Source organism: Bacillus sp. FSL R9-9492, from assembly GCF_038007365.1.
GTDB classification, from domain to species: Bacteria; Bacillota; Bacilli; order Bacillales; family Bacillaceae_G; genus Bacillus_A; species Bacillus_A mycoides.
In genome coordinates this window covers 1,692,347-1,750,017 of the sequence record NZ_JBBOXC010000001.1, presented here as the reverse complement: position 1 = coordinate 1,750,017, position 57,671 = coordinate 1,692,347, and the positions used below count along the sequence as shown (strand labels likewise).

General features: G+C 35.6%; 59 protein-coding genes and 2 pseudogenes (2 of these 61 running past the window's edge). 6 read left to right on the top strand and 55 right to left on the bottom strand.

The features are described 5' to 3' along the window. The 4 genes from MKY70_RS08940 to MKY70_RS08925 all read right to left on the bottom strand — a co-directional run. Window positions 1-128, bottom strand: the beginning of a protein-coding gene (locus MKY70_RS08940; protein ID WP_088031607.1) for a class C sortase. Its footprint begins 700 nt before the window's first position; 128 of the gene's 828 nt are visible here — the first part of the coding sequence; it begins with the start codon at window positions 126-128; the stop codon falls past the left edge of the window. Window positions 129-149: 21 nt separating this feature from the next. Then, a complete protein-coding gene (locus MKY70_RS08935) occupies window positions 150-950 on the bottom strand; it encodes a class C sortase (protein ID WP_088031608.1) in 801 nt (266 codons plus the stop codon). 91 nt (window positions 951-1,041) lie between these two features. Further along, on the bottom strand, window positions 1,042-2,700 hold the full coding sequence (locus MKY70_RS08930) for a SpaA isopeptide-forming pilin-related protein (RefSeq protein ID WP_060751587.1): 1,659 nt from the start codon (window positions 2,698-2,700) through the stop codon (window positions 1,042-1,044). 47 nt (window positions 2,701-2,747) lie between these two features. Further along, on the bottom strand, window positions 2,748-6,062 hold the full coding sequence (locus MKY70_RS08925; RefSeq protein WP_341026369.1) for an isopeptide-forming domain-containing fimbrial protein: 3,315 nt from the start codon (window positions 6,060-6,062) through the stop codon (window positions 2,748-2,750). Between the two features lie 439 nt (window positions 6,063-6,501). Here MKY70_RS08925 and MKY70_RS08920 point away from each other — a divergent pair, with 439 nt between their 5' ends. From MKY70_RS08920 to MKY70_RS08900, 5 genes are all read left to right on the top strand, one after another. Next, a complete protein-coding gene (locus MKY70_RS08920) occupies window positions 6,502-6,837 on the top strand; it encodes an antibiotic biosynthesis monooxygenase family protein (protein ID WP_341023999.1) in 336 nt (111 codons plus the stop codon). 2 nt (window positions 6,838-6,839) lie between these two features. Continuing rightward, entirely contained in the window at window positions 6,840-7,421 is a 582-nt protein-coding gene (locus MKY70_RS08915) for a dienelactone hydrolase family protein (protein WP_341074490.1), read from the top strand. Window positions 7,422-7,444: 23 nt separating this feature from the next. Continuing rightward, entirely contained in the window at window positions 7,445-7,804 is a 360-nt protein-coding gene (locus tag MKY70_RS08910) for a hypothetical protein (protein ID WP_088031612.1), read from the top strand. Between the two features lie 468 nt (window positions 7,805-8,272). Then, window positions 8,273-8,683, top strand: a complete 411-nt coding sequence (locus MKY70_RS08905; protein WP_341023997.1) for a hypothetical protein — start codon at window positions 8,273-8,275, stop codon at window positions 8,681-8,683. A gap of 41 nt (window positions 8,684-8,724) precedes the next feature. Next, window positions 8,725-9,312, top strand: coding sequence for a VanZ family protein (locus tag MKY70_RS08900; protein ID WP_341023996.1), 588 nt, complete (start codon window positions 8,725-8,727; stop codon window positions 9,310-9,312). Between the two features lie 82 nt (window positions 9,313-9,394). Here MKY70_RS08900 and MKY70_RS08895 read toward each other — a convergent pair whose 3' ends face one another. From MKY70_RS08895 to MKY70_RS08815, 17 genes are all read right to left on the bottom strand, one after another. Further along, on the bottom strand, window positions 9,395-9,565 hold the full coding sequence (locus MKY70_RS08895; RefSeq protein ID WP_002011981.1) for a DUF3951 domain-containing protein: 171 nt from the start codon (window positions 9,563-9,565) through the stop codon (window positions 9,395-9,397). Window positions 9,566-9,627: 62 nt separating this feature from the next. Next, complete coding sequence (locus tag MKY70_RS08890; RefSeq protein ID WP_002086437.1) at window positions 9,628-9,939, bottom strand: AzlD domain-containing protein; 312 nt, start codon at window positions 9,937-9,939, stop codon at window positions 9,628-9,630. After that, the gene (locus tag MKY70_RS08885) at window positions 9,930-10,658 is read right to left on the bottom strand and encodes an AzlC family ABC transporter permease (RefSeq protein WP_002086438.1); all 729 of its coding nucleotides are present in this window, start codon (window positions 10,656-10,658) and stop codon (window positions 9,930-9,932) included. The genes MKY70_RS08890 and MKY70_RS08885 overlap by 10 nt, the downstream gene beginning before the upstream one ends. Continuing rightward, window positions 10,648-11,484, bottom strand: coding sequence for a TrmB family transcriptional regulator (locus MKY70_RS08880; RefSeq protein WP_341023995.1), 837 nt, complete (start codon window positions 11,482-11,484; stop codon window positions 10,648-10,650). Before MKY70_RS08880 ends, MKY70_RS08885 begins: the two co-directional genes overlap by 11 nt. Before the next feature lie 177 nt (window positions 11,485-11,661). Continuing rightward, window positions 11,662-12,960, bottom strand: a complete 1,299-nt coding sequence (locus tag MKY70_RS08875) for an NtaA/DmoA family FMN-dependent monooxygenase (RefSeq protein ID WP_341023994.1) — start codon at window positions 12,958-12,960, stop codon at window positions 11,662-11,664. A 230-nt stretch (window positions 12,961-13,190) separates the two neighbouring features. Next, window positions 13,191-13,994 carry a flagellar basal-body rod protein FlgG gene (locus MKY70_RS08870; protein ID WP_341023993.1) on the bottom strand — a complete coding sequence of 268 codons (804 nt, stop codon included), beginning with the start codon at window positions 13,992-13,994 and terminating at the stop codon, window positions 13,191-13,193. A 43-nt stretch (window positions 13,995-14,037) separates the two neighbouring features. Then, window positions 14,038-15,348 (bottom strand): flagellar biosynthesis protein FlhF, encoded by a 1,311-nt coding sequence (gene flhF / locus MKY70_RS08865; protein ID WP_341023992.1) that lies wholly within the window; start codon window positions 15,346-15,348, stop codon window positions 14,038-14,040. A gap of 14 nt (window positions 15,349-15,362) precedes the next feature. After that, a complete protein-coding gene (flhA, locus tag MKY70_RS08860; protein WP_341023990.1) occupies window positions 15,363-17,429 on the bottom strand; it encodes a flagellar biosynthesis protein FlhA in 2,067 nt (688 codons plus the stop codon). Window positions 17,430-17,452: 23 nt separating this feature from the next. Then, window positions 17,453-18,499: a flagellar type III secretion system protein FlhB gene (gene flhB, locus MKY70_RS08855; RefSeq protein ID WP_341023989.1), complete on the bottom strand. Its 1,047-nt coding sequence runs from the start codon at window positions 18,497-18,499 to the stop codon at window positions 17,453-17,455. A 10-nt stretch (window positions 18,500-18,509) separates the two neighbouring features. Beyond that, window positions 18,510-19,271 carry a flagellar biosynthetic protein FliR gene (locus MKY70_RS08850; RefSeq protein WP_001055695.1) on the bottom strand — a complete coding sequence of 254 codons (762 nt, stop codon included), beginning with the start codon at window positions 19,269-19,271 and terminating at the stop codon, window positions 18,510-18,512. Window positions 19,272-19,286: 15 nt separating this feature from the next. After that, complete coding sequence (locus MKY70_RS08845) at window positions 19,287-19,562, bottom strand: flagellar biosynthetic protein FliQ (protein ID WP_002011993.1); 276 nt, start codon at window positions 19,560-19,562, stop codon at window positions 19,287-19,289. A 33-nt stretch (window positions 19,563-19,595) separates the two neighbouring features. Continuing rightward, complete coding sequence (locus tag MKY70_RS08840; RefSeq protein ID WP_341023987.1) at window positions 19,596-20,354, bottom strand: flagellar type III secretion system pore protein FliP; 759 nt, start codon at window positions 20,352-20,354, stop codon at window positions 19,596-19,598. Next, the gene (locus MKY70_RS08835) at window positions 20,351-20,671 is read right to left on the bottom strand and encodes a hypothetical protein (protein WP_000121176.1); all 321 of its coding nucleotides are present in this window, start codon (window positions 20,669-20,671) and stop codon (window positions 20,351-20,353) included. Before MKY70_RS08835 ends, MKY70_RS08840 begins: the two co-directional genes overlap by 4 nt. Before the next feature lie 12 nt (window positions 20,672-20,683). Further along, window positions 20,684-21,043 carry a flagellar motor switch protein FliN gene (gene fliN / locus MKY70_RS08830; protein ID WP_002011996.1) on the bottom strand — a complete coding sequence of 120 codons (360 nt, stop codon included), beginning with the start codon at window positions 21,041-21,043 and terminating at the stop codon, window positions 20,684-20,686. Window positions 21,044-21,053: 10 nt separating this feature from the next. Next, window positions 21,054-22,040: a flagellar motor switch protein FliM gene (fliM, locus tag MKY70_RS08825; protein ID WP_341023985.1), complete on the bottom strand. Its 987-nt coding sequence runs from the start codon at window positions 22,038-22,040 to the stop codon at window positions 21,054-21,056. 14 nt (window positions 22,041-22,054) lie between these two features. Beyond that, complete coding sequence (locus tag MKY70_RS08820; RefSeq protein WP_000775712.1) at window positions 22,055-22,279, bottom strand: flagellar motor switch protein FliN; 225 nt, start codon at window positions 22,277-22,279, stop codon at window positions 22,055-22,057. 62 nt (window positions 22,280-22,341) lie between these two features. After that, on the bottom strand, window positions 22,342-23,127 hold the full coding sequence (locus tag MKY70_RS08815) for a lytic transglycosylase domain-containing protein (protein WP_341023982.1): 786 nt from the start codon (window positions 23,125-23,127) through the stop codon (window positions 22,342-22,344). 256 nt (window positions 23,128-23,383) lie between these two features. On the opposite strand from MKY70_RS08815, the gene MKY70_RS08810 reads away from it, so the two are divergent. Continuing rightward, complete coding sequence (locus MKY70_RS08810; RefSeq protein ID WP_088031625.1) at window positions 23,384-24,547, top strand: flagellin N-terminal helical domain-containing protein; 1,164 nt, start codon at window positions 23,384-23,386, stop codon at window positions 24,545-24,547. A gap of 411 nt (window positions 24,548-24,958) precedes the next feature. On the opposite strand, the gene MKY70_RS08805 is transcribed toward MKY70_RS08810, so the two are convergent. From MKY70_RS08805 to flgB, 34 genes and pseudogenes are all read right to left on the bottom strand, one after another. After that, entirely contained in the window at window positions 24,959-26,011 is a 1,053-nt protein-coding gene (locus tag MKY70_RS08805) for a P-loop NTPase (RefSeq protein WP_341023981.1), read from the bottom strand. A 16-nt stretch (window positions 26,012-26,027) separates the two neighbouring features. Beyond that, entirely contained in the window at window positions 26,028-26,519 is a 492-nt protein-coding gene (gene moaC, locus MKY70_RS08800) for a cyclic pyranopterin monophosphate synthase MoaC (protein WP_341023979.1), read from the bottom strand. Between the two features lie 48 nt (window positions 26,520-26,567). Then, window positions 26,568-26,804, bottom strand: coding sequence for a molybdopterin converting factor subunit 1 (gene moaD / locus MKY70_RS08795; protein ID WP_341023977.1), 237 nt, complete (start codon window positions 26,802-26,804; stop codon window positions 26,568-26,570). 4 nt (window positions 26,805-26,808) lie between these two features. After that, entirely contained in the window at window positions 26,809-27,273 is a 465-nt protein-coding gene (locus MKY70_RS08790) for a molybdenum cofactor biosynthesis protein MoaE (RefSeq protein ID WP_341023974.1), read from the bottom strand. After that, window positions 27,254-28,567 (bottom strand): molybdopterin molybdotransferase MoeA, encoded by a 1,314-nt coding sequence (locus MKY70_RS08785; RefSeq protein WP_341026368.1) that lies wholly within the window; start codon window positions 28,565-28,567, stop codon window positions 27,254-27,256. The genes MKY70_RS08790 and MKY70_RS08785 overlap by 20 nt, the downstream gene beginning before the upstream one ends. A gap of 19 nt (window positions 28,568-28,586) precedes the next feature. Next, window positions 28,587-29,603, bottom strand: coding sequence for a molybdopterin-synthase adenylyltransferase MoeB (locus MKY70_RS08780; RefSeq protein ID WP_341023972.1), 1,017 nt, complete (start codon window positions 29,601-29,603; stop codon window positions 28,587-28,589). Between the two features lie 24 nt (window positions 29,604-29,627). Beyond that, a complete protein-coding gene (locus MKY70_RS08775) occupies window positions 29,628-30,422 on the bottom strand; it encodes a formate/nitrite transporter family protein (protein WP_219301917.1) in 795 nt (264 codons plus the stop codon). Window positions 30,423-30,629: 207 nt separating this feature from the next. Further along, window positions 30,630-31,646, bottom strand: coding sequence for a GTP 3',8-cyclase MoaA (gene moaA, locus MKY70_RS08770; RefSeq protein WP_341023967.1), 1,017 nt, complete (start codon window positions 31,644-31,646; stop codon window positions 30,630-30,632). Window positions 31,647-31,666: 20 nt separating this feature from the next. Beyond that, window positions 31,667-32,464 (bottom strand): formate dehydrogenase accessory sulfurtransferase FdhD, encoded by a 798-nt coding sequence (gene fdhD / locus MKY70_RS08765; protein ID WP_341023966.1) that lies wholly within the window; start codon window positions 32,462-32,464, stop codon window positions 31,667-31,669. Window positions 32,465-32,480: 16 nt separating this feature from the next. Continuing rightward, on the bottom strand, window positions 32,481-32,825 hold the full coding sequence (locus tag MKY70_RS08760) for a DUF2294 domain-containing protein (RefSeq protein WP_002012015.1): 345 nt from the start codon (window positions 32,823-32,825) through the stop codon (window positions 32,481-32,483). A gap of 151 nt (window positions 32,826-32,976) precedes the next feature. Beyond that, window positions 32,977-33,459 (bottom strand): DUF1641 domain-containing protein, encoded by a 483-nt coding sequence (locus MKY70_RS08755; RefSeq protein ID WP_002012016.1) that lies wholly within the window; start codon window positions 33,457-33,459, stop codon window positions 32,977-32,979. 15 nt (window positions 33,460-33,474) lie between these two features. Further along, complete coding sequence (gene fdhF, locus MKY70_RS08750) at window positions 33,475-36,414, bottom strand: formate dehydrogenase subunit alpha (RefSeq protein ID WP_341023965.1); 2,940 nt, start codon at window positions 36,412-36,414, stop codon at window positions 33,475-33,477. After that, complete coding sequence (locus tag MKY70_RS08745) at window positions 36,383-36,574, bottom strand: hypothetical protein (RefSeq protein ID WP_002158491.1); 192 nt, start codon at window positions 36,572-36,574, stop codon at window positions 36,383-36,385. The genes fdhF and MKY70_RS08745 overlap by 32 nt, the downstream gene beginning before the upstream one ends. Window positions 36,575-36,678: 104 nt before the next feature. After that, complete coding sequence (locus MKY70_RS08740) at window positions 36,679-37,455, bottom strand: TerC family protein (RefSeq protein WP_002086470.1); 777 nt, start codon at window positions 37,453-37,455, stop codon at window positions 36,679-36,681. A gap of 156 nt (window positions 37,456-37,611) precedes the next feature. Beyond that, entirely contained in the window at window positions 37,612-40,347 is a 2,736-nt protein-coding gene (locus tag MKY70_RS08735) for a sensor domain-containing protein (RefSeq protein ID WP_341023963.1), read from the bottom strand. 543 nt (window positions 40,348-40,890) lie between these two features. Then, window positions 40,891-42,126 (bottom strand): annotated as a pseudogene (locus tag MKY70_RS08730) (N-acetylmuramoyl-L-alanine amidase). 589 nt (window positions 42,127-42,715) lie between these two features. Then, window positions 42,716-43,828, bottom strand: a complete 1,113-nt coding sequence (locus MKY70_RS08725) for an RNA-guided endonuclease TnpB family protein (protein ID WP_341023961.1) — start codon at window positions 43,826-43,828, stop codon at window positions 42,716-42,718. Window positions 43,829-43,839: 11 nt separating this feature from the next. Continuing rightward, complete coding sequence (gene tnpA / locus MKY70_RS08720) at window positions 43,840-44,238, bottom strand: IS200/IS605 family transposase (protein ID WP_341023960.1); 399 nt, start codon at window positions 44,236-44,238, stop codon at window positions 43,840-43,842. A 153-nt stretch (window positions 44,239-44,391) separates the two neighbouring features. Then, window positions 44,392-44,623: pseudogene (locus MKY70_RS30800) on the bottom strand (Ger(x)C family spore germination protein); the annotation flags it as partial. A gap of 94 nt (window positions 44,624-44,717) precedes the next feature. Next, window positions 44,718-45,665, bottom strand: a complete 948-nt coding sequence (locus tag MKY70_RS08710; protein WP_341026366.1) for a DNA-binding domain-containing protein — start codon at window positions 45,663-45,665, stop codon at window positions 44,718-44,720. A 701-nt stretch (window positions 45,666-46,366) separates the two neighbouring features. Continuing rightward, a complete protein-coding gene (locus tag MKY70_RS08705; RefSeq protein WP_002030950.1) occupies window positions 46,367-47,275 on the bottom strand; it encodes a chemotaxis protein in 909 nt (302 codons plus the stop codon). Window positions 47,276-47,416: 141 nt separating this feature from the next. Continuing rightward, on the bottom strand, window positions 47,417-47,902 hold the full coding sequence (locus tag MKY70_RS08700) for a hypothetical protein (protein WP_002012030.1): 486 nt from the start codon (window positions 47,900-47,902) through the stop codon (window positions 47,417-47,419). 388 nt (window positions 47,903-48,290) lie between these two features. Continuing rightward, complete coding sequence (locus tag MKY70_RS08695) at window positions 48,291-48,626, bottom strand: DUF3964 family protein (protein ID WP_002030948.1); 336 nt, start codon at window positions 48,624-48,626, stop codon at window positions 48,291-48,293. A gap of 49 nt (window positions 48,627-48,675) precedes the next feature. Further along, window positions 48,676-49,899 carry a flagellar hook protein FlgE gene (locus MKY70_RS08690; protein WP_002126594.1) on the bottom strand — a complete coding sequence of 408 codons (1,224 nt, stop codon included), beginning with the start codon at window positions 49,897-49,899 and terminating at the stop codon, window positions 48,676-48,678. A gap of 16 nt (window positions 49,900-49,915) precedes the next feature. Beyond that, window positions 49,916-50,494, bottom strand: a complete 579-nt coding sequence (locus tag MKY70_RS08685) for a flagellar hook assembly protein FlgD (protein WP_341023958.1) — start codon at window positions 50,492-50,494, stop codon at window positions 49,916-49,918. 3 nt (window positions 50,495-50,497) lie between these two features. Continuing rightward, window positions 50,498-51,622, bottom strand: coding sequence for a flagellar hook-length control protein FliK (locus tag MKY70_RS08680; RefSeq protein ID WP_341023956.1), 1,125 nt, complete (start codon window positions 51,620-51,622; stop codon window positions 50,498-50,500). A gap of 1 nt (window position 51,623) precedes the next feature. Then, on the bottom strand, window positions 51,624-52,034 hold the full coding sequence (locus MKY70_RS08675; protein ID WP_002012036.1) for a hypothetical protein: 411 nt from the start codon (window positions 52,032-52,034) through the stop codon (window positions 51,624-51,626). Between the two features lie 115 nt (window positions 52,035-52,149). After that, a complete protein-coding gene (gene fliI, locus MKY70_RS08670; protein WP_002126588.1) occupies window positions 52,150-53,454 on the bottom strand; it encodes a flagellar protein export ATPase FliI in 1,305 nt (434 codons plus the stop codon). Continuing rightward, on the bottom strand, window positions 53,451-54,137 hold the full coding sequence (locus MKY70_RS08665) for a FliH/SctL family protein (RefSeq protein WP_033706611.1): 687 nt from the start codon (window positions 54,135-54,137) through the stop codon (window positions 53,451-53,453). The genes fliI and MKY70_RS08665 overlap by 4 nt, the downstream gene beginning before the upstream one ends. Further along, complete coding sequence (fliG, locus tag MKY70_RS08660) at window positions 54,124-55,128, bottom strand: flagellar motor switch protein FliG (RefSeq protein ID WP_002030936.1); 1,005 nt, start codon at window positions 55,126-55,128, stop codon at window positions 54,124-54,126. Before fliG ends, MKY70_RS08665 begins: the two co-directional genes overlap by 14 nt. 13 nt (window positions 55,129-55,141) lie before the next feature. Then, window positions 55,142-56,722 carry a flagellar basal-body MS-ring/collar protein FliF gene (gene fliF / locus MKY70_RS08655; RefSeq protein WP_341023954.1) on the bottom strand — a complete coding sequence of 527 codons (1,581 nt, stop codon included), beginning with the start codon at window positions 56,720-56,722 and terminating at the stop codon, window positions 55,142-55,144. A 22-nt stretch (window positions 56,723-56,744) separates the two neighbouring features. Continuing rightward, a complete protein-coding gene (fliE, locus tag MKY70_RS08650) occupies window positions 56,745-57,044 on the bottom strand; it encodes a flagellar hook-basal body complex protein FliE (protein WP_002064631.1) in 300 nt (99 codons plus the stop codon). Between the two features lie 17 nt (window positions 57,045-57,061). Beyond that, window positions 57,062-57,475: a flagellar basal body rod protein FlgC gene (flgC, locus tag MKY70_RS08645; protein WP_002030933.1), complete on the bottom strand. Its 414-nt coding sequence runs from the start codon at window positions 57,473-57,475 to the stop codon at window positions 57,062-57,064. Between the two features lie 20 nt (window positions 57,476-57,495). Further along, on the bottom strand, window positions 57,496-57,671 hold the 3' end of the coding sequence (gene flgB, locus MKY70_RS08640; RefSeq protein ID WP_060748978.1) for a flagellar basal body rod protein FlgB. The gene runs 310 nt beyond the window's last position; the window shows 176 of its 486 coding nt (coding positions 311-486); its start codon lies beyond the right edge, outside the window — the gene reads right to left on this strand; its stop codon occupies window positions 57,496-57,498.

The following is a 57,671-nucleotide window of genomic DNA, read 5'->3' as shown; positions in this document are numbered from 1 at the left end:
ACCATTTTCTCATAACTTATTACTCTTGTTTTATATACATAATTGTTTATATAATTAGCAACCGTTGGGTATATAAATAATGAAAGCCCTACGAGGAACAATAATAAACTTATAAATCCCCTTCTCATACACTCACCACTCAATACATACTATTTTCGTTTTTTTAAATAAATCATTAGAAGGACGATACAAATAATAACAGTAGGAAAAACGATCATCCAATCTTCTAAAATGAAAGGTTTTGTAATCATTTCTTTTGCTCCAGCATCATATGGAACCCGGTGTCCTCTCACTAGTAACCTGTGCGTGTTCACTCCATAAGGGGTACATGTAATTAATGTTGCATAATCTTCTCCTTGTACAACTAATAAATCTCCTGTTTCATTTGGTAATACAACTTTTATTTGATCTACCTTATAGGCAAGTACTTTATCTAATGAATGAATATAAAATATATCGTCCTTTTCAACTTTATCTAAATGAGTAAACATGAGTGCTGAAGGTAAACCACGATGCCCCGTTAAAACTGTATGCGTATTTTCTCCCCCTACTGGTAATGAAGATTCGTTCAGTTGTCCAACTCCGCGGGTTAGTACGTCTTCAGTCGTCCCTTGATAAATCGGAAGATTCACATCAATTTTTGGAATTTCTACATATCCCATAACATCACCGATATTTAACATATCTATATGCGAACTTTTGTTCTCATCACTATTTTCATGAAATGGGTCCGAAAATGTTTGCATCGTACTTTGAACTTTTTCATTATATTCCCGTGCTTCTTTCTCCTTACGTTCAATTTCTTCTTTTTGTAAATTACTTACTGCTTCATCGTACGTACTTACTTCCGAATAGTGCGTTCTCGTTGCAAACCAATTACTTGCAATCGGATATAAAAATATACTTAAACCTAGCAAAAATATACTTCCAAAAATAATATTTTTTTTCATAACAGCCTCTTTCGCTACGGATAAAATGTGGAAAAGAGGAAAGCAATATGCCTTTCCTCTTTTCCAAACTCAATTATTATAAAAATATTAATTAAGAATTCTTCACAGGTTTCTTTCTAAAGAAAATAAACGCTGCTGTCACCATTAATAACAAACCAACTACTGTGAATAAAACTGTTCCTATACCACCTGTTTGTGGGATAATCCAGCCGCTTTTATTGTTCTCTACTTGTAGCTCTATTTTTTGATGTTTTTCATCAATCTTAATCTCAATCGGATCTCTTAATTTTTGATATTGCTCTACTGCACCGTCTTCATCTTTATACTTTGGTGCTACCGTTTCAACAATTTGATATTCACCATACGGGATTTCATTCCATGTAATAATACCATTTGCATCAGTGATATCATCCATTTTCTTTTTGTTTACTACTACAATATTTCCCTTTTTATCTCGTAATTCGAATCTTGCACCTTCTAATTTCAGAGACTTATTCTTACCATCAATTTTTTCGATTTTTATATTTCCCATTGTTGGTGTAACCACTACTTCGTTTGATGGTTTTCCATCTTTTTCTGATGAAACATCATCTTTGTTTACAAAATCAAGTACTGCTTTGTTCGGAATTTCCACTCCAGATTGAACATCACCTTTAATTTTTGCAGTAATTTGCAAGTGTAATTCTTTCCCTGTTACTTTCGAAAAATCTTCCACTGAAGCAATAACCTTTTGTCCAGCAACAATTACATTTACAATACTCTCATCAACTTTTTTACCATCAATCATTACAATTGGTGTTCCAACAACCTCTAAACGATCATCTAAAACATCGGTTACAACATAATTTTGATACGTTTGAATATCCTCAGGAAGCAATGTTTTAATATCATACGTATACTCTGTTTCACGATTTATTCCCGCGTTCTTTGAACTGTCGTTAATCGTTTTTTCAATTGTAGGCTCTTTATAGTTCTTTACATCTTTTTCTAACTTAACTAGTTTACCAGTTTCTTTAATAGCAAAAGGATATTCTTCTTTACTTGTTAAATAACCTTTTGGAGCCTTTTCCTCTATAAAATAATAGTTTCCATACTCTAAAGAATCTACACTAATTTTACCATCTAATCCTGTTACTAGTGGAAGTGGTGTTTTTACTTGTGTGTTTGTGCCATCTTCATTTTTTTTGAATAAATGGAATTCCGCACCTGGTAACACACTGTCCCCTTCACCTTTTTTTATTAATTCTACTGAACCACGTTTCGTTTCATTCTTTGGATAAATATGAACATCGTAGTTTAAATCTTTACCGTCTGCACTTGTCATTGGAATATCAACAATAAAAGTACTCTTATCTAATTCAATATGGTCTGGACCTTTAACAGCTTTTACTTCATAACGTCCTAATGGAAGATTATTAAAGACTGCCATTCCATTTGCGTCTGTCACTTTTGTAATAACGCTATCCGTTACTTTATTAATATTTTCTTTTACTACTTTTCCATCAGAAGTTTGTTCAAATGATGTAATACGTTTAATTTCAAATGTTACACCCTTTAAAGGCTTTGCTCCCTCTGGAACACTTTGTCCTTCTTTCCCATTACCCTCTACACCAGGCTTCGCATCTTTATCCTGCTCATACTTATGAATAGTTAAAGTACCTGTACTTTTTGATTCAGCACTAACCGTCATATTCATTAATGTTGAAAAAGCTAAAATGCATATTAAAAATGTGTTAAAAATCTTTTTCATCAAATTCCACTCCCCTATTGTGTCTACCATTTTTACAAACTACTAATCTATTTCATAATCTTTCTTTTTCTAAAGAAGAAGAAAGATGTAATGAACATCAATATTCCACCAATTACATAAAAAATAATTGTTCCTATGCCACCCGTTTCCGGGATAATCCATTCATTTTTATGATTTTCTATCTTTATTTTCTGTGCAGTTGTTTCTTGCGTTACATTAATTTCAATTGGCTCTTTCAAAAGCATGTATCCGTTTGGTGCTTGTACTTCTTTCAGCGTATATTTCCCTACTAATAACGCATTAGAAATCGCTATACCATCTTTATTCGTTGTTAATTCAGACACTACAGTTCCAGCTTGATTTATCACTTGAAATACTGCACCTTCTAATTTGAGATTTTCATCCTTCGCATCTACTTTCTGAATCTCAATTTTCCCAAAAGATGGTGGTATGATTAATGCTTCATTCGATACAATTTTCTTTTGATCAAATAGTAACTCCGCTTTATTTCGTATACCACCCTTTGCAGTATAAGTTTCTAAAATATCCACATCCATACTCATATCTAGCTTTGATTTAATATGCATCGTATACGATTTATTCATAAGATATTCGTAACTGCCATCTCGCTTCGGTAGTTCAATTTTCACCTTTTTCGACTGCTCATCGATTTCTGGTATAACTTGTATCTCTTCACCATTTACATTTACAAGTCTTACTTGTACTACTTTTAAAATATCTTCTAAATCATCTTGTAATACTATTTTTTCAACATTTGCTACGTCATTTCCAAAATTATAGTTTACATGCCATGTAAACTCTTCATTCTCACTTTGCAATGTTGCCTTTTCTACCTCTGTTTCATCTGTATCAGAAACCATCTTTCTTACCTTAGGTTCCTTTGCTTCCACATTCGTTTTTACATTCGGTTTTTGTGGTGGTAAATCTTCATTATCTGGTGTTTTCCCCTCAACAACCGCTATGTTCTCAATTTCTTTCGTTTTTAATGCGTCTTGCGTAACTTTCACTTTAAAAGTTACCATTCTTTCTTCCGTATCAAGCACGTCACCAAAGTTTACTTTAATTGTATTATCCTCATACGATCCTGCATCTTCGTCAACTGCGTCTGTTAGTAAATTCCCATTCACTTTCATACTACCAGCTACATACTCTACACCTTCAGGGAGTTTATCCATTAGACGCATATCTTTAATAAGTCCATTCTCCACCTTATTTCGAACTTTAATTTGATACTCAAATTCATCATTGACATGAACTTTTTCTTGCCTCATATCAATAATCTCTTTCTTTGTTTCTAGTTGTCCAGACAACGGGTCGACTGGTGTTTCAACTTCTGGCTTTTCCTTATCTGTCGAACTATCTGTCTCAACTATTGCTATATTCTTTACTTTCTTATTTGCCATTTCCGGTTTTACAACAATTTCAAACGTGATTGCTTTCTCTTCCTCGCCTTTAAGGTCGCCGAAATGAGCATAAATTGTTCCATCTTTTATATGTGCATGATCTTCATCTTCAACATCCGTTTGTTCCTTCCCGTTTATCTTTAACGTGTTTGGAACATATTCTACTCCTTCAGGAAGTTTATCCGTAATTTTAACTGATTTTAAGATAGAATCTGGCACACTATTTTTAGTATGAATTGTATATTCTAGTTTGTCGCCAACTTTCAGCGTACCACCGTTTATATCTTTAGCTAGTTTAGTAGCTACTAACTTACCGTGTTTCTCTTCTCGCTTGGGTAATACTTTAACTACTATTTTATTAGAATCGTTAGCTTCAACCTGACTTCCTGTTAACTCATCAATCCCTTGAACCACAGCAATATTAGGAACTTCTATTTCTATCTTTTCTCCCCTTAATTTCGCTTTAAATTCAACGATTGTCTCAGGTGTTTTATCCGTATAGATTCCACCTTTCGTAGCATTTGCTCCTTCACCAATTTTTATCGTTAACTTTCTTGTCTTTGCATTATAATCAACCTGTTCTGTTTGATCTCCGGCATTCGGACCAGAAATGATTTTCACCGAATCTGGTATAAATTCTAGACGCGAATCTAAAACATCTTCAATTTTTGTATCAACAGAACTCGAATTCGGTTCAATGTTTTTCACCCGTAAACGATATGTAACTTCATCACCGGGATCGTACTTTTCTTTTGTATCTATTACTTCCTTATCGATTACAAGCTCTGGTGCTGTTGCATTTACTGCAAAGGCTAATGTATTTAATACGTAATCATCACCAGATGTAGCAGCTTTTAAACGTATTTCCTTTTGATTTGGTTTAATATATCCTGCCGGTAGCTTAATTAAATCTGCATCAATCCCTAAATTATTTTTATAATCTGGGTTAAATGTACCTGGATACTTATCTCGCATATGTTCCTCATATTCAGAAATAGTGGAATTAAATATATTACCTGTCGGATTCAGCTTATCAGTAACTTCCTTCCAGGTGTTATCTGTATGAACAAAGAGTTTATCACCTTGCCAATATCTATCTCCTTGAACAGCGAAAACAGAAACTTTCGGATCTAAATCTCCAGTTTTTGAAGCAATAAAGTTTTTCATCGTGAATTCTTTTTCACCAGATCCAGTAGCTCTTTTCAATCCACCATCATAAACAGTAAATGCTTTTCTTGTTTTTGACTTATCTTTCGTGATAACTAACATATACCAACCAGCAAAAGAATAATATCCAGAATTATATGCAAGTTTTGTATTCGGATAAGGAATATTTGCTACAGTATAGCTTCCTCCTTTTGAATTAGAAGACTTCAAAAGCTCCGTAACATCTGCATAGTTAGAATAATAAGTGCCATCAATACCGAAACCATAAAGTAAACCACTTCCGTAATACGTATAACTTGGTGATACTGGAAAACTTATTCCTGACGGAGTAGTAAACTTAACTGGCGCTACATACTGCTGTTGCGTTAATTCGTAACGTGTTGAACTCCAGTATAATCCAGCCCACTCAATTTCAGCATCCTCTGGAACAGGAATATATGCCTTAGATGAATTTGTAGTTGCCGGGTCATCATCTACATCAATGAGTTCACGGGTATAGCCATTCGGTGCTGTATACGCAATATTCGTTATATCCGAATACAATGCCGTTTTCTTTTGAGCTTCAGTGGCTTTAATACCTAAATTCACATTACCAGTAGAATACATATCACCTTTATGAATGGATTGATAAGTTGGCGTATCAAAACCTTCTTCCTCTGTTATTTCTGCCTTTACCTCATCAATTGGACTCAAAAACTGTAACTGCGATAATAGTAAAAATAAACTCATAACAACTACAAATGTATTTAATATTTTTCTATTTCCTTTCATCCTATTGTGCAAAGAGTTTACCTCCTTAATTACAGTTTTTAGTATATTATTCGAATATACCTTATATCTGTTATTCTAATATAAATCTTACCATTTGTTAACAAAATATGTGATAAATCCCTAATTTTATACATTTTTATATAAAGATTTTTAGATTTACAATATTTTACTAATAATTAAAATTTGAATATAAAATAGAAACTTCGTACCTTTTCTCTCATTTATTATGTTCTATATTACGGAAAGAAGTGCCATTGTCCGCTTTCGAAAAACTACTTACAATTGACCAAACTATACAAGTAATAATGAGGGAACGTGATATTTAAAAGAAGAAAGCGTAAGTATGCTGGATTAAAATTTACAGCCTAAAAAGAAAAAAAGCCCCATGCTTCTTTTCTTTTTATTACGTGCTAAAATACTTATTAAAGGGGGAAATTACATGGGAAATGCTCCACAAAAAACGAATCATTATTATGCAGTTATATTCACTTCTAACCTTTCAAATGATACCACAGATTATAGTACCGTTGCCGAAAAAATGGAGAAACTTGCAAAGCAGCAACCTGGATTTTTAAGTGTAGAAAGCGCACGAGGTAATTCAGGACTCGGCATTACAATTTCTTATTGGGAATCACTTGAAGCAATTGAAAATTGGAAAAAGAACGCCTTACATAAAGAAGCGAAAAAAAGAGGCCGTGAGCAATGGTATGAAAACTTCCACCTGCGTATCTGCCTTGTTGAGAAAGAATATAAGTTTCATAGAGATACATTATAACTATGAAGAAAAAATTAGCTCTCGTTGTTGTACATGAAATATATGGTGTAAATGATCATATGCATCATGTTATTGACCACTTCAATACATCTCATATAGATGTATTCTGTCCTAACCTTCTACAATTACAAAGTGCATTTCATTATAGTGATGAAGAAAAAGCATATCAATATTTTATGAATCATATTGGATTTTATGGTGGGAAAGAGCACATTGAGGAACTCATTACTAACCTTTCCCATAGTTACACACATATCGGACTTATCGGTTTTAGCGTTGGAGCGACAATTGCCTGGCTCTGTAGTAACAATCCTAGAATAGATTTTATCATTGGATGTTACGGTTCCCGTATACGCAACTATGTTCATGTTTCGCCTACATGTGCTACATTACTTATTTTCCCTGAAAAAGAAACTAATTTTTCAGTATGCTCCTTAATGCAAACATTGCAGCAACAAAATAACCCTGTATTAGAAATAAAACAACTACATGGTGAACATGGATTTCTAAATCCATACTCTGAAAAATATGATGAGCACTCTACAAAACAAGTATACAATCTAATAGATTCATTTCTTACGTAAACAATATGATAAAGGAGTTTTACATGTCACTTACATTACTATTGCTCATATTCATAATAATTCCCTTCATTTCAGCATTAGCTCTCATTTTTATGACGGTTAAAAAAGGAACTTTTCTAAACCGACCATACTTACAATCATTCATCGTATGTGCTCTATTTTTTATGAATTGGATATTATATTTAACAAATTTTTATTCATTACTACCTGAGAAAGTTAGTCGATTTATATTTCTACCTATTTGGTTTTTCCTTTGCGTTTTAGGCTTTATCGTTTTCGCACGCGAATGGAAGAACAATCGTATTTTTTCCATATCTATCGGTTTTCTTTCTTTTATTAGTTTTCTATTTGGATTATTGTTGTTAGTTCTTTCGGGAATGTGACTGTGAAATGGTAGTAAAAACCTAATCACTTTATTTCAGTAACAGCTTTGACCTGAACTTGGTATAATACCAAGTTCGGGTCTATTAATTTCTCCTTAATTTTTATGTAATTATTATATCTCATCTATTTTACACTCTCTTCTTGAAATCATTCCACAGTCTTTTAAACTTAGAAATTCATAGTATCAAGGAATTGTTCAGCTGCTTTATTCTCCTCAATATACTTTTGAAGTCGTATATTCATGATCCCCATATAATCATACCAATTTTAATGAATTCATTAATCACTTTTTAACAATTGAACTATCTTATCTTAAACAAATTGAAACTATATGGCATTTTCTTAATGATTGTAAAACCATTGTAAAAATTACAAATCTTTATATCTTGTTATTTACACGTACAGTTAAAAAGATTATCCTCTTTATTGAGAAGGCCTCTCAATAATAAAATAACAGGGAGAAAAACATGAAAACAAAAATTTTTTCTATTATTACAGCTTTAACTTTAATGACATGTTTCGCTATACCAACATTAGCAGCATCTAGTAGTTACAGTTTTAAAATGGACTATCGAGTGGTGGATGGTAGTAAAAACAAACAGTTCCACACACTGTCTAAAGGAAGTGTATATATCAACGGGAGCGCATATGTACATTCTACTGATGGAGGAGCGATGGGACCTTACGATGTAAAATATACTCTGTACAGATCTGCATGGGGTTCGGACCCTAGTTATGGAACAGTTAATGGCGGCATAAATAAATCTTTCTCTGGTGCATACAATGTTGATACAAATTCAAATGAATACTACTTATTTATTTGGAAAACAAATGACGATGGACAGAATGTAAAAGGGAACGGAAAAATATTTAATTAAAATATTGCTACTAAACTATGAATATATGAGGGATTTTAAACATGCTAATTGACTTTGATGGTTTTATTCTTATTGTAGCATTTATTATATGGTTATTTTTACTCCTCTTTTTTAAGTTACACCTAAAAAAGAGGAACATGTACTTACTATTTTTTTCAATATTTTATTTGTACCTTTGTGTAGTATTTAATTATACCCAATTCCCAATTATTATAGATGAAAATATGAAAAAAGAAATTGGACAAAATGTTTGGAGAGATGCTAATTTTATACCATTCAACACGGAGCATTTCGCTATAACAACATCATTACTTAATATACTACTAACAATTCCTTTTGGCTTTGGTTTTCCTTACATAAAAAAGACGAATTTCAAACAAGTTGTTTTATTAGGAATTGTCTTAGGGTTCTTGTTAGAAAATCTACAACTTTTATCAGCACTTTATGCCGGATTCACTTTTCGATATGTCGATATAAACGATGTAATTTTTAATTGTATGGGTGTCATTTTAGGGTATGGTATATCAAAAGGCTTTACCCTTGTGTATAGAACATTTATACACAAACTTGATATTAAATTGAATTCCTTTTTAAGATATATTTATGAAACGAACAATTCCTCAACATGACTTCCCTTTTACATTAGCATGTTCTATAACGTTTTATAGAACATTATAAAGCAAGAAAAATAGAAGAAAGAAAAGCCTTCATTCAACTTTTCTTCCTTCTATTTTTACCTTTAGATTTTATTGTCATAGTTTCACAAGGTGTGTAATAAATTTGAGGTGTCGCCTTATCAACAAACATCATAAACGTAATGAAGCCGATAATAAAGAAAATAAATAACGTTAATAAAATAGCGCCTATCGTTAAAAGTATCATAACACCACCCCTATATATTTCATGTTATTACACCTTTCGCTATTATATGAGCTGAATCCTTTTTAGAAAAATAAACGTAACAAAATAATTACAATGACTCCTGTTAATACTGTTCCTAATAAACTACGAGTATATATCGCTACGAAGAATGTCGGGATTGCCGCAATGATATAATCCCACTGCACTGTCTCATGCATAAATAATACTTGTGCTAAAAGTGCTGCTAATATCGCAATTGGTATGTAATTTAACCATTTTAAACCCCAGTCTGGAATTTGTAGTTTACTAAATACGAGAAGAGGTAAAATACGTGGTACGAGTGTGACAGCTCCTGCTGCTAGTAAAAGGAATAATACGTCCAATCTTACTTCCATTTTTCAATCACCACCCCGATTGTCGCAGCTAACAGCGTTGCGATAATAACTGCTATACTATCTGGCATAAATAAGTGTGAAACGTATGCGATAATAATCGCTACAATTGCAACACTTAGATGAATGGCTAGTTTCGGTTTACTACTTATTAGCTGAAGTACAAATAATCCGATAAACATCGCTGGTAACGCATAATCCATTCCGTACGTATGAGGATCTGGTATCCACTCTCCAAAAAGCCCTCCGAGAACTGTAGCTAAAATCCAATTTAAATATGCTGTTACATTAAGTCCCATCATCCATTTCTCGCCTAAATAGCCTTTTTGTGCTGCTTGTTGCACTGCAACGCCGAAAGTTTCATCTGTAATTTGCGAACCAATTATTAAATTTTTAAAAAGAGGTATCTTGGTGAAGTAAGGTGCGAGTGCAGCACTCATTAATAAGTGACGTAAATTAACAAAGAACACAGTAAAAATAATTGCCGAGGCTGGGGCACCCGCTGCATACATACCCGCTAATATAAACTGAGCAGAACCTGCGTAAATTAATGTGGACATAAAAGCAATTTCTATGATCGAGAAACCTGCTGTTTTCGCAATAACACCAGCCGCTATACCGATGCTCAAATATCCAAATACAGTTGGTAAACAATCCTTTACACCTTGCTGAAATGAATCATCGCTCTGCAGTGTCATATGTGCTTGAGCTTTATTCACCATTATCTCCCTCCATTTCTTCTATAGTACGTTTTCCTGTTACGACATGAACTAAATCTATGTTTTCACGCCATAATGTATCTAATTTATCAGCTCCAAACTCCTTCGTAATCTCTTCCACCATAATGTCGTGCCGAACATATTCTGTAGCGACGAGAACTAAAGCTGGATCATACGTTGTAACGGCCCATGAAGTGCTATCATTTGAAAAGTTAGCAATTAATACTTCTTCCCCATCACGCGCGATAACAGTTAAATGACCACCCATTCTCTTTTCAACGACGTGAGGTGTCATATAATTATGGTGAAATGTCGCTCCTATTTTTGTTTCTGGAGCACCAAATAAAATCGAAAAAATATGTACGCCTTCCGCTTCCTTTTGATGAATGAATGGCTCAATCTCGTGCACTTGATCTTCCCATACAGAAACCCATAACTCTTCTTTTGCTCTATTAATTATATTGCATATTTCTTTCAAAACACGATCATTTGAGCGAATATGCGAAATTACATCAATTTGTCGCTCTTGTTCTAAACAATTTAATTTTCGGTCTAGAAATTCAAAGGACTTTTCAAAATCTTTTCGCATTCGATCCATTAATTCCGTAGCTGGCACTGGTACATATTTCACTGGTTCAGAAGGAACTAAATGTACTGCACCTTTATCCATTAACTTGCCAAGTACTTCATAAATCATCGAACGAGGTACGCCTGTTTGTTTACTAACTTCATAACCTGTTACTGGGGAATGTTTTAATAAACCAATATACGCTTTACATTCATACTGGGAAAAACCTAACTTTTGTAACTCCTTTATTATTTCATCCATCGGTAACCCCTCACAATTTATATAGCTCTAATTTCAAAACTACGATTTCACTTTCCATTAGTAGTTATTGCTATACCTACTAATATAAAAAAGAAGCCTCTACAAGTCAACTGACAATTCTGAATTTTCGCCCAAAATAAAAAACCTTCTTTTGAAAGGCTTTTTGTGCATAATGAATTATTTCAACTGTAGAGCATTTGATATATTACCCTCCAAATGCTCACGTAAGGTTGAACCTGTATACTCTTCTCTAAATACACCTGCTCTCACGAATAAAGGAATGACTTCACTAAAGAATAAATCCAATGATTTTGGAGGTCCCCCTGGAATTGCAATAAATCCATCTAGTGCCCCTGCTTCAAATCTTTCCATAATTTGCTTACAAACATCTTGTGGTGTGCCTATAGCGACCCAATGAGCAGAACCAACAACTTCTGGTCGTTCTAGTATTTGCTCAACAGTTGGTTCATTTTTTATGATGAAATTCCGTAATAATTCGGCATGTGTTTTACTACGTACAGCTTGATTTCTACTTGGTAGCATATGTTCAGTAACCTTACTTTCTAATGGTATCCCTCTAACGTCTAACCCGAGAACCATTTCAAGTAAAGCGTACCTCTTCTCTTTTGTAAGATGTTGATGAGCTTGCCTGTGCATTTCTAGTGCTTCTTCATATGAATCACCAATAAAGAAATATAAACCTGGCAATACACGTATATCATCTTGCTTTCGGCCATGCTTTTCTGCTCTTCTTCTTAAATCTTGGCGAAGTTCGATTCCTGATTCTACATCTGGCATTGCGGCGAAAATTGCATCCGCAACAGAAGCAGCGAAATTCCGGCCAGACTCTGAAGCACCCGCTTGAAATAAAGGCATTTCCCCAGAAATATGTTGCGGGATATTAAGTGGACCTTTCACCTCAAAATGCTCACCACGATGCTCAATTGGCTGTACCATCTCTCTAATTACATCTGCGTTGTCTTCTTTCAAAACTTCATAAGGATGACTCCTCCAAAGTTTTCTTACTAACTCTGTACATTCTGCCGCTTTCGCGTATCGTTCCTCAGATGGTGGCATCCCTGTCTCACCAAAGTTTTCAGCACCATCAATTGATGTGACAATGTTCCAACCTACTCGGCCGTTACTTATCCAGTTTAAAGATTGCAATTGCCTCGCTAGTATATATGGTGGATAAAATGATGTTGAAGCTGTCGTAACCACTCCAATTTTTTCTGTTGCATAAGCAATTGCAGTAAAAAGTAATGTTGGATCTAAAATTACATTCCCCTTATTACGTGCAATTAAATCTGGATGTGCCACTAAATAATCCGCTTTAAAAACAAAATCTAACTTCGATTTTTCTGCTTGCTTTGCTAACTCTACTTGCTCATCAATTCCCGAATCAAACTCATTCTCTTGTTCTTTCTTTCTAGAAATCAAACATAGTCCAATGCAAAGCTGTTTTTTTGTAGACATATGTACACACCTTCCCCTTATTTTTAATTCACCTAGTTAAACAAGTGATGCGACCATCACATCTTGTATTTTTTATAACACATGAAATGATTAAAGTGATATTGATAATCATTATCATTTTATGATGTAACTATAATAAAAGCAACAATAAAATGAAACTTTAATCAGAGGGGGGTTCCCCCATCGGACTTTTGCCCGATAAAAAAAAGACTCCCGCTAATGGGAGTCCTTTATCTCAATATTTCATTTGCTTCTTTTTCATAAATTTTATCAAATGAAGTCATAATACGTTGCGATGCTTGAATCATTTTTTGACTCGACATAAGATCTGCCATCTCTTTCGTCATATCTACATTTGAATTTTCTAGCATATGATTTTTCACTATCCCTGTTCCTTTCGGTAAATCAGCGATGTTACCTTCTGCTAGTGTAAAACTTTTATTTTCTCGTTGCACAAGGCGAGCATTCGTTTCTGCATCTACTGTTTTCGTTTGTAACTGTGCAATTACTATTCTCTTAATATCTGGGTCTTGCAAAGTTCCATCGTTAACTTCTCTGTAAATTTCTCCATTATTAGATACGAAGAACTCAACATTTTCAGGAATACGAATACGCTCATTATTGACATCCATAACATAAGCACCTGAAGATGTTTGTAAATAACGATCACTATTTAATGTAAAGCTACCGTCTCTCGTTAAAAATGTTTCATCATTTTTAGATGTAACGAAAAATGATGATGTGCCAGCCGCACCGTCGTCTAAAAAGAAATCTGTAGCACTATTTGTCATTTGTACATTTCCTTGTACTAAGTTCACATGCGTCGCAGCTGGTACGACAGCGTAATCGACCGAGCCGATATTTGTCGCCGATCCGTCTCCGCGGCGATATGTGTCTTGCACATCAAATACTTTAGACGTCATGTTTTCTGCTTTAAATCCTGTCGTTTGGGCATTTGCGACGTTATTCGAATGAACATTAATATGCTGCATGTAATTCATCATACCCATAGAACCTATATAAAGACCGTTCATACTCGTTTGAATAAGGCAAGTGCCTTATTCTTCACCTCTTTTCTTACGATGTTTGTAACATTTGCTTTGCTAAATGTTCAGCTGTAGCGATATGTATATGTTGCTTCACGTCTTGTCCATCTGTCATTAATACAATTGGAGCTGATGATACAGCTGGAATTTTCAACAATTCACCACTGCTCGCTGTTTCATCAAATTTCGTAAACACGATACCATCTATATGAATATCTTTAAAGTTCGTAATAATCTCAATCATGTCTTTACTTTTCATGGAAGCTGATAACGTTAAACAAATATAGTCTGGCTCTACTTGTCCCATCGTCTCAATCATCTCTTCAACTGTCTCTGACGTACGATAATTTTTACCGGCTGTATCTATTAATATATAATCGACGCGCGCTTCTTCTTTAAAATAACTGAGTGCCCTTGTCATAGCTGCTTCATCTCGCACAGCGATTACTTCTGCCCCAATTGTTTTTACGTAATCTTGTAATTGCTGCACTGTTCCAATGCGAGAGTGGTCCGTCGTAATAAAACCAACTGTTTTTCTCTTAGCATGAAACTGCCATGCCATTTTCGCAAGTGTCGTAGTTTTTCCAACACCAGTTGGACCTATTAATGCAATCGTTTGTACTTCTTTTTCAAATACGTTTTCAGTATTGAAATGAGCTCTCATATCTTCCAATATGTATCCGATGACTTCCTCTTCTGTAATCATCGTTGCATTCTCAAACTTCACTTTTAATTTTTCAGCATATGCATGAATGAAATATTGTTCCACATCGTTTTGTTCTAACATCCGAATTACTTTTTGAATAATAAATGGCACAGATTCCTGCTTTTCTTTTTTAACAACTACTTCTTCTTTCTTTACAGGAACAGCTTGTTTCACAATAGGCTGTTTTTTCGTTACTTTCGTCGCCTCCGTATGTTTCACAACGACAATCCCTTTTTCAAACAGTTGTAATAGTTTCTCTTTTTTTCTTGCCCATTCTTCACTATTTCCTGTTTGCATCGCTGCGTACGGCATAGAAGTCGTTACGTTTTCTAAATTGTGCAGTACCGATTGAATTCCATTTGCCTTCACAACTTCTTCTGAAGGTTCATTTACAACATCCATTAATTGGTCATGAAACTGAGCTATGCCTTCATTACTTTCTTCCTGTTTATCCTCAGGAAAAGCGACTAACATTTCATAATTCTTTTTCCAAAAAAACGGGATGTTTCGTTTTACACTTTCATCGACAACGTAGTAATAATCTGTACCATATTGGTCAAATAACTTTCGATACAATTCATTTTTCGAAGCTGCTTTTATTCGCATTAACGCTTCTTTTTTTTCTGTACTTTCCATTACTTCACCCCCTACTATTCAATATAAGCAATTTGATCTACAACAATTTCTGGTGCTAATTCACTAATACATAATACTTTAGCTTCTATTTGATAACGTTCAAGAAGTCTCACAATCGCAAACCTGAAATCTTTTCTGCGTGTTAATAATACTGGCTCTCTTCCCATTAAACGAGCTTGTTTGAAAACGCGCTGTACTTGCTCTACTACTCGCGTTTCTAAATCTAAATCCCAGTTTAATAAATAACCTTGGTATGAATTATTAACAACATCCGCATCTAACTCAAGCGAGTCAGCGAAGAGTGCCGCATAAATTTTTCCATCAGGATTTTTCGCACTCTCACAAATAACTTTTGAAATACATTCACGAACAAATACAGTGACACCATCAACATGGTTTTGATAAATTTCTTTCCCGTCAATAATACCTTCAATAATTGTTGGTAAATCACGGATTGAAATTCCTTCTTTCAGAAGTTGTTTAATAACATTTTGCACGAGTGATAAATCGATTTCTTTCTTCTTAATTTCTTCTAGTAAAACGCCATTATCAGTTTCAAGCGAGTTAATCAAGTCTTTCACATGTTGACGCTGAATTAACTCATGAAGATTACGTCTAACGACAACATCTAAATGCGTAATTAAAATGCTAAGCGGCTCTAACACTTGATAGCCCTTCATTTGTGCATCTTGTACCATATGCTCCAAAATCCAATATCCATCTTCACCGAAAATTGGATCTTTCGCTGGTTCTGCATCTAAATCAGCCATTACGTTCGGTGTTTTCAGTGCTAGTAAATAACCTGATTTTAAAACACCTTCAGCCGCCTTCGCACCTTTAATACGAATAATGTAACGTCCGCGTGGTCTAAAGCTCGTATTATCTTTAAAGTTAATTCCCGGAACGTTAATACCAAGGTCGGTAATAATCGACTTCCTCATAAGAACAACTTTATCACGAGCTGTTTCCCCGTTAATCTTCTGCTTTACAAGTGCCGCTAAATCTAAACCGAGCTCTACGATAATTGGATATTTATCTGTAAAGACGCCGAATGAATCTTCCACTTGTTGCAGTTGCTCTTCATCGCCTTGAATCATTTCTAATTCTTTTTGAAGCTCGTCTTCTTTTTCTTTCTTTATTCGCTTTTTATTACGAACTCCTAAGAAAACAATCGTGCCTCCAACGAGAGCAAAGGGTAGAAATGGTAACGGTGTAAAAACACCCATTGCGATAAATAAGCCACCGAGTGCATATACAACAACTTCATGCGCTAATAACTCTTTAAAGATTCCTTCAGTTACTGTATCAGATGAACCGTCAAATACTCGCGTTACGATAATACCTGTTGAAATCGCAAGCATTAACGAACCGATTTGGTTTACAATTCCGTCACCGACAGTTAACTGTGTATAGTGAATAGCCGCATCTGCAAAGCTCATTCCTTGCTGCATCATACCGACAATTAAACCGAAAATAATGTTTACGAATAAAATGACAATCCCGAAAATAACGTCCCCTTTAATGAACTTTCCGGCACCATCCATCGCTCCGTAAAACTCTGTTTCCATATTTAATTTTTTTCGTTTCGCCTGTGCATCTTTTTCTGTAATAAGACGCTGATTCAAATCAGCATCGATAGACATTTGTTTCCCTGGTAAAGAATCAAGTGTAAAACGAGCTGCTACTTCAGCTGTACGAGACGCACCGTTTGCAACGATAAACTGGAATATGATTAATACTATAAAAATAACGATACCAATTAATAAGTTCCCGCCAATTACGAACTGGCCGAACTCTTCAATAACATGACCCGCATTTCCGTCTGTTAAAATCGCTCGCGTCGTCGAAACGTTAATCGATACGCGGAAAATCCCGATTAATAACAACATCGTCGGAAATGACTTTAATTCATCCCACTCGTTAATACTTGTAGCTCGCATATAAATAAGCACTGACATACTTAGTAGAAAAACGATAACGATATCAAGTATAAATGGTGGAAGTGGAATTAAGAGCGCCACAACGAATGACGCTGCTAAAAAGATAGAAAAATAGGTTCTTGCAGAATCCATCTTAAACAAAGAGATCCCCTCCAAACGCGCTATTATACTTCAAGTTCTTTCGTTTGAATTAAATAGCGCATAACTTCAATTACAGCTACATATAAATCTTCTGGAATCGCCCTGTCTTCCTCGACTTGATAATATAAAGAACGAGCGAGCGGACGGTTCTCTACCATTGGTATTTCTTGTTCACGGGCAAGCGTTCGTATATATAATGCGAGCTCATCTTCCCCTTTTGCAACGACAATAGGCGCTGCATCAACTTGTTTATTGTAACGAAGCACAACTGAAATGTGCGTCGGGTTGTTCACAATAAACGTTGCGCCATCCATCTTCTTCGCAATTGTCCCTTGCAAGATAGCATGCATAAAGTTTTTTCGTTTCCCCTTTACTTGCGGGTCCCCTTCATTATCTTTATGCTCCCTTTTCACTTCTTCTTTTTTCATTTTAATATCTTGTTCGTACTCCCATTTTTGATAAATGAAATCAATAATAGAAAGAACGATTAAAATAATTAAAATGGCTAAAAAGATAAATTTAATTTGGCTAATAATTTCAGTAAGTGACGCTGTCCAGTTAAATCCAATCATACTAACGATTTTCTCTAAATTCTTTTTAAAGAGAACGTACGAAACGTAACCGATTAATCCCATATAAAATAGTGATTTCAAAATATCTACTAAACTTTTACGACTAAACAATCTCGTAAAATAGTTTTTCGGATTAATACGTGATGCTTTCGGCTTAAGTACTTTAGAAGAAAATAAGAAACCGACTTGAATCATATAATTGAATAAATGAAAAGCGTATACGAGTATTAATATAGGAGCTGATACTTTCAGAAGTAATATGCCCATTAAATAAAAATACTCGGTCGAATCTGTATTTTTTCCAATTTGATTAAACAGTACCGCTACGGAATTCGCAATCTCAAAACCGAGCCAATCTCCGAAGAAGTAAACGACAACTGCTAATACAAGAATGGAAAATAAATTATTTAAATCTTTACTCCGGGCGATATTCCCTTCTTCACGCGATTTTTTACGCTTCTGCGGGGTGGCCTTTTCTGTTTTATTATCCTTTGCCATGCGCGTCCCCCTACTTCGTTAAGAAAAAGTTAAATAGTTTCGTATACTCTTCCAGTAATACGTCTGTCATATTTTTAAACACATAACCGAGCATCGGTACACTCATCGCAATAAACAAAATACCACACGTTATTTTAATTACGTACGCATTCATAAAAACGTTTAATTGCGGTGCATTTTTTGCGATTAAAATAAGGACGAAATTAATAATGAATAGACTGCCCATAAGTGGCAAAGCAATTTCAACCGCTGATGTAATTGCAAATAATAACGTTGCGAGTAGACTATCTAAAAAACTAGTCGTCAACAATTTTGAAATCGCCTCTGTATATTGAAACGACTTTAAAATCGTGGCAACGAAATAGTTAATGCCGCCCAGTGAAATAAAAATAATAAGAAAAAATATATCAAAAATTGTTGATAGTAAAGTAGACTGTGATCCTGCATTTACATCAAATAAACTTGCCTGTGATAAACCGATATCAAAGTCTAAAATATGCCCTGCCATTTTCGGAATGTTCCACAGCATCTCTACAATTTTTGAAAGTGATAATCCAATTACAATTTGCGTTGCTGCATAAGCTGCTACATCCCAAACTGTCTTTATGTGAGAGACATCCACTTGATCTGCCACTGTAATCGAAAGAGCGAGTCCAAATGTAACCTTTGCCATCGCCGGAATTGATCGACCTGAGAAAAACGGTAGAAAATATAAAAATGAAGTAATGCGACAAAACGCAAAAAACGTCGCCGCCCATAATTCCATATTCATTTCAGTTCACCTATCTTAGTACGAACGCAATAGCGATGGGATTTTATCAAATAAATCTAAAATAAGCATCGTTAACTCTTGAAACATCCACGGACCTAAAATGATAATAACGAGCACAATACTCGCCATTTTCGGTAAAAACGTCAACGTTTGCTCTTGAATTTGCATCATCGCCATAATAACCGCGATAATAATAACGACAATCATACTTACAACGGCAATCGGCATTAAAATCATAACCCCTTTATAAAAAAAGGTTTGGAAAATATCTATAATTGGTGACGTATTCATTTATATGACTCCTATCACATAGCATCAAACGCTTCAGGCGACCGTCTTAAACATAATATCGACGATTTTTGTATATCCACCTAAATATACGAAAACGAGTATTTTAAATGGTAAACTTAAAATCATCGGCGGTACCATCATCATCCCAAGGTACATTAAAAGTGTACTAATAATTAAATCAATAAAGACAAACGCTAAATAAATGAACATCCCTGTAAGTAACCCCTTTTGAATTTGCGTTAACGTAAAGGATGGCACAAGCGTAAACAATGAAAGATCCTTTAAATCTTTCGGCAACTCTTCTCCACGCACTTTCAGCATCATTTTCAAATCATGCTTATACGTATGCTTCGACATATAACCTTTCATAATCGGAGCTGTCGTCTCCGCAGCTTGACTTACTGTTATTTTTTCTTTCGTCATCGGGTCCCACACATCACTCTTTAATTGACCAAGCACTGGCTGCATTGTAAACAGCGATAAAAATAATGCGAGTCCAACAAGCACTTGGTTCGGTGGTAAATTCATAACCCCAAGCCCTTGACGAGTAATCCCAAGAACAATCATAAAATAAGTAAAATGCGTAAATAAAAGAACGATAGAAGAAGATAATGATAGAAGGGTAACGAGCGCGAATAGTTGTACACTTGAATTACTCGTAAACTCTTTTCCATTTTCGAAATTAATAAAGCCGTTCGGGGCTGCATACGCTGGATTTACAAAAACAAATGAAAAAATAATAGAAAATGCGAAAATAACGGCAAATAACGATAACTGTTTCTTTATTCTCATGATGGATCCTCTACTTTTTTCGTTTCACTCTTCACCGCGTCTTCTAACGCTTGTTGAAACTGATTTCCTGTTCCTGTTAACTGCACAGATTGTACACCGTTATTACTAATAACAGTGAACACTTGCTTTCCGTCCACTTCAAATAAAAAGGCGCTCGTTTGATGATTTAAATAAACACCGTCTTTCACTTGAATGTGTCCATTTTCACCTTGCTTAAAAAACTGCTGTTTGCGCGTCTTTTTCGTCATATAATATGCACCATAGCCGAGCGCACCAAACAGTAAAACGACTTGAAATAAGGTCGTCATATACGACATATGACTCCTCCTCTACTCTTTATCCTGCATTTGATTTTGTGCCTTCATAAGCGCTGCATGTTTCTTATCAGCTTCAATTTCAGAAATAATAATGCCGAATTTCTCGTCCATTACGATTGCCTCACCAATACCGACTTTCATATCACTTAAATATACATCTACTTTATGTCCTAAATTTTTCTCTACTTCAAGAACATCGCCAACTTTTAACTGCTTCACATCACCAAGCGTAATAGATGACTTCCCAAGCTTTACTCCAAGTTCAATCGAAATGTCTGAAACGGTATCAATATGTGCCTTCCCCGCTTCATTTCGCTTCCCTGCAAATTCTTCTAATCCCATTAATGACACAGGAGATACTTCATGCTTCATATGGATCCTCCTACTCTATAAAACTTTTAAATAGGAGCGCCTTACGCGTTCCATCTTTCCCGATAAAACAATTAAATTTATGCTTTCCATCTACATAACCACGTAGTTGGTCTGAAACCTTTGTATGAAGCGGAATAATATCGCCTTCTTCAATTTGCTCAATCTCGCCCATTGTCATCTTCTGCTCACCAACCGCAACGTGAACAGGCTTGTACAATTGATTTACTTTCACTTCTACTTCAGACGTATACTTTTTACGCTTATCCGAAGAATGTTCGACAATATTTTCAGACGTTAACTTATCCATAATTTCTTCAACAGATAAGAACGGAATACCAATACGAACTGTCGTATTCCAAAACTCTGTTTTCATATTTACGTTCAATAATGAAATAATATCGCTCGCCGTCGTAATCTTCAGCGCATTCGGATCTGTCTCCGTCGTTACAAACTTCGGTTCAATCGCAACAACGCTTTCAAATGATTGCTCTAAATTTTTACAAAGAAGCAAGAATATATTATCAAGCGTTAAAAACTCAAACGCCGTTAGCGGTCTGCGCATCGTAAAGTTACGCTTACTATCTCCGCCAAGCCAGCATTCATGAATATAAATGACGAACGCTAAATCAATCTCAATAACAATTTCTCCAAGCTCTGGTAAACCGAGATCAATAACGCAATATAAATAATAATCTTTCGGCATTTTCTCTACATACTCACTCGTAAATGGAACTTGCTCAACAGTCGAAGGCTCGAGTTCAATCGGAATACGCATACGCGCTGACAACGTCTGTGACGTCTGCTTTCCAAATGTAGACGCAATTGCTTGTAAACTACGTAAATGCTCAACACCAAACTTCTCTGGTCTATTAAAATCATACTCTTGAAATTTATCTTGCTTCCCTGCTTCTTGTGCGAAAGCTGGCATTTCCTCGCCTTCATTCACCGCCTTCAGCAGGGCATCAATTTGCTCTTGGCTTAATTTTTCGCCACTCATGACAATCCCCTTCCCTACCTTTTCAATTCAACGATTTCAACGTACATTTTCCCATTCTTCGTCAAAATCTTTCCGGTTCCAATCTCTTCATTCTCAAGCATAAGACGCACCGTATTTTTCGTTGAATTTTCAAGACGATACAATGTACCTTTCGTAATATGAAGCAGATCTTCAATTTTCTTTTTCGTATTTCCGATTTCAAAATAAATTGTTAACGGAATATCATCTTGTAATTTCAAATCTAGCCAACTCCCATATCATGTTCACGAAAATTTCATGTTCTCTCTATATATGAAATTTCTTATTTTGAAACGTCGATATTTAATATTTTTTTAATATATCCTTGCGTTTCTTTAAATGGTGGTACGCCTCCGTACTTTCTCACATTACCAGGGCCAGCATTATAAGAAGCAAGCGCCAATACTAAGTCACCGTTATTTTTCTTTAAATAACCGCTTAACTCTTTCACACCGCCTTCAATACTTTCAGCTGGTGAAAAGGGATTTTTTACACCCATCTCTTTCACATTCGCTGGCATAAGCTGCATCAGCCCCATCGCCCCTGCATGTGACACCGTTTTCGGATTAAAATTAGACTCTACTTCAATCATTTTTTGAATTAACGTTTTCGGAATTCCATATGTATTACTTACGCGATCAATAATATCCTCATACTTACCTTCATTCGAAGAACGTATTTTCTGAATATTATATTTATTCGTTAATCCCCACGTATCAGCAGACTCATTTTTCGTTTCGGGGAAACGTCGTTCAAACTCTTTTTGTGCAACTTGCACTTCATCTACTTGCTTCGTTTCAGCTTTTTCCTCAGGCTTACTCGCTTCCTCTACTTTATTAATAGATTCTTCTGGTTTATTAACAACCGTTTCTATTTTCGTAGATTGTACCGGCTGACTCATATCTTCTACTTTTGCCGTTTGCGGAGTAACCTTCGTCTCCTTCGCAGGTTCACTCTGCAATTGATCTTGAAAACGGCTACTAACGAACGCCTGCGGACTACTTAACTTTTGTTGCATTTGTCCTTTTTTATATGCAAGAACTTCTTTTACTATATTTCCAACTACCATAATATCACCTTTTCGGTAAACAAAGATAATCTAATATTAGAGTTTTTTAAAAAAGTTTGCAATAATCCTTTTAATAATATTTTAATAAAAAAATGAATATATTGTTAAACTGTTATTTTTTTATATTTATTAATTCGAATTTTTAGTTGACACCCGTTATAGCAAGGCTTACAATAAATCTCGAAATCGATTTTTTCGCATATTACCGTTTTTAGATTTGCAGAAAAGTCAATATAAAAAAATGGGGGTTCTTAACATGAGAATTAATACAAACATTAATAGCATGCGTACTCAAGAGTACATGCGCCAAAACCAAACAAAAATGAGCAACGCTATGGACCGTTTATCAAGCGGTAAACGTATCAACAACGCTTCTGACGATGCAGCAGGTCTTGCAATCGCAACTCGTATGCGTGCTCGTGAAAACGGTTTAGGAGTAGCAGCTAACAACACACAAGACGGTATGTCTTTAATCCGTACAGCTGACTCAGCTTTAAACTCTGTATCTAACATCTTACTTCGTATGCGTGACATCGCTAACCAATCTGCGAACGGTACGAATACTAGTGATAACCAAAAAGCATTAGATAAAGAATTTTCTGCATTAAAAGAACAAATTGATTATATTTCTAAAAACACAGAGTTTAACGATAAGAAATTATTAAATGGCGATAACAAATCTATTGCTATCCAAACTCTAGATAACGCTGATACAACGAAACAAATCAATATTAATCTAGCTGATTCATCTACTAAATCTTTAAATATTGATAAATTATCTATTGAGGGATCTGGCAATAAAACAATTACAATTACAACTGAACAACTTGCAGCAGCTAAAACAGAAATTGATGCAGCAAAAGATGCAGCAACAACTGGATTAGGTGGATTAAAAGCAGGTGCGACAGGACCTCCTGTTGTTGTTGCATCAACTCCTGCAGAAATTAAAACTGCAGTTGATAACTTTAAAACAGCATTTGACAAAGTTAAAGGTTTCATGTCTGACACAGATGTTAAGGCTGTTGAGGATAAAATTAAAGCATATGAAGAAGCTCCGGATCTTGCAAAGGCTCAAGCAATCGGTACTACTTTTGCACCTGCTACAATGATTAAAGCAGGTGATATTACAAAATCTTCACCAAACGCTTCTGATGCAATTAAATCGATTGATGCTGCATTAGATACAATCGCATCTAACCGTGCAACTCTTGGTGCTACATTAAACCGTCTTGACTTTAACGTAAACAACCTGAAGAGCCAATCTTCTTCTATGGCTTCAGCTGCTTCTCAAATCGAAGACGCTGACATGGCGAAAGAAATGTCTGAAATGACTAAGTTCAAAATCTTGAACGAAGCTGGAATCAGCATGCTTTCTCAAGCAAACCAAACTCCTCAAATGGTTTCTAAATTATTACAATAAGCCATTTGATTTAGCATCATGAATGAGCCTCTCCGCTTGCGGAGAGGTTTGTTTTTTCTGTATAAATAGATTAAAAGCTTTCTTTTTAGCTTAAAGAGAAGCTCTATCCATACTTAGAAGTGGTCAATGCTTATTTTTTCCTCGTCCCATTTATTAAAACAAAAAGATACAGTGAGCATAAGACCTTTTTTCTCTTCATAGCCGTTTATTAGCTCTAAAACACCGGATATATAGATCTATAAGAAGTGTCTATTATGCGTATTGGCACGAATGTTTTAAGCATCGAGGCGCACGAAAGACGTATGCATGTTGCACTTACTATGGTTTCAAGCAAATCAAATTCCACAAATAACTCCATAAAAAATAAAAAGGAGATACATACCTGCTATGTATCCCACTTTTAATATCAACCTATCCTTTATAAATTAGATCCTCAGCTAAAGAAGTAAAAATCTCCCCAACAAGCGAATCTTCGTCATATACACATGAGCCTTTATTTTCTTCACGTTTCGCAAAAGGTATTTGGGCGATTACTTCTGTTTGCAGTTGTTCTGCTAACATTTCGCCGCCACCTTTTCCGAAGAGATAGTTTCTTGAACCATCTTGTTCTTCGTAATATGCCATATTTTCAACGATACCTAAAATATCGTGTTTCGTATGTTTTGCCATTACTCCTACTCTAGACGCGACAAATGAAGCTACGTTATGAGGCGTTGTAACGATAATTTCCTTCGCTTGTGGAATCATTGCAGCGACATCTATCGCAACGTCTCCTGTTCCAGGTGGTAAATCGAGAAGAAGATAGTCTAGTTCTCCCCAGTGGGTATTCGCAAGGAAGTTTTGAATCCATTTATTTAACATCGGTCCGCGCCACATAACGGGGTTATTTCCTTCTGTGAAGAATCCCATCGACATAATTTTAACACCGTGACTAACGACTGGAATTGCGGTTTGATCGATCATTGTTGGCTTTTCATTCGTTTCCATCATTGCCGGGATACTAAATCCATATATGTCTGCATCTAAAATTCCAACCTTTTTGCCCATACGCGCTAAAGCAGTAGCAAGGTTAATCGTCACAGTTGATTTTCCGACTCCCCCTTTTCCGCTCGTTACTGTAATAAAACGTACACCTGAATCAGGTCGCAACATACTAGGCATACCTGTTTCTGTTCTAGCCTCTTTCTTTAAAGACGCTGTTAATGCCGCGCGTTCTTCTGGTGTCATTGAGCCGAATGTTAAAGAAACTTTTGATGCCCCAATATTTCGAAGAGATTCTTCAATATCTTGTTGAATTTTTGCTTTCAACGGACAACCTTGTATCGTTAAAACTACTTCTAGCCCAACTTCTGTACCATCAATTTGTATATTTCTTACCATGTTTAATTCCACAATACTTTTGTGTAACTCTGGATCTTCTACATGGCTTAAAGCGTTCATAATCTGTTCGTGAGTAATCATCATACACATTCCTTCCATTTTAATTATTTACCTTGTGAAAAAAATCTCCGCTTTTCCCACCTGTTTTTTGAACTAAATATGTTTCTTTCATGACCATCGTTTTATCAACAGCTTTACACATATCGTAAAAAGTAAGGGCGGCGATTGATACAGCAGTTAATGCTTCCATTTCTACACCTGTTTTCCCGCTGCATTTTACTGTCGCTCGTATGATTAGCTCATAGCCATCAGTTGTCTTTTCATAATGGAACGTAAAGTCCGTTCCTTGGATTAATATCGGGTGACACATCGGGATTATATCCGCTGTTTTTTTAGCACCGATTATGCCAGCAACTTGCGCTACTTGGAGCGGATCTCCTTTTTTCAATCCGCCACTTTGAATTGCTTCAAATAGTTCATTTGATAAAGAAATTGTACTTTGCGCAATAGCTGTGCGTGTTGAAATGTCTTTTTGAGAAATATCAACCATTTTTGCTCTTCCCTCTTCATTCCAATGCGAAAATTCACTCATAATGATCCTCCTTAACATATGAAAAAATTGATACTCTAATAGAAAGAATTAACCTCCACTTACAGGTGGGATAAACGCGACAGTATCTCCAACTCTTACAATATCTTCGTCCGTTACAAATTCTTCATTAATTGCTACCATAGCTTTATCTAGCGTCTGTAATTGATAGTTATCTTTCAGGCATTTTTTCAATTGATGAACATTCATCTCTCGCTTTTCTATTATTACTAATCTCTCTGAGCCTACTTCTTCTCGTAAATTGGCGAACAGTAAAATTGTTATCATCTTCTCATTCTTCTTTCTTTGGTTTTCCTTCTGGATATGGAGTGCTTTCGAGTTGATCTCCAATCCACTCCGTTCCATCTTCCCAAAATTCTTTTTTCCAAATTGGGACGATTTTCTTTATACGTTCAATTGCGTATTCATTCGCTTCATATGCCACTTTACGATGTGGCGACGATACTACAATGACAACGGCGATATCCATTATTTCTAGTCGGCCTACTCGGTGCGTGATTGCTATTTTTGCATCCGGCCACTGTTTCTTAATTTCTTCTCCAATTGCAGTAAGCTTTTTTACCGCCATCGGTTTATATGCTTCATACTCAAGATGTAACGTTCGTTTTCCTTTCGTTAATTCCCTTACTGTTCCAATAAAAGTTGTAATTGCTCCTGCTTCTCGTCTTGCTACTTTATTCGTTACTTCTTCAACTACAATCGGATTATCGACAATTTCAAATCGTGCTTGTCCCATCAAAACCTCTCCCCACTTTACGGAATGTCCAAGGCCATTCACTACCTTCGTTATCTTCTAATAAAAGAACGTCTACAAACATCCCTTTCTTATATCCTCTCGTTCCACCCTGTAGGACGATAAAAATGTTTGATTCTGCTAATGAAGAAACGGAACTAGATTTATCAAATCCTGATGGATAAGCGATTAGTTGTCCTTCGTTATACTGAAGCTTACCTCGTACAAATCTTGTAAATGGATTAGGTTTTAGAAAGTCTTCTCCGAGCATTGCTTTTTCTCGTTTTACATGTGGTGTTTCGCTAAACATATACGCACGAATGCTAGATCTTACGAATAATTCAAAGCCTACGTAACAAGCAGATGGATTACCTGATAATCCGAATAATAATTTTTCGTTTAATCGCGCTACAGTCGTGACACTTCCCGGCCGCATGGCTACTTTATTAAAAAGAACCGACGCACCTAACTGTTCGTATATAGCTGGCAAATAGTCATAGTCGCCTACCGAAACACCACCAGTTGTAATTAACATATCCACTTCGCTTAACGCTTTTTTCACTGCCTCGTAGCACGTATTCAAATCGTCACTAAACTTCCCAAAGTATTTTACTCTTCCACCTGCTCTTCGAATTTGAGACGATATCATATACGTATTACTATTTCGGATTTTCCCAGGTTGTAGTTCTTCATTTACATCGAGAAGTTCACTCCCAGTCGCTAATAGTCCAATTATGGGCTTTTTCGCTACTGGCACTTCACTATAACCGAATGTAGCAAGAAGAGCAGAAATACCTGGATTAATGTAGCAACCCCTTTTTGCGAGAACGGTTCCTTTACGTGCGTCTTCACCTTGAAAGGATATATTGTCCCCTTCTTTAAATGAGCGTCTCACTTCCATATAGCTTTTTCCGATATTCTCATATTGACGATGACGAGTCAGTTCTAGCATGACGACCGCGTTACATCCTTTCGGAATTTGTGCCCCTGTCATAATTCGAACTGCTTGAAACGCTCCTACTTCTGTAGGAAATACGGAACCTGCTCCAATTTCACCAATTACTTCAAATACGATCGGATTCTCACGACTTGCTCGTAAAGTATCTTCTGCCCTAATAGCAAATCCATCATATGGCGAGCGATCGAAGGAAGGAACATCGTGATCCGCTACTATATCGTCTGCTAACGTACGTCCGTATGCTAATTCCAGTGGTACTAGTTCTTTTACACCACAATTAGCAAATGCCATCACTTTACGAACAGCCTCTTCAACTGTAATTGGCACTCTTCTTTCCATCATTACCAATCCCTCTCTATTATCCTAATAACCGATAGTATAGTTGTTTCGCTTTTTGAATTTCATTCGTGCCATGAATAAATACACGACCATCATGAAAAATGACGATGCGATACTCTTCTAATTGGCAAGAGAGCAAATACGGATTCCAATCAACTTTCCCGTGGTTCTTTAATACTTTTTCTAACTCATCAAAGTTGTAATGTCTATTATGAGCCGGTCTAATTTGAACTGTATTTCTTCCGCATAAAACAGCTGTCTTCGTTTGATTTTCGTATGATAAATAAGGATAAGTTCTATTTGTTCCGCACGAAGGACAGTCTTCCGTTTTGATTTTCCCTAGTTTGATAGAATGATATTGATTACTCCATATATCAAACATTAAAAAAGTTTTCCGAACTGCTTCATAGTCTTCTACTAAAATTTTGAATGCTTCTGCCACTTGGTACGCTGCAACGATTTGAACAGCTGGACTAATAATTCCAACTGTGTCACACGTCGCCCCTGTAACAGGAACACTTTTCAGTACACAATGTAAGCACGGTGTTTTCTTCGGAATAATTGTATAGCTCATGCCATAACTTCCGACACAAGAACCGTAAATCCAAGGGATATTGTATTTTTGTGATGTATCATTAATCACGAACCGAATATCGAAATTATCTGTTGCATCAATAATGACATCGACACCACCTAGTAAAGCTTCCATATTATCTACTCTTGCATCCATGACAAGAGCCTGAATTTGTACTTCTGAATTAATTTTTTGTAAACGATTCTGCGCTGCAATTGCTTTTGGCAATTTTTCTATCGCATCTTGTTCAGCGTAAAGTTGTTGCCGCTGTAAATTACTCCATTCTACGTAATCGCGATCAATAATCGTTAATTTCCCGATACCTGCACGTACTAACGCCTCCGCACTTGCACTTCCTAATGCACCTGCCCCTACTATTAATACATGCTTATTTCTAAGCTTCTCTTGCCCTTCTTTTCCAATAGGAGTGAACAACTGTTGTCGTGAATACCGCTCTATCATGAGGTGCCTTCCTTTCATATACTGTTATTTTTTCATTACATCTTCTTCGGTAGCACTTTGTTTCTGATAACAAGAAAAATAAGCGAATCCAACAAATCCAGCTCCGCCAATTACATTTCCGATAAAGACTGGCACAAAGTTTTTCGCAAGATCCATCCACGTAAGGTGACCAGCAAAAATAACTGCTGAAATGACAAACATATTTGCTACTACTTGCTGAAACCCAATTACGACAAACGCCATAATCGGAATCCAAATCCCAACAATCTTTCCGATTAAATCGTTCGTTCCGTATGCTAACCAAATTGCAAGGCAAACGAGCCAGTTACAGCCAATCGCTAAAATTAATGTTCTCCCGAAAGATTCATGTAATTTATCTTGAGCTATCGCTATCGTTTTATTTAAATAGGCACCTTCAGTTAACCCGCCAAGATGACCGAAACAATACGCTACGAAAAGCGCACCTGCGAAGTTCGTTAAAGTGATCCACGTCCAATTGTTTAACACATGTTTCAATGAAATTTTCCGTGCATACAGTGCCATGGCCATCGACATCATGTTTCCCGTAATTAATTCTCCTCCTGCTAAAACAACGAGCATAAGTCCTATAGGAAAAACCGCTCCTCCTATAAAATTGACTAAACTTCCCCACTGCTCCGGTACATTACCTAGAACACGAATATTAAGTAAAAATCCTAACGAAATGAATGCTCCTCCTAAAAAACCAAGAATAAGCATTGCGGATAGCGGTTGCCTTACCTTTTGAACACCGGATTCAATCACAAGCGCAGCAATTTGTTCCGGTTTATGAAATGCCATAACCAATTCCTCCATTTTTCTCATCTAAAAAAAGCAGCACCAAAAACCCTTATCATCGTAAGGATTTTTGAATGCTGCTTAATCTCTCTGCATATCTCTTACAGAAATATCAATCATCATTTTTACTATACTCATAGAAGGTGTACAAAACTTGCACATTTCCCATTATTTACGTTAACAAAGAGAGTCTACATTCATAGTAGTTTCTCAGCCACCGATATGCGACATTTCAATTTTCGGCATTGCTTTTTTATTCGTATTGCTTAATCGTTCATCTGAATAACGGTCTGAACGATTATTCCAAATGTCACGAATAATATCAGTAATTTCCTCATCCGTATATCCAAAGCGAAGTAATTCTTTAAGATTGTTTCCTTTAGAAGCAAACAAACATGTATACAATTTTCCTTCTGCGGAAATACGTGCTCTCGTACATGATGAGCAGAACGAATCTGTTACAGATGAAATAATTCCTATTTCTTCATCACTACCGATATAACGATAACGTGTCGCAACTTCACCAGGATAATTCGCTTCCATTTTTTCAAGCGGCATCACTTTATGAATCATCTCTACTATTTCTTGCTTAGAAACTACTTCGCCTAATTCCCAGCCGTTAAAATTTCCGACATCCATATATTCAATGAACCGAAGGATATGCTTTTTCTCTTTAAAGTACTCTGCCATCTGAACGATGTCTTGTTCATTTTTCCCTTTTTGAACAACCATGTTCATTTTAATTTTCATTCCGGCTTCCGCCGCAGCCTGTATTCCTGCAAGAACCGTTTTTACTTTACTTCTATTCCCATTTAAATAAGAGAAACGTTCTTCATTTAACGAGTCTAAACTAACTGTTACACGAGATAAACCCGCCTTATATAAATCTGGAGCAAACTTTTTAAGTAATGATCCATTTGTCGTTAAACCAATATCCTCTACTCCATCAATTTCGTTTAACCGCTGTATGAGTTCAGGTAAGTCTTTTCGAAGTAAAGGCTCTCCTCCGGTAATACGTAACTTTCTTACACCTAAAGAAACGAAAATACGTGTAATCCTTTCAATTTCATCAAAAGATAAAATTTTATCATTAGACAAAAAAGAATAATCACGACCAAATATTTCTTCTGGCATACAATATCGACAGCGAAAATTACAGCGATCAGTAACAGAAATACGTAAATCCTTTAAAGGACGATCTAATTTGTCTAATGTAACAGATTTCATGATTATTGCCTCGTTTCTACTTATTTTATATTTATAATCCGCTCTGGATGCGTATATACATTTAAAGATTTATTACGAATGAAGCCTATTGTAGTAATCCCTAACTGCTCCGCTAGTTCTAATGCTAACTCAGTTGGAGCTGATTTTGACAATATTACTTCACAGCCAATTTTCGCAACTTTTAATAGAATTTCAGAAGAGATACGTCCACTAAAAACAATAATTTTATCACCAATTGAAATGTTATTTTTTAAACAATAGCCGTAAATTTTATCTAAAGCGTTATGTCTTCCTATATCCATGCGGCTTAAAACAATTCCACTCACATTACATAAAGCTGCATTATGAACGCCGCCTGTATGTTGAAACGTAGACGCAGATTGCTGCATATCATTCATTAACCGAAAACAATCCTCGGCAGAGATCTTTACGCGAATATCATTCATTTCTTTCGCAGTCAGCGCATCGTTCGCAAAAACAAACCCTTGTCTACTCATTCCACAGCACGAAGTAATATAACGTTTGTTTTGTATGTCACGATAAAAAGGATTGATTTTCGTCGTTTTTACATGTACATAGCCTTCTTTTTCTTGCATCCATATTTCATCAATATCTTCATACTTTCGGATAATGCCTTCAGAGGCTAAAAAGCCAATTACCATATCTTCAATATACTCTGGAGTACTAACCATTGTAACAAATTCCTGGCCGTTAATTTTAACTGTAACAGGAAACTCTGTTACAATGCTGTCCTCTATATGTTTAAATTCCCCTTGCTCATATTTAAAAATTTTCCGTTCCACCTGAATCGATTTCACGATGAGCATCCTTCTCTCACGTTATATTTTTATCAAAAACAAACACGGAAACTGCAATATCCTCATCTACTTTCATATCAGAAAACAGATGAACTAACTTCGCACCAACAAGTTCTTCTAAATGTTCATGAGGATTAGCCACATACACTTCTTGAATCATTTTCGTTCGAGCCATATGAACCATTTCCGCCCCATCCGTAGTTCCCGAAATAAATTTCTCAGTAGGTGTTAAATTCCCATAAAGTGTTGCAATAGCCATGTTCTCGGTAAATACAGTATGAATTCTTTCCGGCCCTTTCCCGAACAACTCTTTTCGAAGCTTTCGGATCATATCATTAAATTCATGTACCATTTTTGACATACTCTCATTCCTTCCTAGTTATTCCATCACAACTATTTTAACAAAATGACCATTTCGTCTAAACTATTTAATAATGAGACGAAATGGATCATCTTTTACAATTATCTCAAGTACGCAAAACAACATATGAAATACTATTATTGTTGCTTATCTATTCTTCTTTTAACCCTTTACCCATACCTTTTAAGAAATGAAGACCAAATCCGATAGCACGATTAATATCTGGATCCTTCAGTACTTTCATAAGGTCTAATATTCCTACTTTTTTATTGCTTTGCAAATGCTGGTTTCCTTCATCCATACCTGTCAATACGCTACCTATAAGCTTTTTCGTAAGTTCCGGATCAAGTTCTGTTAAAGCTCCTGCAGCGCCCATCATATTATTAATTAAATTTGTAACTGGTTCACGAGTGACTTGGCCTAGAACGATTTTTGCGATTGGTTCTTTCGCTTTCAGCATAGAATTTGCTGCTTCCAGCATCCCAATGTCATTTAATTCACCTACTATATTAAACATTTGATTTAAAGCATCTTCATTATTAGCTAGCAGTTCTTTTAAAGCTTCAAGTTTTTGTTGTTTAAGTTCTTCCTCAGTTAGCTCCTGTTTCTGGATCGCTTGAATAGGTGCTGCCATATTCTTTTCTCCCCCTTAGTTATCCGTTAAATGTACGTATCCTGGACGAGCCCACTTACGATTTACCTCAATACCGTTTTGAGGATGACGCTTTTTATTACGCGGGTTCGTTTTTGGCATCGGATTTTCGCCATCAACTTCTAACACTTCCATACGTACTTTCGTTTGCTTATATGCCGGCGTGTTTGTACGCAAGTCAACGGCAGGGCCTGTTAAGAAATTAATTGCCGATTCTTTATCCGTCGAGTTCATCGGTAAATACAGTTCATTCGCTTTTACACGATCCGTTACAAGTGCACGTAATTTAAGTGCTCCGAATGGAGAAACAAGGCGTACTAACGATCCCGTTTTCACTCCACGTTCCCTTGCAAGTTCTGGGGAAACTTCGACGAAAACACCTGGTACTTTCGATTGAATACCAGTTGATTTATTTGTCATGTTCCCTTCATGGAAATGTTCAAGCATACGGCCGTTATTAATGTGAAGATCGTATTCTGCTGGGAATGCAGCAGGACGTACCCAATCAGCTATCGCAAAACGAGCCTTTTTGTCCGGGAAGTTAAATCCATCTTTGAATAGAAGCGGCGTATTCGTACCATCAAAACTTCCCCAGTGGAAACTGTTCCACCCTTCAAGCACTTCATAGTTTGCGTGTGCAAATAGTGGTGATAAGCTTGCCATTTCCGCAAAGATTTCACTTGGGTGATTATAGCTCCATTTTGCGCCTAACTTATTAGCAATTGCCTGCACGATCCACCAGTCTGGTTTCGCATCTCCTAGCGTTGGAAGCACTTGATATAATCTTTGTACACGACGCTCTGTATTTGTAAAAGTACCTTCTTTCTCAAGAGATGGCGCTGCTGGTAATACTACATCAGCGTATTGAGCCGTTTTAGAAAGGAACACATCTTGAACGACAAAGAATTCAAGGCTTGATAACACTTCATGTACGTGATTTGCGTTCGAGTCTACAAGAGCCATATCTTCTCCAACAAGATACATAGCTTTCATTTTTCCTTCATCAATTGCGTGAAGCATTTCAATGTTATTAAGACCTGGTTTGTTATCAATTTTTACTCCGTAAGCTATTTCAAATTTCGCACGCTCTACATCGTCAGTAACGTGCTGATATCCTGGAAGCCAGCCTGGAAGTGTTCCCATATCACAAGCACCTTGTACGTTATTATGACCTCGAAGCGGATATGCACCAGCACCTGAACGGCGATAATTTCCTGTTGCAAGAAGTAAGTTTGAAATGGCAGCGGAAGTATCTGAACCACCTGTATTTTGCGTTACGCCCATTCCCCAAAGAATACACGTACCGTCTGCATCACGAATCATTTCTGCCATTTTAACGAGCGTTTCTTTTGAAATGCCTGTAATCTCTTCTGCATATTCAAGCGTATATTCCGCGAGACTATCTTTGAAATCATCAAAGAAGTTTACATTCTCATCGATGAACTGCTGATCGTGCCAACCTTGATCAATCATATATTTCGTAACAGCCATTAACCATACTTGGTCTGTTCCTTGCTTTGGACTAATAAAGATATCCGAACGCTCTGCCATTTCAGTTTTACGAAGATCTGCAACAATTAGTTTTTGACCGTGAAGTTTATGCGCACGTTTCACACGAGTTGCTAATACTGGGTGACCTTCTGTTGGATTACAACCGACGATAATAACAAGACCCGATTGTGCGATATCTTTAATCGTCCCTGCATCTCCGCCCATACCAATTGTACGGAACAATCCATCTGTCGCTGGTGATTGACAATAACGTGAGCAGTTATCAATGTTATTCGTTTCGAACACTTGACGCGCTAATTTTTGAATAACATAATTATCTTCATTCGTAATTTTAGAAGAAGAAATAAAGCCGATAGAGCCTTTACCGTACTCTTCTTTAATAGAGCCCAATTTATTCGCCACTACATGAAGCGCTTCTTCCCAAGTCGATTCAACGAACACTCCATTTTTACGAATTAAAGGTTTCGTAAGTCGTTTTTCAGAATTAACGAAATCCCAACCGAATTTTCCTTTTACACAAGTAGAAATTGCATTAACTGGTGCCTCAGAAGTTGGTTGCACCTTTAAAATTTTGCGCCCTTTCGTCCATACTTCAAATGAACAACCTACACCACAAAACGTACATACTGTTTTCGTCTTCTTCGTACGAGTGTCACGCATCGCAGCTTCTACTTCTGACACAGCGAAAATACCGCTATATCCAGGTTCAACCTCTTTAATAAGATCGACCATAGGTTCAAGAATATCCGGCTTCAGCCCAGTCATAAATCCAGCTTCACCAAGCATCGATTTCTCCATTAAAGCATTACAAGGACAAATCGTTACACATTGACCGCAGCTTACACATGAAGAATCGTTAATATCTACTCCTTCATCCCAAATAACACGTGGGCGCTCTGCCTCCCAATCAATAGATAACGTTTCATTAACTTGTAAGTTTTGACACACCTCTACACATTGACCGCACGCGATACATTGATTCGGATCATAGCGATAAAATGGATGAGACATATCAACTTCGCTTGCATCAACTTTTGGCTCATAAGGATATTTTTGATGCTCAATTTCCATTAATTCTGCCGTATTATGCAGTTTACAATTCCCGTTATTGTTGTCACAAACCGTACAGTAAAGTAAATGATTTTCTAGTAAACGGTCCATCGCCTCATGTTGTGCTGCCTTCGCACTAGTAGAGGACAGCTCAATATTCATACCGCTCGTCACTACAGTAGAACAGGATCGCACAAGCTTTCCGTTCACTTCTACAATACAAGTATCACACGTTTGAATAGGATCCACTTCCGGCACATAACAAATTTGTGGATGTTCAATTCCGTTCTCATTAATAATGCCCAGTATAGTTGAACCAGGCTCAGCATTATACTCTTTGCCGTTAATTGTAATATGAACCATGCTGTCGTTCATGGTTACTCCCCCTTTTTGAGAATAAAAAAACTCCACCACGAAAATATACGCACCACATTTTTGGCACGTTATCATCATGGTGGAGTAGTTTATTAGCACATCTTGCTAAAATACCAATCCATTTATTCATAAATAAAATGATAGATTCATAACAGGTCATATCACGATTCCATCTTTAACACTGTAATTATAGCGTTAAATCGAAAAATACACAATATAATTATCATTACAAAGGACAAAGCACATAATGCTCTGACCTTTGTATTACATTTTAGGATTATTCTGAGATGACTTACTTCCCGGTGCAAACCAACCAATTAGTGCGATGGCAACTAATACTCCGTAGAAGATTAAAGTCCAAGTTGTACTGTGTGGAAAATCATGATCTAAAATACCTATATCCTCATGGGCAAGTGTAATTACAGCAAGTTTGACGCCGACCCAGGCAACAATTGCATATGCTGTTGTTTCCAGTGCTGGACGTTTCTCCAGTAATTGTACAAACCAAGTTGCCGCAAATTTAATTAAAATAAGTCCAGCTATCCCTCCAAGAAGTACAACAATGAACTGTCCTCCATCCATACCTCCGAAATCGTCAAGCGGAGAATCCGGAAGCCCCAGAGCAAGAGCAACTGCGGCTAATATTGAATCAATCGCAAAAGCAAGGTCAGCTAATGCAATCTTTCCTACTGTGAACCAGTAGCTTTTTCCTGCTGCTTCCTTTTCATCTTCCTTGTGAATATTTTGATTGTTTTTTCCGAATTGCGCCTGAATGACATGCTTTAATCCTAAGTAAAGAAGATAAGCTGCTCCTATCGCCTGTATTTGCCAAACATTTGCAATAAATGAAATCGCAAACAGGGCTGCAAATCGAAAAACAAAGGCCATAATAATTCCGTAATTTATAGCTCTTTTTTTCTCTTCTTCGGGTAAATGCTTGGCTATAACTGCTAGTACAAGGGCATTGTCAGCCGATAACAATCCTTCTAATCCGATTAAAATTAATAATGCCCAAGCATACTCTAGCCATATTGAATCCATCCGCTTCTCTCCTTTCTAAAACTAAAATCAGATAAGGTCTTTGCTCATTAGAATTTCCTATTAAGCCAAATTAAATGCTAAAACATTTTGACAGTTACTTTGCTGTCCTCTATTTGTTATAATTTCAACAAAAAACAAATCTAGATTGTGGTTTTCTTAGAAAAGGTGACGCGACATTGTGCTTAAAAACTTGATGAATTCATCTTCACTTACAGGTTTACTGTAGTAATAGCCCTGAATTAGATAACATGCATTACGTTGTAACACTGTTAATTGTTCCTTCGTTTCCACCCCTTCTGCGATCACTTTCATGTTTAAAGTATGCGCTAGTGAAATAATGGTATGAATAATTTCATTTCCATCAGTAGAATTTCCGATCCTATTAACAAATTCTCTTGGAATTTTTAAGGTATCAATTGGATACAAAGGGAGATATGCTAATGAAGAATACCCTGTACCAAAATCGTCAATTGATAAATGTACACCATATGATTTTAATACTTTTAACTTCGATAAGGTTTCTTTTTCATCTACCATTGCTATTCTCTCTGTTAATTCTAAATCAATCGAATTAGCAGGTACCCCTACTTCTTCTATGGTAGATATGATTGCTTGAACAAAATCTTTCTGTTCAAACTCTATAGCTGATAAATTTATCCCCATTTTTAGATTTGCATAGCCTGCAGAATGCCACTTTTTCAGTTGTCGACACGCTTCCTGTAACGTCCATTTCCCAATTGGAATAATTTGCGACGTTTCTTCCGCGATAGGTATAAATTCAAAAGGAGAAATAAGTCCCAGTTCTGGATGTTGCCAACGAATTAAAGCCTCTGCACCAATAACCATACCAGTCTTACTGTCAACTTGTGGTTGATATAATAAAAACAACTCATTATTTTCTAATGCCTTCGGTAAATCCTGTTCTAATCGTAATCGTCTTGTTATTTTTTTTGATAATGTCTCATCATACATGCAAACAGCATTATTACCTTTTTCCTTTGCACTATACATAGCAATATCAGCATGTTGTAAAAGTGTAGTAGTATTTATTCCTCCAAACGGATACACCGCTATTCCTATACTAAGAGATAAATAAAAACTATGTTGATTAACTACAAATGGTTCTTCAGTTATACGAAATAGAGTTTCACACAACTCCAATAGCTGTTGCTCTGTGTGGTTATGGACTATGATCGCAAACTCATCTCCCCCTATTCTCGCTAGAGGAATAGCCGGTGACAGACATGTCCTAAAACGTTTAGCAACTTCTTTTAAAACACTGTCACCAATTGAATGTCCAAGTGTATCGTTAATGGTTTTAAAACGATTTAAATCTATATACAAGAGTCCAAATTCACCCTGCGTTTTTCGTGCACGCTCAATGGATTTTTCTAATTCTTTTTGGAAGAATATTCGATTTCCAATCTCCGTCACTGTATCATGGAATGCTAGATAGTTTATCTCATCTTGTTGTTTCTTCATTCTCGTAATGTCTTTTACCATTACATAACTCCCAAAAGTTTGTCCTTCTATCATAATAGGAACAATGGTGACGTACCAAAAATGAATGTCCTTCTCATTATTATTTTTCACACGTAATTGTAACGAAGCCGAACTGCATCGTTTCCCTTCCTGTAGAGCTGCTTCCAATTCAGATCTATCTTCGTCTAAAAAAATCGAGAAGCACTCTTTACCTATTAATTCATCACTGTTTTTTCCTAATAACATACTTCCAGCCTGGTTTATATTTAACACAGTACCATTTGAATTAATCGTTAAAATAGGATCTGGATGATACTCATATAATGACTTAAATCTCTCTTGATTTTTGACCAAGTCATTGGATTTGTTTATTAAATCTTCTGTTCTTTGAGATACTTTTTGTTCTAATTGATTATTAAACACTTTTAACATTTCGGTTAAATCGCTGTTTTGCATTCGTACGATAGTATGACGAATCAGCACAAATACAAATGCAATACAATTCCCAGTAATAAGTGTAGCCGAGGAAGTTTGCTCTTTTAAAGTAAAGCCAATTAATACCGCAACTGCAAGATAAGGAAATATAACAAGAAGTTTCTTCCCAAATGTGGGATCGATAATGAAATAATTCCTTCTAGAAGATGCATTCTTTGAGATCGAAGCAGCAATAGCGATAAATAAAAGGAAAACTCTATACAAACACCTTAATAATATAAGTGAACGATCTGACAAATCATCTTGTAAGTAAAAATACAAGTAGTCCGTAATAGCCAATCCAGTTAATACGAGAATAAAAATAAATAATTTACTTTTCGCATTAAAAATAGCTGGTCGAAAGATTAGACTAACTCCTAATAAAAGAAGTAATAAATCTATAATCGGAAAAATAAATGAGAGAAAAACATCTCCAATTGATAAGAATAAGATATTTGCAGAAGGTTTATTAAACAGGTACCACTCTAATGTAAAAATGGCAGTAACAACAATACATAAATCACAAATTAAATACGCTTTTTCCCACTTGTTACATTCCATAATGATTTTATAAAAGAATGCAAAGAGAAAGAAGAATAAGAAAAACAACAAAAACACATCAGAGATATTAAAATTTTGTATCGGCAATTCTACATTAAGTACTTGAAAAGCGGATATAAAATTCCCGATCAAGAAACACCCTATTGCAATAGTAATGCAAACCCAGAATACTCCTAACTTAATTTTTCCGGATAATATAGAATAAAGTAATGAGATAAATACAGTAGTTTCAACAACTAAGGATGATAGTCGGATATTAAAATCTGATACAAAATAATGATTCGGAAAAACAAATAAAAATATAAAACAAAAGCTTATATAGAATATTAGAGCTATTGTTAATAAGATAAATTGCAAATGTGAATGTTTAAGCAATATATTCACCTTCTTAAGTCTTTCATCATTTTTTAAAATTTGTATCTAATTATTATTCATATTATGACCATTTCAAAAGATTTCTTTCAAAATAAAGCACCCTTATATTACACCTGCAGATATTTAAAAATTCCATAATAGGAATTACAAAAAAATATGAACAGCTATGTCCTTAACACTATCAATTATTGTTATACGAACTATTTATGTAGCAAGTTTATTTAATAGCTAATGAGTTCAAAGAATGTTTTCTTTGAACTCATTGTATACTGCCCATCTGAATCATATAACTTAACTATTTTTAAATTAAAATTTCACGTAAAAATAATGAATGTAGGTGTATGCCCCTATCTATTTATCTTTTTTTCTTCATAACTTCTATAGTATTCATTAAATACGCCAACTTAAACACCGACTTATTTATAATCCTTAATAAGTCGGCGCCAGTATACACTATAAAACTAAAACACATTACAAATAACAAAATTATACTTTAGCAATTTATAAATTACTTATTCCTAGAATTACTAAATTCCCTTTTACTTATTTCAACCTATATTCAGATACATTATTTCCTTTCCATTCATAATAATCTAAAATCCCTTCATAAATGGCTTCTGCTGCAATCTGTCTACCGTTTGCCGTAGATAGTTTACTGTAATCGATACCATTATCTATAAAAGCCAGTTCCGTTAACACAGCTGGCATGCCGTTTTCTCTTATAACATGAAGATCTCCATGTTTAACGCCTCTATCACGTGTTTGAAGGGCCTCTACTAAACGTGCTTGGATTTTTTCCGCTAACACATGACTTTCTTCCACATGAGGATTTGTTTTTTCGGATTCAGAAGATTTATAGTAGTATGTTTCTGTCCCTTTTGCATTACCATTAAAAGCATTTGCATGAATACTTATAAAGATATCCCCCTGATTTTGCTTAGCAAATTTAACACGTTCCTGTAAAGAACTTTTTTGATCATGTCCAGGTCTAGTATCAGATTCACGAGTTAATAAAACTGTAAATGGTGTATGTTTTTCAAGCAATTGTTGTAGGCGTAAAGAAGTGTCTAATACAATTTTACTTTCAGGCAATCCCTTTGTGGCTTTTCCAGGATCTTCGCCACCATGTCCAGGATCAATAATGATTGTTTTATTTTCTAAAGGATTTTTCGGACTGGATTGAAGGGTATCTGTTTTGGCAGTAAGTTGTGCGGCTTCTGCACGTGTTATGAATTTATTTGGTTGCCAACCGTTATCTGTACCAACTGAAATTTTTAAATCAATTAAAATATTGGCGAATTTTTCACCCCAATGCCCTTTTAAATCTTCAAATTTACTTTGTCCATTACTAGTGCTTATATTTTGTAGTTTATATGCATTCACTAGCATGGTAGCCATAGCAGCACGAGTAACTTTTCAAGAAGGATTAAATATTCCATTTCCTTCACCTTTAATTATTCCTGCTTTTTCAGCTGCGGCAATGTATGGCGTTCCCCAGTGGTTTTGTGAATCTGTAAAAGATGGTTTTGCATTTAAGTCAATATGTATACCAAGGGCCTTTGTCATAATTGTTGCCGCAGAAGCTCTATCTAATGTATCGCTTGAACCAAAAGTTCCATCTGGATAACCACTCAATACTTTTTTATCAACTAAATAATTAACGGATTTGTCAGCCCATGCAGGAATATCTGGGAATTTATGAGTATTTGCAAATGCACTAGATGAATAGGATAGTAGACTTCCAGCAAGAATTCCTGTAGCAATTAATTTGTATTTCAAAATGTAACACCTCTAAAAAATTATTACAACTTGGTAAATATATCATTTATAGTTAATCTTTAAATAATACGACCTAGAATAAAGAATAGATTAAATCCGCATTATCCTTATATTAAAGACAATAAATACAAATCGAACTATTATTCCGAAAAGAATCCCGAGACATACACTTATAGATAGAGACTATTAAATATATTAACCAACGTCGTGTAACCAGTATAGTTACTTATATGTACGAGTGTCAATTAAAAAAACCTTACATTTTTGTAAGATAACCATGTTAATTATGTAGTAAGTAATTATTATATAATGTGAATAATTACTCGGTATAATAAAATAATAATCTTATATTTTAAACAAATATTGATTATTTTGGTAGGCAAATAACTTATAACAGCAACCTTTTTGGCTATGCTTTGGAATCCTACTTTACTCTTCAATTCTCCGTAGTGAACTACCCGCCACTTAACGTCCTAACGGACTGTTTGAAGTGGGGGCTTCTCGGTTAGTCGTTACTTTTGATAGCTAACGAATTCGTCCTAAGACAGCCGAGCTAACTCCCTTGTTCCAAAGGTTATTTTATTGCTATTTACGCTAACACTAATAGACGTATTGCTTCATTTTTGATATTGATAGCTGCGTTATAATCTCTATCGAGATTTACACCGCATATACAAGAATATACTCGTTCAGACAATGACATATTTTTTACATTTCCACAACCGCTACATGTTTTTGTGGAAGGAAACCATTTGTCTATTTTCATAAGTTGTTTTCCTTGTTCGTATAGTTTATAAGCTAAAAAAGAAGTGAACATTCCCCAACTATTGTCAGCGACACTTTTTCCAAAATGAAGTGCTTGCGACATTCCTTTCATGTTTAGGTCTTCAATAGCTACAAGATCAAAATGAGTAGCCAACTCTTTAGACTCATGATGAAGGAAATTCTTACGTTGGTTAGCTACTTTCTCATGTAACTTAGCTACACGAATACGTTGTTTATTCCAACGCTCAGAACCTTTATTGCGTCTTGCTAATACTCGTTGTGCCTTTGCTAATCGGTCTAACATTTTACGATAGAACTTAGGATAATTGGCTTTCTCACCCTCAGAACTAACATATAATCCATCCATCGCAAAGTCTAATCCAACAACTGTTTCTACTTCTTTTTGTACAATCTCTTTTTCGTATTCAGTCAAGATGGACACATAGTATTTACCAGTAGGTGTCATAGAAATCGTACATGACTTGATCATATAATCTTGTGGTATCTCTCTATGCTGTTTGATACGTACCATTTTCAGTTTTGGCAATTTGATATGACCATTAAGCAACATAATATTTCCGTTTACTACATTCGTTGTATAAGACTTTCTGTCTTTTTTACTTTTGAATGTTGGGAAGTCATTTTGACCACTAAAGAAATTCTTATAGGCAGTTTGCAAGTGTAGTTGAGCATTTGCCAGAGCTAATGAGTCAACTTCTTTTAACCACTCAAATTCTGCTTTATATTTCGCGGGAGTTGGAGGCTTTTGTTTCCTTAGTTGTTCCTTATCATCTTTGTATTTTTCGTACGCTTCTTTTCGTTCAGCTAACATTCTATTATACACGAAACGTACACAACCGAAGGTTTTACGCATAAGATATGCTTGTTCTTCTGTTGGATACAAACGGAATTTATATGCTTTATTATGCTTTGTCATATCATTTCACCTCACTTTTCATCTTGATTTTCAATATATTTCTTTACTACATCTATTGGCGAACCACCAGTAGTTAGTAAGCAAAAACTTCTTGACCAAAACATCTCTTTCCAAAGTTTCGTTTTCACTTGTGGAAAGTCTCTCTTGATTAGTCGAGAACTTGCACTCTTATAAGCATTGATGAATTTTTTCATTTCTGTATTCGGATGTGCCTTGAACAAAATATGAACATGGTCTACATCATGATTCCACTCTACCAGTGTTATGTTGTAATTCTCGGATAACCTGATAAACATGTCTTTTGCATAATCTGACATATCATCATCAAACACATTTCTTCTGTATTTTACGACCAACACAAGATGATAATACAACAAGAACACTGAATGATTATTGCTGTCTAATTTCATCGATATACCAACCTTTGTACTTTATAAGACTGATTATATCAGAGGCAAAATAAAAAGCAAAGCCTTTTGGCTACGCCACACCGAAATTCATCTCCCACCTACCGCTGGGCTACGCCCTTCACGCGCTTGAGGAAGGAGAATTCTTTCGAGGAATTCGTTAAAAGTTTGTTGATGAAATGTAATAACAACTGTACGATTATACAACTTATTCACCTCAATTAAATCAGTTAAATATTGAGGAAGAGTCGGTTTATCTTTAAAATCATTATGTATTAAGCCTTTCACAGTGACAATACGCATATTCCCAGTATTTTTCGGATCACAATACTACAAAGTAAGACCTAGCTCCTTCCTTTTGTACAAATTTTTGATTTACTAAAATTAATTATAACTTTTCCTCTGCCCGAAATGATTCCATACAAAACAAAAGGGAAATACATATACACTATGTATCTCCCTTTTATTTTGTACCCATTTTTTTATTGTGTTACGGTCATAACTTGTCCACTACGGTCAACCATAATTTTCATTTTTCCGTCTTGAGCGTTATATAACCCTAGCTTATGTAGATCTTGTTTGCATTCTTTTACGAAGTAAGGCAATGTACGAATTTGATCGATATCCGAGCTCGTAATGAAATGAATTAAATGATGCGTCATTTCTTTAATATCATGAACGAGCTCTGCCTTCTCTCGTGTTAATCTTTCATTTTCAGCTCGTAATGAATGTAATTCGCCTTCAAGACCACGTGCGTTCTTCTCATCCTTCGAACGCTCTGCCGCCATGCTAGAAAGCTTATAGATTCCCTCCATGAACTGATGCAATTCGTGTTCTCTCTTTTCACTACATTGACTAATTGTTTCAAAGTTATCCACGATGCCAGACATAACTGTTACGAGGCTTTTTTCATCTTCTTCATTTCGAACGTCTTCATTTACTTCCTGCTTGCTTTCTTGTTTTGTCTCAACAATTGTCTCTTTTACAGGTGTATACTTACGTTTTCGCCCCGGCTTTTGTTTTTCAATATTTTCAAACGGCATCTCTTGTTTTTTTAATTTATAATACGTATTTTGTAATTGGCTTTCCGTTTTCGGAAAAAGATTCATTTCATTTTTACTAACATATTTTGAAATATTTGCGATGTTTAAGCCATGACGTTGACAAAATTGATACACTTCATACAATAGTTCTAGTTCAGACTTCAACCAAGTAATCGCTGATTTTTCATATACTCGCATACCGCCATTTTTTTCTATATCTATTTGAAATAATACCATTCTATTATATAAATCGATTAGCTCTTCATACCTGACTTGGAATTGTTTCTCTATTTTTTTAAATTCCGCCTCTAATTTCATATCGTTCGTTTTATTATTTGACATGTTTTGTAAAAGACTTAATACATTGATTGCTGTGTGGTGATACATAATCTGTGTCACTCCCCCTCATCCTTTCACAATTCTCATATGACTCCCATGCCCTTTAAGAAAATAGAAATTTTTACATATCCATATTATAACATTTCGAAATTATCTGTCAAATAATTAACATATAAAAAGGTATAAAAAGTATCGAAATAAAAAATGATTTTTAACAAATATTAAAAAATAAAAAATTGCTAAGCAAAATATTATATCAGAAAAATTCTACTTAATTATATTATATGGTATTCCTAATATATTTTCACCGAAAAAGTTTGCGCCACCACGAAATCTTACTCTACAATCCAGTGACATTATCTCTTATATTTTCAAGTAGTAAAGATGAGAAAAAACAATTAAACCTATCTATATTTCCAAATATAAAAACAACTAAAAAGACGAAAGAAACTATGAATATACACAGCCGCGACTACATTAGAAACGTTCAATTTTTCTGCCTTTATAGAACATGGGATACTAAAAAGGAACTAACCAGTACTACTACAATGGCTAGTTCCTCAATTTTAGCTAATAAGAAAAGAATGTAAGCCTGTTCATCAACAACTCGGCCTCCCTCTTCTTTAACTTATCTAAAACCCACTTCATATCTCTGTTCTTACTACGCACAGGGTACTTTTAAGTACTAACCGCTTCCTCTCTTGGCTGGAGCCTCTCTCCCAACTAAAAAAGAGCTTTTCAAAACTTTTTTACAACACTAACTTATCAACTAAACCAATTAACTCTTGAATATCAGGCTTACTCACTTGAGCATTCGCTCCAACCGCCTCACCTTTATGGAACAACTCATTCGTAATTAATGAAGAGAAAATAATGACTGGTAATTGATTCATTACTTCACTATCTTTAATTACTTTCGTTAAATGGTGTCCATCCATTTTCGGCATTTCAATATCTGTAATAAGCAGGTGAATATGTTCATACATTTTTTCACCTTGCTCTTTTGCTAATTTTTCAATTTGAGCTAACGCTTCTGCACCATTGCTGAAGAAGTTCATTTTCGTATATCCAGCTGATGATAATGTTTCTTCTAGTATTTGACGAAGCATCGCTGAATCTTCTGCAATATAAATAACTTTTTCAGCTCGATCTGTTTTTTGCTCTAATCCTGCAAGTGATTTATTGTCATAGCCAGTACCGCTAATTTCACATACAATTTTTTCATAATCTAATAGTAAAATGATTTTCCCATCTAGTTTTACAATACCAGATGTCGTTTCTTCTAGTCCCATAGATAATGAAGCTGGTTCATCAATTTGTTCCCATGAAATACGTTGAATACGATGCACTTCATCAACACGGAAAATAACTTTCATTTGGTTTAATTCTGAAATGATAAATTTCGTTTGATCAAGTGGTTTTATAGATTTTAAATTAAGAGCCGTTGCTAAGTTAATAACAGGTAAAATTTCACCACGTACTTGAACAACACCTTCAACTGCATGATGAGATTCCGGCACAGTTGTAACAGGGAATGGATTAATAATTTCACGCACTTTCATTACATTGATACTAAATAAATTTTCACCCACAGTATAAGTTACGATTTCTAATTCGTTTGTTCCACTTTCTAATAAAATACTTTGTGCTTGTGACATAAAGGTGTCGCTCCCCTTTCATTAATTCCGTATATTTAATTATTAAGCTTTAATAACATCCAAAAGTCAACTACCTATATGAAAAATATAGATAGTTGCGTGAGCCTTGCCGTTTTAAAATAATAAAAACACTGGTAAAGCTTAATCTTGTATAAACGAAGCAAGTGCCTCTAATAACACCTCTTGTGCCCCTACAATTTCTGTCGGCATTGCTTCCCATTTTTTCGAAAGTTCCGTTTCCACTCTTATTCTTAGCTCCGGATTCATTTCTTCTAGCACGTATTCTTTCGTTGCTATATCAACATCAAGTAGCGCAAGTGCATATAACTCCGGATCGTTTATTTTTTTAAATACTTGTTTCAATACCGCCGGTGCTATATGTTTTAACTTTTCAATGTGAATTTCCTTATCAGAAAATAGTAACTCATATTGAATATACGTAACATTTTCTTTAATAACTTTAAAATAGCAATTATTTTTTTTATCATTTACAAAATAACCGTTCGGATCTGCAATAATACTCTCTACTTGACGTATTAAATTAGGTAAACTACTCGCCGCCATTACAGTACGTTGCTCAATCTCACTTGGCGAAATGAATGTAACGCGATACTTATTCTGCGCCATCCTCCTCACCTCTCCTTTTATATAAACTTAGTCTAATTGTACAATATAGCACAACTATCTTAAATTAATCTAACTCTATTTCAAATCATTGCTCCTAGAATCAGAGAAATCCTCTCTCCAAAAAGTGAAGAGGCACCACCTAAACACTTGGATTACAGCCTCTCCAACTACCTTAGAACTACTCCATATCTCTACAACATGCGAGCGACTCATAAGCACTGTCGCTACTACAATCCGGTGAGCCTACCAATCTCATTCATGGCTCCCAGCCTCTTCAACTAACCTAGAACCACTCCATATCTCTGGTATTACAACATGCGGACACTCCATATGCACTGACCGCTACTAAACATCGCTGGGCCCTCTCTCAAAACCTAAAAGAAAGCTTTTAAGCCCCTTTCAACAACTCAATGTTATTGAACCAAAAAGCAAGCTGCTGATCCGTAATATCCGGCAACATAACGAAAAACTCACGGCACTTCATCTCATCTTTAAACAGTTGATACTTCCAAACACCACTACTACCAATACTTACGAAGTAAAACTCGTGTATACGGCCAATGATTGCTTGTTTTTCACCAAACGAATATGGAGGCACTTGTTTGATTTCAAATTGATCTGGTAAATATACATGCTCTTCTCGTTCTATTTTTAACATTTGCTCAGCAAGCTCACGTTTATTTTCGAAAAAAGGCAATTGTAAAATTCGCTCTTGTCTTGTCATACGAATATAAAACCCTTCCTACTACGTTACAATTTTTCTTTACGATTTATTATCGAATTAAGTTCACAACTTCATTTAATACTTCATCTGAAATTTTGATTACTTTCGCATTTCCTTGGAATCCGCGTTGGTATAACATTAAATCAACGAATTCTACAGATAAATCTACGTTTGCACCTTCTTGTGCACTACCGCGTACTTTTCCTGCACCATTTTGACCAGATACACCCATTGCTAAAATACCAGTTGTATTTGTCGCTGTGTAGTTACCATTACCATTTTTCATTAAGCCGCCTTCATTCGGGAACATCGCAACAGCTAATTGACCCGCAGCTTTCATACTTCCATCAGAATATTTTACCATCACATATCCACCGTCAGCAATAAAGCAATCTTTAACAGTCGCTGCTGCTCTACCATCTACGTCTGTTACTGCTAATGTTTTCTCTGTCGGATGATTTGTTAATTTACTAAAATCTAAATTTACTGTTCCGCCATTAAATGGAATAGACGCTCCAGGGTTTTGCTGATTTGGCTTTCCTACCGCATCGAATGTTACATCACCGCCTGCGCCTTGAACCTCTTTAAACTCTGTTTCTTTTTTCGAGTCGTTACGCATATGTACTGTATATTTATAATTATGTTCACTAGTTTGTGTAAATTCTACACGCATTGTCCATGTATTACCGGCATCATCGTATGCAGGCAATTCTTGCGTAATCTGTTTTGCATCGGCTGGAATATTCCCTCCAACGACTCCTTTTGACGTTCGAATACCACCGATTGCTGATCCCATTGGAATTTGCAACGGTCCTGGAATACCAGATAAATCAACTTCACCAGTTGCTGCATTTGCAGGATATGCAAATACATATTGCCCTTCTGTATTCGTAATATAGTAATCTGAAGATATTCCAAATGTACCTTTACGCGTAAATTCCGTGTTGCCGCCTTTTGAATCGCCAACCACGAAGAAACCATTACCTTCCATTGCTGCTTGTGTTTTACCACCAGTTAGCGTAATTGTACCATCGCTATAATCCGTAACTGTTCCGCTCATTTTCACACCGTTACCGATACTTTTCGGGTTAGTCCCTGCGTATTTATCGTCGCCTTTTGAACCAATTGAATTGTTATACAGTAAATCATCAAACATTGCTTTTTGTTTTTTATAACCAACTGTTTGTGCATTGGCAATATTATTTGAAGTTACACTTAATGCATTTTGTGTTGCATTCATCCCTGTAATACTTGTATATAACGCTTTAATCATAACGTATGTACACTCCTTATGAATTTGTAGTTTTTACTTCTTCAGTTACTTTTTGATCGTCTTTCTTTGCATCTTCTGGATTCGTTTCTCCAATCGGTTTATCAGACACTCTTTCAACGAAACGAAGAGACACTACTTTATTATCAATAACGAGCTGTACTTCGTTATTTTCTGCAAGGCGAACTGTCTCTACTTGACCAGTTACTTTTTTACCGTCACCGTCAACACCTCTTACATACTTCCCTAAAAACTTCATTCCACCATCAAGCGCTGTCGAATGCATCGTCGTTCTTAAAGAGTCAACTGCTTTTGTCATATTCTGTACTTGTTCCATAAGAGATAACTGCGCTGTCTGATTCATCATTTGATTCATATCCATCGCATTAAATGGATCTTGGTGCTGGAAACTTGATAAAAATAATTTTAAAAAATCATCTTTCCCCATTACACCAGGAGTCTTTTGCTCTCCTGCTGAAACTCCATTTGCTTGTTGAACTGGCGATTGTACACCGTTAACAGGTACATTACTTTTTTGCGCTCCTGCTTGTAACGGAATATGACTTGTACTCGTTGTATTTAATCCAACTGTTGGCACGCTTTATTCCTCCAATAATCCCGCAAATTCTTTTGATTGTTGTTTCTCATGTTTCGTATTTGCTAATTTTTGTTTTTGCCTTTGCTCTTGTTCTCGCTGTTCTTTACGATTTTCATCTTTATCTGAATAGCTAATTTGAATATTGATTTCTTTTTCTTTTAACTTTAGTTTCAATTCATCAAAAATGATTTCAACACGTTTTTTCGCATCGTGTTTTTCCATTTCTACATGAACATCAATTTGGTCTCCATGTTTTTTCATAAACACAGTTAATGTACCAAGTTTTTCTGGATTTAGCTGGAATAAAACGCGTTCTTGTTTCACTACAAATTTTTGTAGCGCTTCTACTTGCGCTTCCATTTTCTTTCCTAAGTCAGGCAATGAAACCTTCTCAGCGCCACCATTTGATTTTCCTATTTGATCGGTACTGGTCGCTTTATTTAATAACTCCACACCCGCAGAACTCGAATCGTTTAATGTATCAACTTCTGGCAAGTCTATCTTTACATCATCACTCTCTGATTTCGGAAGATCTACATCTAAGTCTTTAAATTCTTCTTGTTTCTTTGCAATATTACAAGTTTCTGATTCTACGACTTTTAATACTTGCAACATCTGCTCTGGCATAGTGACCTTGTCTAACGTCATTTGCATTGTATCTTCTAAACATATGGCATTTTTAATATTCATGTTTGAAAGAAGCTCTTGTAATTGCTGTAATTCAGCTGCGGGCAATTCGTTCAGTTTAATATTTCCGTATTCTTTATATAACGCCTGTAATTTTTGTATGTATTGATATAACAATTCTGGCTGCACACGCAATTGCTCAATTGCAACCATCTGCTCAGATACAGCTAACAATAACTGTTCTGTCTCTTTCTTTTCTTCTTTCTTTACAATCGGCTCTTCTTTCGTTACCGTTTTTTTTGCGAGAATATATTCTTTCTTCTCTTCTTCTGGTGCTTCTTCTCGTTTCGTTTTCTCCGTTTTCGGCTGTTTTTTATTTTCAATTCTCATTGTATTATCGAATGAAGAATTTTCATTTTTCGATTGTACTTCTAGCCCTTTTTCTTTTTGCGGAGGTAAACTTTGCTGCACCGGTAATACAAACTGTATCACTACATCCACCTCATCCGTTCATACACATTTTTAAATCAAGAAGCATTTTTTCTTCCAGCTTTTCTTTTACTTTCGCAAGCTTCTTACAATCTTCTTCATACATTTCATCAATGACACGTTCTTTTTCTTTTATTTGCTCTAAAAAGCTTTCATTTTTTTGAATAAAACCTTCTGTTTTTTTAATTTTTCGATTCCATTCTTCTATTCTTTCAGGTGAAAATGTATGTGATGAAAGCATACCAGCCATAATACGTTGTCCCGTTTGTACAACCTTATTGCGTGATTTCACAACATATAGATCATATTCTTTTTTTTGTTCTATTTTTCTTTTTTCAGCTGTTAGTTCGTACACTTCTTTCAAGATATGTTCTTTCTCTTGATTAATCTGCAATTTAATCGTGTCGTACTGCTGCTTATCCACCCGTTTTCATAGCCCCTTCCTATTATAACGTTACCTTTTTCTATTATATAGTTTTTTCACAAAAAAATCTGTGAAATATTAAAATCAAAAAAATAAGACCTCAAAGGGCGAGATCTTATACAATATGGTGCATCGCTTGGACAACATCTTCAAACTGAAAACTATCCGTTCGACCTTGTTTTAAAAACGTATTTATAGCTTCTACTTTATTTTTACATTCAAAAATATAAGCATTTTCTTCATTCTCTTGAATTGTTCCAAGTTTAAAATACAATTCATTCTCTTTATAAATAGATAGAATTTTTCTCATTTCATTTGCAAGTTGCCAATGATTCGGCGATACGATTTCTTCCATAATCCTACTTACCGAATCTAATACCGAAATGGCAGGGTAATGACTAAGAGTTGCGAGCTCACGTTTTAATACAATATGTCCATCTAAAATACCACGAGCTAAATCTGGTACAGGACCATTTAAATCATCACCATCAACTAACACTGTATAAATACCTGTTATTGACCCTTTTTGCGTTTTTCCTGATCGTTCTAATAACTTTTTCATATAACTTTCCATTAACAGTGTTTTACCACCGATCGGTAATTCCTTTACCGCAATATCAACACTTCGGCGTGCATCAGCAAAACGAGTAACAGAATCCATCATAAGTAATACGTTATTACCTTGGTCACGGAAATATTCAGCAATAGATGTTGCAAGCTTAGCCGCACGAAGTTGCATAAGGTGACTTTCATCTGACGTTGCTACAACAACGACACTTTTTTTCATACCTTCTTCGCCTAATTCTTTTCGAATAAAGTCTTTTACTTCTCGGCCACGTTCTCCTACTAAACTAATAACGTTAATATCAGCTTTTGCGTTTTTCGCAATCATTCCAAGCAAGGTAGATTTACCAACACCCGATCCTGCGAAAATACCAATCTTTTGACCAATCCCAATCGTTAACATGGAATCAATCGATTTAATTCCCGTTTCAAATACATCTGTAATTTCTTCACGCTCAAATGCATGAATCGGCGGTGCATCTAATTTTATTTTTTGTAGTGGAATGTTTTCAGTGTTCTCATTTAACACTTCACCATTCGCACTTAACACTTTCCCAAGTAAATGATTACCACGAGGTACAACAACATCTTCTTCAATTAATGTAACTGCATCTCCGTAACATACTTTTTCTGTCTGTCCAAATGGAAGTAGCATATTATTTTCTTTTTCAATCGCAATTACTTCACATAAGACACTATGTTCTCCAACGAGACAAACATCTCCAATCTTTGCTTTCGGACCTTTCGCTACAAAAAACTGCTCTTGTACACTATGAACTTTGCCAACTTTCGTATAAAACGGTGTTTCAATAAATGTATTCCATTTATTATGTTCATTCATTAGCTCGTTGTTCATACATTTTGCTCCTCAAACAACTTCTCTTCTTCCCACTTATGACGAAGCTTCGCAAATATAGGCGCAAATTTAAACTCAAAAAACTCTTTCTCTTCTTCCAGAACAAATTCGCCAAACTGTAAAGAAAAATCATACTTCCATTCTACTAATTGTAGTAGCCAATACTCTTTCGTATTTTCTTTCTCTTCTTGTATACGTTCAAATGTTTCTGGATGAACCGTTATAATTAATTTTTCAAATGAAGTAGGCAATGTTTGCACGATGCCTGTTAAAATCGGCAAAACGTCTAATAAGCGCGAATCTACCGCTTGATTCACTACTTTTTCTGCTAACTGAAAAGATTGATTCCATAATAACTCTGTCCATTCGTATGCTGTTTCTTGTTGTTCTTTTTGAAACTGTATACGCGCTGCTTCCATCTGTTCCATTTGTTCATGAATATGCATTTGAAACTGTTCTTTATCTTGCAACAACTGCTGACGCTCTCGTTCTAGCATTTGCTGCTGCTGCCTTAGCTGATTCATTTCAATATGTAATGCATCTTGCTGTGCAAGAAGTTCTGCATGATCCACTTGTATCTCTTCTTCAATGTGAACTGATACTGGTTTCGGAAATTGTAATTCATACGTTTCTTCAGAAAAAGAAACAGAATTCTTCGGAATTCTGTTTTTAAATAAGGACATCATCTTCACCTCTTTGAACGATAATTCTTCCTTCTTTTTCTAACTTTTTCACTGTACCTGTAATCGTTTGTTGTGCTTTTTCAGCATCCGTCATCTTAAGCGGTCCTAAGCCATCTAACTCTTCAAGAATCATCTCTCTACGGTTTGAAGACATACATGTAAATAGTTTCTCTTTAATTTCTTCTTTTGCAATTTTAAGTGCTTTCGCGATAACACCGTTATCTGTAATTTCCTCTAATACACGGCGAAGCGCAAGATCCTCAAGACCAAGTAAGTCTTCAAAGACAAACATATTTTCTTTAATTTTCTCAGATAACGCATAATCGACTTCATCCAGCTTTTGAAAGACTGTTTTTTCAACACCTCGTGAAACATTATTTAAAATGTTCACTATTGTTTTCAATCCATCTGTTTTATTAATAGCACTAAATGCCATATTATTTAATTTTGCTTTTAATAACTCACCAATTTGATTAATTAATTCACCATCTACTTGTTCAAGCTTTGCAATACCCATTACCGTCTCTACACGTTTATGATCTGGTAATCTCTCAATTAATTGAGAAGCAAGTTGCGGCTTAATATAAGAAGCAATAATCGCTATCGTTTGTGGCGATTCATCATTAAGCACTGTAAGAAGTGGCTCTAAATCTGTAAGTGAATTTAAGAATTCAAATGGATTATCTTTGTTATACCAAAGGTCTTCCAATAATTTTTCCAACTCGTCTTCTGGCATATTTTTAAATATACGACGAATGTATTCTTTATCTGGAGTTACTAAATTCAACTCTTTTACATTTAGTTCGTACAAAAACTCCCCTAGTACATTTTCTAACGTTTCTGGTTTATATACACGAAACTTCGCGATTTCGCGAAGTAACACTTCTTTTTCCTCAGCCGTCATATATTCAATGACTTTTGCTGCCACCTCTTCGTTTAATGTACGAATGAGGATGGCAGCTTTCTCTTTGGAGGAGATTTCATCTAACATTGTTTTTCCTCCCTTACTGTCCGTTTAACCATTTTTTAATTACTTTTGCAGTACCTTCTACATGCTCTTTCGTAGCTTCCTGCACTTGATCATCTAATGTAGGTTCTGATGGTTCTACCGGTTCTGGTTCTGGCTTTGGCTCTGGTACTATTTTTTCTTCAGGAATTTCAAAAATACTTTCACTACTAGCAGCAACTTCCTCTTCTGCTAAGTATTCTTCATATTCCTCTTCTTCTTTCTTTTTCTTACGTCTTGCTAAGAAGAACCATACTAGGCCAATTAGTGCTAGCAAGCCAGCTGTAATTCCACCGAATAACCACCAGTTCATACCACCTTTTTCTGGCTCTTTCTCTTTTTCAACTTTCGGCTGGTCGAACTGAACAGTTACAACGTTAACTTGACCGTTTGTAAAGTTTCCATTCGGATCAACTTGAAGCCCAGCTGCTGTTCCAATCGCTTCTTTAAATGTTGTCATATCAATTTTTCGTTTTACTAACGTATCGTTATCTACCCATACAACAACATTTGTTTTTGTTAATTCCGGATGTTTCTTAATTGTTTCAACTGTTTTATCTATTTCATAGTTTTCAATTTTGTTACCATTTTTATTATCGTAGACAACTTTACCGTTTTGATTATTGTTCGTACCGTAGTTCGGCACTTCACCGTTCGCTGTAATACCCGCACCTTGCTTCGTATCTGCTCCTTCTTGCGCAGTAGAGCTTTCCTCTTGCTCTTGTTTACTGCGAAGTACACCTTTATCGCCATATTTTTCTGACTGACGTGTAACTTCATCGTAGTTTACAGACACTTTCGTATTCACTTTATATTCATTTGATTTAAACATCGTCATTAACGTTGCGTCAATATCTTGCTTTAATTTACCTTCAATTTGATGCTGCATCTCTACTTCTTTTTCATAAGAAGAGGAACTGTTAGAATGCGCTTCATCTGCTCCTTTTGAGATGATACCTTTTTTACTATCAATAACACTTACTTCTTCTGCTTTCACGCCAGGAACTGCCGCACTAATCATTTGCTGTATACCAGCAACTTGATCAGCTGTTAATAATTGTCCACGCTTCACACCAACAGTAATCGCCGCTGTTCCTTTTGCTTTTTCTTCATCAAAAATTGTTTCTTTTTCAGGTAATGTAATTTGCACATTTGCCGTTTCAACTGTCGTGAAGTTTCGTACAATATCTTGCTCCAATTGCTTTTTCGTGCCGACAATCTGCTTCATTTTCTTATCTTGTTCACTTGAACCGAGTGAGCTTTCTAATAGAATTTCCTCACCGCTTTTTGAATTAAACGGCAAGCCCATTCCATTCATTTCTTTTCGAACCCATGGAGCATCATTCTTTTGCACTCGAATCGAACCATCGGCTGCTAATTGGTAATCAACACCTAGCTTCGATAATTCTGCTGTAATCTCTTGCTTATCTGTATCATTTAAATTTTGATATACAACAACATATTTATCTGGCAAGGTGAAGTATAAAAGTGCTCCTGTTGCAATCGCTAAAAGCGCAGCACCAATCACTAACTTATGCCACGTTTTCAACGATTGGAAAACATTTTTTATCTTTTCCATTTAAATACACCCGTCCATTTTCCTAAATTTGCATATTAATTAGTGACTTATAATTTTCAATAAGATTATCACGTACGAGAGCAGCTGTTTTCATTTGTGATTCAGCTTTCTTCTGCTGAATTAAAACGTCATGCGTTTCTCCTACCCCTTTTGTCAGTAAATCATATACTGCTGTTTGGGCATTATTTTGCGTTTGATTCATATCTTCCAATAAATCAATAAACTTTTTGCCTTCAACTACAGATGTTTCTGAAGTTTTCTGTGTGCCAATCGGCTGAATCGCTCCAAATGGCTGTGTATTTAACATTGGTTGAATTTTCATATTTCCCCTCTTCCCTCTTATCCTCGGCCGATTTCTAAATCTTTATCGAGCATTTTTTTGTTCGCATTTAATACGCTTGTATTTGCTTCATACATTTTTTGAGCAACCATTACATTCGTCATCTCAGCTGTCACATCAATGTTCGGATAACGTACATACCCTTCTTCATTTGCATGCGGATGCGTCGGATCATACACAAGATTTTCATTTCGATCCGTTTCAATACTTTTTATTTTCACTCCGTTAGTAGGAGCTCCATCTAGCATACTTGCAAAACTATTATTTGATTCCAACACTACACTTCGGCGGTGATACGGCTCTGCACCCGGTGCTCCCGTCGTATTTGCATTTACGATATTGTTAGAAGTAACTTCCATCCATTTTCTCGCTGTAGTTAGCCCTGAACCACTTGCATTAATTGCCTGAAACATCTTTGTCTCTCCTTTTACTCTTAACGTCCACGTGCTGCTTGGTTAATAGCGTATTGCGTATTAATTGCATTAATTGAAACACCGTATAATTGGTTTGTTTTCATTAAATCTAGCATTTCTGTCGTTACATCAACACTGTTTCCATCTTTATTCGTTTGCATTGATTTCGTTTGAATCTTTGCGTATGTATTTTTCA

Excerpts from the sequence above, each read along its gene's own strand:
- fliF (WP_341023954.1), bottom strand. The coding sequence starts at position 56,722 with ATGGAAAAGATAAAAAATGTTTTCCAATCGTTGAAAACGTGGCATAAG.
- fliI (WP_002126588.1), bottom strand. The coding sequence starts at position 53,454 with ATGAACAACGAGCTAATGAATGAACATAATAAATGGAATACATTTATT.
- MKY70_RS08870 (WP_341023993.1), bottom strand. The coding sequence starts at position 13,994 with ATGAACGGTCTTTATATAGGTTCTATGGGTATGATGAATTACATGCAG.
- MKY70_RS08885 (WP_002086438.1), bottom strand. The coding sequence starts at position 10,658 with ATGGTGAATAAAGCTCAAGCACATATGACACTGCAGAGCGATGATTCA.
- flhB (WP_341023989.1), bottom strand. The coding sequence starts at position 18,499 with ATGGCAAAGGATAATAAAACAGAAAAGGCCACCCCGCAGAAGCGTAAA.
- tnpA (WP_341023960.1), bottom strand. The coding sequence starts at position 44,238 with ATGAAATTAGACAGCAATAATCATTCAGTGTTCTTGTTGTATTATCAT.
- MKY70_RS08890 (WP_002086437.1), bottom strand. The coding sequence starts at position 9,939 with ATGGAAGTAAGATTGGACGTATTATTCCTTTTACTAGCAGCAGGAGCT.
- flgC (WP_002030933.1), bottom strand. The coding sequence starts at position 57,475 with ATGTTTCAGGCAATTAATGCAAGTGGTTCAGGGCTAACTACAGCGAGA.
- MKY70_RS08915 (WP_341074490.1), top strand. The coding sequence starts at position 6,840 with ATGAAGAAAAAATTAGCTCTCGTTGTTGTACATGAAATATATGGTGTA.
- MKY70_RS08760 (WP_002012015.1), bottom strand. The coding sequence starts at position 32,825 with ATGTCAAAAATGGTACATGAATTTAATGATATGATCCGAAAGCTTCGA.
- MKY70_RS08835 (WP_000121176.1), bottom strand. The coding sequence starts at position 20,671 with ATGTCGTATATGACGACCTTATTTCAAGTCGTTTTACTGTTTGGTGCG.
- MKY70_RS08910 (WP_088031612.1), top strand. The coding sequence starts at position 7,445 with ATGTCACTTACATTACTATTGCTCATATTCATAATAATTCCCTTCATT.
- MKY70_RS08930 (WP_060751587.1), bottom strand. The coding sequence starts at position 2,700 with ATGAAAAAGATTTTTAACACATTTTTAATATGCATTTTAGCTTTTTCA.
- fdhF (WP_341023965.1), bottom strand. The coding sequence starts at position 36,414 with ATGAACGACAGCATGGTTCATATTACAATTAACGGCAAAGAGTATAAT.
- MKY70_RS08895 (WP_002011981.1), bottom strand. The coding sequence starts at position 9,565 with ATGATACTTTTAACGATAGGCGCTATTTTATTAACGTTATTTATTTTC.
- MKY70_RS08935 (WP_088031608.1), bottom strand. The coding sequence starts at position 950 with ATGAAAAAAAATATTATTTTTGGAAGTATATTTTTGCTAGGTTTAAGT.
- MKY70_RS08850 (WP_001055695.1), bottom strand. The coding sequence starts at position 19,271 with ATGAATATGGAATTATGGGCGGCGACGTTTTTTGCGTTTTGTCGCATT.
- moaC (WP_341023979.1), bottom strand. The coding sequence starts at position 26,519 with ATGAGTGAATTTTCGCATTGGAATGAAGAGGGAAGAGCAAAAATGGTT.
- MKY70_RS08745 (WP_002158491.1), bottom strand. The coding sequence starts at position 36,574 with ATGACCTGTTATGAATCTATCATTTTATTTATGAATAAATGGATTGGT.
- fliG (WP_002030936.1), bottom strand. The coding sequence starts at position 55,128 with ATGTTAGATGAAATCTCCTCCAAAGAGAAAGCTGCCATCCTCATTCGT.
- MKY70_RS08815 (WP_341023982.1), bottom strand. The coding sequence starts at position 23,127 with ATGGTAGTTGGAAATATAGTAAAAGAAGTTCTTGCATATAAAAAAGGA.
- MKY70_RS08875 (WP_341023994.1), bottom strand. The coding sequence starts at position 12,960 with ATGTCTACAAAAAAACAGCTTTGCATTGGACTATGTTTGATTTCTAGA.
- fliE (WP_002064631.1), bottom strand. The coding sequence starts at position 57,044 with ATGAAAATTCAACCAATGTTAAATACACAGCCATTTGGAGCGATTCAG.
- MKY70_RS08805 (WP_341023981.1), bottom strand. The coding sequence starts at position 26,011 with ATGATGATTACTCACGAACAGATTATGAACGCTTTAAGCCATGTAGAA.
- MKY70_RS08665 (WP_033706611.1), bottom strand. The coding sequence starts at position 54,137 with ATGTCCTTATTTAAAAACAGAATTCCGAAGAATTCTGTTTCTTTTTCT.
- MKY70_RS08740 (WP_002086470.1), bottom strand. The coding sequence starts at position 37,455 with ATGGATTCAATATGGCTAGAGTATGCTTGGGCATTATTAATTTTAATC.
- MKY70_RS08925 (WP_341026369.1), bottom strand. The coding sequence starts at position 6,062 with ATGAAAGGAAATAGAAAAATATTAAATACATTTGTAGTTGTTATGAGT.
- MKY70_RS08920 (WP_341023999.1), top strand. The coding sequence starts at position 6,502 with ATGGGAAATGCTCCACAAAAAACGAATCATTATTATGCAGTTATATTC.
- flhF (WP_341023992.1), bottom strand. The coding sequence starts at position 15,348 with ATGGAAAGTACAGAAAAAAAAGAAGCGTTAATGCGAATAAAAGCAGCT.
- MKY70_RS08775 (WP_219301917.1), bottom strand. The coding sequence starts at position 30,422 with ATGGCATTTCATAAACCGGAACAAATTGCTGCGCTTGTGATTGAATCC.
- MKY70_RS08790 (WP_341023974.1), bottom strand. The coding sequence starts at position 27,273 with ATGGGACAAGCACGATTTGAAATTGTCGATAATCCGATTGTAGTTGAA.
- MKY70_RS08845 (WP_002011993.1), bottom strand. The coding sequence starts at position 19,562 with ATGAATACGTCACCAATTATAGATATTTTCCAAACCTTTTTTTATAAA.
- fliN (WP_002011996.1), bottom strand. The coding sequence starts at position 21,043 with ATGAAGCATGAAGTATCTCCTGTGTCATTAATGGGATTAGAAGAATTT.
- MKY70_RS08725 (WP_341023961.1), bottom strand. The coding sequence starts at position 43,828 with ATGACAAAGCATAATAAAGCATATAAATTCCGTTTGTATCCAACAGAA.
- moaA (WP_341023967.1), bottom strand. The coding sequence starts at position 31,646 with ATGAAATCTGTTACATTAGACAAATTAGATCGTCCTTTAAAGGATTTA.
- MKY70_RS08710 (WP_341026366.1), bottom strand. The coding sequence starts at position 45,665 with ATGTATCACCACACAGCAATCAATGTATTAAGTCTTTTACAAAACATG.
- MKY70_RS08755 (WP_002012016.1), bottom strand. The coding sequence starts at position 33,459 with ATGGCAGCACCTATTCAAGCGATCCAGAAACAGGAGCTAACTGAGGAA.
- MKY70_RS08785 (WP_341026368.1), bottom strand. The coding sequence starts at position 28,567 with ATGGAAAGAAGAGTGCCAATTACAGTTGAAGAGGCTGTTCGTAAAGTG.
- MKY70_RS08780 (WP_341023972.1), bottom strand. The coding sequence starts at position 29,603 with ATGATAGAGCGGTATTCACGACAACAGTTGTTCACTCCTATTGGAAAA.
- MKY70_RS08905 (WP_341023997.1), top strand. The coding sequence starts at position 8,273 with ATGAAAACAAAAATTTTTTCTATTATTACAGCTTTAACTTTAATGACA.
- MKY70_RS08810 (WP_088031625.1), top strand. The coding sequence starts at position 23,384 with ATGAGAATTAATACAAACATTAATAGCATGCGTACTCAAGAGTACATG.
- MKY70_RS08690 (WP_002126594.1), bottom strand. The coding sequence starts at position 49,899 with ATGATTAAAGCGTTATATACAAGTATTACAGGGATGAATGCAACACAA.
- MKY70_RS08705 (WP_002030950.1), bottom strand. The coding sequence starts at position 47,275 with ATGTCACAAGCACAAAGTATTTTATTAGAAAGTGGAACAAACGAATTA.
- fliM (WP_341023985.1), bottom strand. The coding sequence starts at position 22,040 with ATGAGTGGCGAAAAATTAAGCCAAGAGCAAATTGATGCCCTGCTGAAG.
- MKY70_RS08695 (WP_002030948.1), bottom strand. The coding sequence starts at position 48,626 with ATGACAAGACAAGAGCGAATTTTACAATTGCCTTTTTTCGAAAATAAA.
- MKY70_RS08840 (WP_341023987.1), bottom strand. The coding sequence starts at position 20,354 with ATGAGAATAAAGAAACAGTTATCGTTATTTGCCGTTATTTTCGCATTT.
- MKY70_RS08900 (WP_341023996.1), top strand. The coding sequence starts at position 8,725 with ATGCTAATTGACTTTGATGGTTTTATTCTTATTGTAGCATTTATTATA.
- moaD (WP_341023977.1), bottom strand. The coding sequence starts at position 26,804 with ATGATAACAATTTTACTGTTCGCCAATTTACGAGAAGAAGTAGGCTCA.
- MKY70_RS08700 (WP_002012030.1), bottom strand. The coding sequence starts at position 47,902 with ATGGCGCAGAATAAGTATCGCGTTACATTCATTTCGCCAAGTGAGATT.
- MKY70_RS08880 (WP_341023995.1), bottom strand. The coding sequence starts at position 11,484 with ATGGATGAAATAATAAAGGAGTTACAAAAGTTAGGTTTTTCCCAGTAT.